Raw genomic sequence first — 55,586 nt, 5'->3', positions numbered from 1 at the left:
AGGCGCAGGGTGTAGTACTTGGCGATGGCGAAGTCTTCACAGTCGCCGGCACCCAGTTCGAGGGTTTCCAGCGGCGAGGCCCAGTAGTCGATTTGTCCCCACAGCTCCTGGTCTTCGCCGAAACGAACCTGCTGGTTGAAGAACGCGTTGACTGCCTTGAGCTTCTCGGCATCGCTCAGGTGCATCGACTGGGCGATCAGTGACTGCCAGTCCTGGACCCGCTGCGCCGCCTGTTCATTTCGGTGCTCTTTTGCCGCCTGCGGCGTCGCCTTGGCGGTTCCCATGATCAGCCCGCCGCCGAGCAGGAGGCCGGCGAAAATCTGCCGCCGGTGATCGAATAACATCAATAAAAGGCAATGCACTCGGCGCAAGCGGCGCTCCTTTAATGGGCGACTAAACAAGTGGCAATCATCTGCCTGCCGGATGAGGCATACAGGCCTGATTACCATATAGCCAGATCCTGGCCCCGGGCAAGGCACGTTCGTCGGAGACATGAGCGCGCCCGACGGACTGCCTTGTAACAAAGCGCCTGCTCAATACTCTTAATAATGAGTAACGCATCTTGGGAGGATAACGCCATGAAATTCATAGTTGGGACGACGGCACTGACAGCTTTGCTGATAGGTGCCAGCGTGACTTCGGCTCAGGCCGGGGAAACAGTCGGTGTGTGGTTCAAGCAGGCGCCGCAGGTGATCCTGGCAGAGGGCGGTAGTGCACGGCTTCTGCGCCATCAACAGCACATGGAGGGACTGACTAGCCAGCCTGCTGAATCGTACGACGGCGAGCGCTTTGTTCAGCGGATCAAAGAGCAGCCCACCGCCGCGGGTAGTGCGCGCGAGCAACAGGAGCCGATGATGCAGTCGCAAGAACCTCGCTACAAGTCGCTTATTGAATGGGACAGAGCGCTCTTCGGCCCCCATTGAGGGCATGTGCTTTGCCGACTGAAACAGGGGGGCTATGCCAACAACGCCGGCATTGCCCACCCCTCGGCACAGGGACGTGCCACCCAAACGCTGACACGTAGAACCGTAGCAGAACGGTTCCACTCGCTCGCAAGGCGTAGGTTTTTGCTCCTGGCACTGGAGGACTGACCGATGCGGGTATTTTTTCCTGGTTGGTGGAGCAGGGCGCAGAAGACGGATCACGCTGACGACCCGTCGAAAGCACTGGTCAGTAGCCTGTTGATGATGGCGTGGTTCGTCGAAGCCAGAGATCCTTATACCGGTGGCCATCTGTGGCGGGTGTCGCGTTATGCCAGGCTGCTTGGGGAAGCGGCTGGATTGCCCTCAGCCGATGTGGCTCGATCCAGCTTGGGCGGCTTTCTGCATGACTTGGGCAAGATCGGCATACCCGACGCCGTGCTACGCAAGTCCAGCGCCTTGACTGACGACGAGTTCGCCGTCGTGCGCACCCATCCGGAGATGGGTTGGCGCATGCTGGCCGGCCATCCGTTGGCCGATCTGATCAAGGAAGCGATCTACAGCCATCACGAGCGCCCCGATGGCAAGGGCTATCCACGTGGCTTGCGGGGCGAGGACATTCTTCTGGATGCACGTATCGTCGGTATCTGCGATGCGTTCGACGCCATGACCAGCAGCCGTCCTTACCGTGTCGGCATGAGTCGCGAGCAGGCCTTGGCCATTATCCAGAGCCAGAGCGGTGGTCAGTTCGATGTCGAATTGAGTCGCGTGTTTGTCGAGCTGGGCGAGTGCGGCATGCTCGACCATGTGATGGGCCACTCGGATGATGGCATCCCGTTGCAGGAATGCCCCATGTGCGGCCCTATTCTGGTGATCAAACGCACTCAGCAGGCGGGCGAACACATCTACTGCCGCAACTGCGGTGGAGAGTTTGCTCTGGCAACCGAGGCTGCCACGCTTGTGGCGCGGCCAACTGGTAGAGCCGGGAGTCCAGCGGATCTACAGCCGGATGTCGACCATGAGCTGATCCGCAACGTGGTGCGGGAAGCCGCCGAGCGGATGCCGCTTGAGCAGATGCTGACGAGTGCCGGGCAGGCGCTCTCGGCTATCGCCTGATCTCCTTGCTCGCGGCCAGCACGCTCCGACTGATCAAGCAAAGTGCAGTGCTGTGGGGGGCTGCTGAGTAGTCCATGGCGCGCGTGGCGTACCTGCAACTGCGCTGAGCGAAGCCGATGGCTGCGCCAGCTGCAGGCGCAGGTCAAGGTGCCGGGTACTCGTCGCGCAAGGAGAGCACGTTGCCCGCGCCTTGCTCTGCGGCAGAGGGCTGCGCCGCGGCCGCGATCGGCAAGGCATCAGGCGCGGAACTGATCCATCAGGCTCTGCTGGTGGTTGGCCAGCTTGTTCAGGTTCTGGCTGATATTCGCCGACTCATTGGCCTGCCCGGAAATGGATTCGGTGACATCACGGATGGCGGCGACGTTGCGGTTAATTTCCTCGGCCACCGAACTCTGCTCCTCGGCAGCGCTGGCGATTTGCAGGTTCATGTCGGTGATCACGCTCACCGCCTGGCTGATCCGCTGCAACACGGCAACCGCCTGCTCGACCTGCTCGACACTGCCCTGGGCCTGGCGGTGGCTGCTATGCATGGTACTGACCACCTCGCGGGTACCTTTTTGCAGGCCTTCGATCACCTGGCGGATTTCCTCGACCGAGTCCTGAGTGCGTTTGGCCAGGTTACGCACTTCATCGGCGACCACCGCGAAGCCGCGCCCGGCTTCTCCGGCGCGGGCTGCTTCGATGGCTGCGTTGAGTGCTAGCAGGTTGGTCTGCTCGGCAATCGAGCGAATCACTTCGAGTACCGAACCAATCTGCTTGCTGCTATTGGCCAGTCCTTCGACTTCCTGCATGGCGACGTTCATTTCGTTGGCCAACAACTCGATGGTCGAGGTGGTCTTGCCGATCACCCCGAGGCCTTCACGGCTGGCCTGGTCGGCGCTGCGGGCCGCGTCGGCGGCCTGCGCGGCGTTGTGCGCTACATCCTGGGCGGTGGCGCTCATTTCCTGGAAGGCGGTAGCGACCTGGTCGACCTCGCGGAACTGCTGCTGCATGCCGGCGCTGGTCTGACTGGCGATGGCAGAGGACTGGTCGGCAGTGCTGCGAGCATCCTGTACGCTGCGCTTGACCTCGGCAATGATCGGCTGGAGCTTGTCGAGGAAACGGTTAAACCAACCGGCCAACTCGCCCAGTTCGTCCTGTTTGGGGTACTCCAGGCGGCGGGTCAGGTCGCCTTCGCCACTGGCGATGTCCTTGAGCATGGCGGCGACCCCGAGGATCGGCTTGGTCACTCCGCGGGCGGTCAGCCACATCAGCAGCAGGCCGAGCAGCATCGCCACTAGACCGATCGTCAGGGCCACTGCGCTGTCGCCGGTGCGACGCTGTTCCAGTTGCTGCTCCAGTTGCAGGGCCGGGGCGAGCAGTTCCTGTTCGGGGACTTCGAGCAATACGCTCCAGGGCTTGGCCTCGGGAATTGGCTTGAACGGCTGCAGCATCCGGAGCATGTCGCCGTGCTGCAGTCGGGCGGCAGTGCCGCTATTGATCAACGGCAGTATCTCGCTGGCGTGCTCGCCGTAAGCCTTATCGACTGACTTGCTGAGCAGGCTGGCATCACGGCTGTGGCCGGCCAGTAATGCCGCCGGGCTGAAAATGCTGACGTGACCGGCACCGCCATAGAGTTCGCGATTGGCTTGCATGCTTAGCTGTTGCAGGCTGTCCAGGCTGATATCGAGACCGACCACGCCAATCACCTTGCCCTCCAGTTCGAGCGGGAAGGCGATGCTGGTCATCAGCACCTGCTGGCCGCCGACATCGTCGAAGTAGGGCTCGAGCACGCAGGTCTTGCCACTGTCACGGGGGCAGGTGTACCAGGCGTTGTAGGGGTCGCCGCTAGGACCGGTCTTGGTGTCGCTGAGCATCTGCTCGCTGATCGATTCTGACTCCAGTTGGCCTGGTTTGGCTTGCGACCAGTAGAGCGAGAAGCGGCCTTGATCGTTGCTGCCCAGTTCGGCTTGATCGGCGAACAGTTCGTCCTTGCCATCCAGTCCGTTCGGTTCGAACACCAGGTACAAGCCGAGCAACGACGGATTGGCTTCCAGGCTGCTGCGCACTTGCCGGGTCAGGTCTTCACGCAGGTCGAAAGCATCCAGGAAGCGTTTTTCGGCCTGGTCGCGAAGAAACAGGATTTGCCGGGAAAAACCCTTGCCGTACTGGTAGGTATCCATGAAGTAGCGCTGGATGCGGATCGCCTGTAGCTCGCCGCGTGCCTGCAAGCGCAGCTTGGCGCTGTCGGCCAGCATGCTGCTGCTGGCAGTGCGCACCAGTTCGGCGCTGCGGGTGGACTGATAGAGCGAGGCGCCGACCAGCAACGTCACGATCGCCAGCAGGCACAGGCCGGCAAGCAGGGTGATTTTCCACTGGATCGAAAGACGGCTGAACGGCATGCAGTGCTCCTTACGTTGTTGTTCTACAGAGCGTCTATCGGCGCGGGTGCGGTTTTCTTGATCGCACAGACGGCATCCTGACGAGCTGACTCTGGCTTGTGGGGGGCTGGAGGCATAGTGAAGTGGCGGGATTATGCACGGCATGATCAATATTCCGCACGGAGTATTTTTGACAGTCCAGGGTGCTTGCGGCAGAGTACGCGACTTTTTGTCGGGCCCTGCGGCGGCTCGCCGCCAACCTGGCACCGGTTCGCAACCCCGTAGCAGCGGCCCATGCCGCGATCCGCAAATTTCGCGGCCCTGGGCCGCGCCTCTATGCGCCCGCTACTCGATTTCTCCAGCAACGCTTCTTGGGAGCTCTAATGAATGCAGTAATCGCAGCGGTCGGCATCATGCTGATCCTCAGCCTGTGCCGCGTGCACGTGGTGGTCGCGCTGATCGTCGGCGCACTGGCCGGTGGAGTGCTCGGTGGCTTGGGCGTGGAAGGCTCGCTGGCAGCTTTCAATCGGGGCCTTGGCGGCGGTGCCACGGTGGCGCTGTCCTATGCCTTGCTCGGTGCCTTTGCCGTGGCCATCGCCAAGTCCGGCCTGGCGCACGCGCTGGCCGACAAGGCTCTGGCGCTGGTCGGCCAGCAGGATGCGCAGGGTGCCGGGTTGCTCAAGTGGCTGTTGATCGCCTTGCTGCTGGCAGTGGCGATTGCCTCGCAGAACCTGCTGCCGATCCACATCGCCTTCATTCCACTATTGGTGCCACCGTTGCTCTATGTGTTGAGCAAGCTGCAACTGGATCGCCGGATGATCGCCTGCGTGCTGACCTTCGGCTTGATTACGCCTTACATGTTCCTGCCGGTCGGCTTTGGCGGCATCTTCCTCAATGAAATCCTCTTGGCCAATGTGGCCAAGGCCGGTGTGGATGTGAGCGGTATCAGCATCACCGAGGCCATGGCGATTCCGGCGCTGGGCATGCTGTTCGGTCTGCTGGTGGCGGTGTTGTTCAGCTACCGCAAGAAGCGCGTCTATGACCTGGCGAAGATCGAGCAGGCCGAGCGCATCGATGTGGCCTACAACCGGTTGAGCCTGCTGGTGGCCGCTGTGGCGATTGCTGCGGCCTTCGTCGTGCAGTTGTGGCTGGACTCGATGATCATCGGCGCCCTGGTCGGCTTCGTGATCTTCTCGGTGTCCGGCGTGGTGCGCTGGAAAGAGGCCGATGGCCTGTTCACCGAGGGCATGAAGATGATGGCGATGATCGGCTTCATCATGATTGCCGCCGCCGGTTTCGCCGAAGTGATGCAGGCCACCGGCGAGGTGAAAGCCCTGGTCGATGGTGCTGCCGAGCTGGTTGGGCAGGACAAGGCCATTGGCGCGCTGCTGATGCTGCTGGTCGGCCTGCTGGTAACCATGGGCATTGGCTCGTCGTTCTCCACGGTGCCGATCATCGCGGCGATCTTCGTCCCGCTGGGCGTACAGCTGGGTTTCAGTCCGCTGGCCATCGTCAGCATCGTCGGCACTGCCGGCGCCCTGGGTGATGCCGGTTCGCCGGCCTCGGACTCGACCCTGGGGCCAACCTCGGGGCTGAATGTCGATGGCCAGCACAATCATATCTGGGACAGCGTGGTGCCGACCTTTCTGCACTACAACCTGCCACTGCTGGTGTTCGGCTGGGTCGCGGCGATGGTGCTCTAAGCCTATTCATGCTGCTCAGGCTTGCCGTTTGCCGAAACAACAATTCAGGGTCGTTCGCGTTTACTGGACGAGCCCCGCATTTAGCACCAAATCCAGCAACGGTTGCGGGTAGACGCCGAGCACGAACGCCAGCAGGGCGACCAGCAGCAGCATGATCCCGCCCGCCCGCTGACCCCAGTTGAACGGCGCATCGTGGCGGCGCAGATTGGGTTCGACCATGAACAGGGTGACCATCACCCGCAGGTAATAGAACACCCCGATCGCGCTACCGATTACCAGTGCGCCGAGCAGCCACCAGAGCTCGGCCTGCACGCCGACGGTGATGATGTAGAACTTGCCGATGAAGCCCGCGGTCAGCGGAATGCCCGCCAGCGACAGCATCATCACGGTGAGCACGGCAGTCAGGTAGGGGCGGCGCCAGAACAGCCCGCGGTATTCGTAGAGCGCATCGCAGTCGCGGCCGCTGTAGGGCGTGGACATCAGGGTGACCACGCCGAAGGCGCCGAGTATGGTCAGCAGGTAGGTAACCAGGTACACGCCCACCGCTTCGACCGCCAGGCCCTCGCTGGCAATCAGGGCGACCAGCAGATAGCCGAAGTGGGCAATCGAAGAATAGCCGAGCAGGCGCTTGAGGTTGCTTTGCAGCAGGGCCAGCAGGTTGCCGAAGAGGATCGAGGCGACTGCGATTACTGTCAGGAGCCCCTGCAGCGCCGGGCTCGCGGCCGCAGGCGACAGCTGGAACAGGCGCAGCAGCACGGCGAACACTGCGACCTTGCTGGCCGTGGCGAGAAAGGCCGCAACCGGTGCCGGCGCGCCTTCATAGACATCCGGTGTCCACAGATGAAAGGGCACCAACGACAGCTTGAACGCCAGGGCGACCAGCATCAGGGCCATGCCCAGCTGCACCAGCGGGCCGGGCTGCGCGGCTGGTGCCAGGATGGTGCCGATTGCGGCAAAGCTCAGGCTGCCGGCGTCGGCATACAGCAGAGCCATGCCGAACAGCAGGAACGCCGAGCCGGCCGCCGAGAGCACCATGTACTTGAGGCCGGCCTCGAGCGAGCGCTTGTTGAAGAAGGCATAGGCCACCAGTCCGTAAGTCGGCAGCGAGAGCAGCTCCAGGCCAATGAACAAGCTGGCCAGGTGCTGCGCGCTGACCAGCACCAAGCCACCTGCGGCGGCCAGCAGCATCAACAGGTAGAGTTCTTCGCGGTTGCCCGGATAGCCCTTGCCCTGCTTCTCGCCGAGGTAGGCGTGGGCCAGGGTGAGGCAGGCGAGGGTGGCGACCAGTATCAGGGCCATATAGAAGCAGGCGAAGCGATCGACCACCAGCAGCGTGGTGACTTGCAGCGGGGCGACCTGCAGCGCGGGGAGCAGGGACAGCAAGGCCAGGTTGAGGCCGATCACCGAGAGGACGAAACTCTGGGTATGGCTGCGCCGCCAGGCGATGCCGAGCATCACCAGCACGGCGGTGGCACTGGTCACCAGCAGTGGCAGCAGGGCGATGAAGTGATGCAGGGTCAGGTCCATGAGCGCTACCGGGCCGAAAGCAGTTGAGAGAAGGCTATGGCCAGCCATTGCTGGACGCCGTGCATGCTCGCCGCCGAGGTGTCCAGCACCGGCTGCGGATAGACCCCGAGCAGCAGCAACAGGCCAATCAGGCCGAGCATCATCGCCAGCTCGCGGCCACCCAGTCCCCGCAGTGCGCCCTCGGCCTTGGCCGGGCCGTAGAACGCGCGCTGGATCATGATCAACGAGTACACCGAGGCCAGCACCAGGCCGCCGGTGGCGATCACGGTGACCAGCGGGGCGACCTTGAAGGTGCCGAGCAGGATCAGGAATTCGCCGACGAAATTACCGGTGCCGGGCAAGCCCAGCGAGGCGGCGGCGAAGAACAGCATGACCCCCGGCAGATAATTCAGCCGACCCCACAGGCCGCCCATCAGGCGCAGGTCGCGGGTGTGCAGGCGCTCGTAGAGCTGGCCGCAGAGGATGAACAGCGCGGCGGCGGAGAGGCCATGGGCGAGCATCTGGATCACCACGCCTTGCAGCGCCAGCTGCGTGCCGGAATAGATTCCGATCAGCACGAAGCCCATGTGCGACACGCTGGTGTAGGCGATCAGCCGTTTGATGTCGGTCTGGGCGAAGGCCAGTAGCGCGCCATAGATGATGCCCAGCACCCCGAGGCCCATGGCGATCGGGGCGAATTCGGCCGAGGCATTGGGGAACAGCGGTATGCCGAAGCGCAACAGGCCGTAGGCCGCGGTTTTCAGCAGGATCCCGGCCAGATCGACCGAGCCGGCGGTCGGCGCCTGGGCGTGGGCATCGGGCAGCCAGGAATGCAGCGGCACCACCGGCAGCTTCACCGCGAAGGCAATGAAGAAGCCGAGCATCAGGGTGTACTCGACTGCCGGGTCGAGCTTGGCCTGCAACAGCAGGGCGTAGTCGAAGGTCAGCACGCCGCTGCTGTGGAAGTTGGCGAATACCAGCCCGAGAATCGCCACCAGCATGATCAGGCCACTGGCCTGGGTATAGATGAAGAACTTGGTCGCCGCGTTGATCCGCGAGGTCTTGCCGTCCGCCGCACTATGGCCCCACAGGGCGATGAGGAAGTACATGGGGACCAGCATCATTTCCCAGAAGAAGAAGAACAGGAACAAATCCAGGGCCAGGAACACGCCTATCACGCCGCCGAGAATCCACATCAGGTTGAGGTGGAAGAACCCGACGCGCTGCTGGATTTCCTGCCAGGAACAGAGTACCGACAGTACCCCGAGCAGGCCGGTGAGCAGGATCATCAGCAGCGACAGGCCATCGAGCGCCAGGTGCAGGTTGATGCCGAAGCGCTCGATCCACACGTGTTTGAATTCCAGCTCCCAGGTCGGATCGCGGCCGCCGCCGGGTGCCAGTTGGAAGTCGCCCTGCTGCCACAGCCACAGGCTGATCAGCAGTACCAGGCCCATGGTCAGCAGCGCCAGCCAGCGTGGCAGGGTGCTGCTGTGACGCTCGGCCAGCCAGCAGAGCAGGCCGCCGATAAAGGGAATCAGGACCAGCCAGGGCAGAATCACGTGGTCACGCTCCTTGGTTGCATGATCAGAGCACCTTCAACAGGCCGAGCAGCAGCACCGTGCCACCGGCCATGCTTAGCGCATACCAGCGCAACTGGCCGGTCTGGCTGCGGCTGAGCAGCAGATGCAGAACCCGCGCCAGGCGTGGCAACAGGCCGATGCTGCGGTCGAACGGATCACGCCGCAGCACACGGCAGAGCCACAGGTAGGGTTTGACGAACAGCCGGTCGTAGAGCCAGTCGAAGCCCCAGGCGGCGAACCACCAGGCACTGAAGAAGCGCCCCGGCGCACTGGCGGCCAGGCGCCTGACCAGCTCGCGCTGGCCGAGAAACAGGGCCGCGGCCGCCGCGATGCCCAGCACCGCGATCAGGCCGGAGAACAGTTCCAGGCTGTGTTTAGCTTCGCCACCGGCATGCCCGACGCTGTCTGGCAGCACCCCGGCCAGGGGCGGCTCGATCAGCGCGCCGACGAAGGTCGACAACAGCATCAGCAGTGTCAGCGGCAACCAGTAGGCGATGCCCTTGCCCGCGTGGGCTTCGGTCTGTTGCGGGCCGTGGAAGACGATGAAGATCAGGCGGAAGGTATACAGCGAGGTCAGTACGGCGCCGAGTAGACCGGCCAACAGCAGCGGCTGGTTACCGCTGGCCAGGGCTTCCCAGAGGATTTCATCCTTGGAGTAGAAGCCGGCCGTGACCAGGGGCAGGGCGGCCAGTGCCGAGCCGCCGACCAGGAAGCACAGGTAGGCCAGCGGCAGCGGTTTGCGCAGTCCGCCCATCCTGAAGATGTTCTGCTCGTGGTGGCAGGCGACGATTACCGCGCCGGCGGTGAGGAACAGCAGGGCCTTGAAGAAGGCGTGGATCATCAGGTGGAAGATCGCCGCCTGCCAGGCGCCAACGCCAAGGGCGAGGAACATGTAGCCGATCTGGCTCATGGTCGAGTAGGCGAGGATGCGCTTGATGTCGGTCTGCACTAGGGCGGCGCAACCGGCCAGCAGCAGGGTCACCCCGCCGACCAGGCCGACCAGCCCCAGAGTCAGGGGCGTCAGGCTGAACAACCCATGGCAGCGGGCGATCAGGTAGACGCCGGCGGTGACCATGGTCGCCGCGTGGATCAGCGCGGAGACCGGGGTCGGGCCGGCCATGGCGTCGGCCAGCCAGGTCTGCAAGGGCAGTTGCGCCGACTTGCCCACCGCGCCGCCGAGCAGCAGCAGGGTCGCGGTGGTCAACAGCGGATCGCCACTGGCGAATTTCTGCGGAGCCAGCAGCAGTATTTCCTGGATATTCAGGGTGCCGAAGGCATGGAACAACACGAACAGGCCCAGGGCCATGAGCACATCGCCGATGCGGGTGACGATAAAGGCCTTGAGCGCCGCGCCGCCGTTGGCCGGGTTACGGTAGTAGAAACCGATCAGCAGGTAGCTGCACAGGCCCACGCCTTCCCAGCCGAAATACAGCAGCAGCAGGTTGTCGCCGAGCACCAGCAGCAACATGCTGGCGATAAACAGGTTCATGTAGGCGAAGAACCGCGAATATCCTTCTTCGCCGCGCATGTACCAGGAGGCAAACAGGTGGATCAGAAAGCCCACGCCGGTGACCACCCCGAGCATGGTCAGCGACAAGCCATCCAGGTGCAGGGCGACGCTCGGGGTCAAGCCATCGACCGCCAGCCACTGCCATAACACCTGCACATGGATTCCCGTGGCCGGTGTGGCGGTGAGAAACTGCCAGCCGACGAACAGGCTGAACAAGGCGGCCAGACCCACCGAACCAACGCCGATCAGCGCCGTGAGCTGTTCCGGGAAGCGCCCACGGGAGAAGGCCAGCAGGCAGAAACCCAACAGGGGAAACAGCAGCGTCAGGTAGAGAAGGTTCATCCGTGCATCTCACTGGCAGCGTCGATGTCCAGGGTGTGAAAGCGCCGGTACAGTTGCAGCAATAGGGCCAAGCCAACAGACGCCTCGGCGGCCGCCAGGGTGATCACCAGGATGAACATCACCTGGCCATCGGCTTGCGCCCAGCGACTGCCGGCGACGATAAAGGCCAGGCCGGCGGCATTCATCATGATCTCCAGGCTCATCAGCACGAAGAGGATGTTGCGCCGCACCATCAGGCCGACCAGGCCGAGGCAGAACAGCACCCCGGCCAGCCCCAGGCCGTGTTCCAGCGGAATCGAGCTGATCATGGCTGCGCCTCGGATCGACCCAGGTGGAAGGCGACGACCAGTGCCGCCAGTAGCAGTAGGGAGGCCAGTTCGACCACCAGCAGGTACGGGCCGAACAGGCTGATGCCGACGGCCTTGGCCTCTACTATCTGGGTGCCCAGCACGGCGCCGCTGGGCGTGCCGAACAGCACATACAGCAGCTCGCCCAGCAGCAACAGCGTCAGCAGCGCCGGCCCCAGCCAGATTCCCGGGGTCAGCCAGCGGCGCTCCTGTTCGATGGCTGCCGGGCCGAGGTTGAGCATCATCACCACGAAGACGAACAGCACCATGATCGCGCCTGCGTAGACGATGACCTCCAGGGCGCCGGCGAAAGGCGCACCGAGGGCGAAAAAGCACATGGCCACCGCCAGCAGCGAGATGATCAGGTAGAGCAGGGCGTGCATCGGATTGCGATTGGTGATCACCCGCAGGGTCGCGAGCACCGCGATACCGGCAGCGAAATAGAAGGCGAACTCCATCAGCGGCTCCTTGGCATCATGGCAGCAACCCCTTGACGTTGACCGGCTCGGCCTCGTTCTGCGCCGCTCCCTTGGCTTTGCCGGCGATGGCCAGGCCGGCGATGCGGTAGAAGTTGTAATCCGGGTACTTGCCGGGGCCGGCGATCAGCAGATCGTCCTTCTCGTACACCAGTTCCTGGCGCTTGAACTCGGCCATCTCGAAGTCCGGGGTCAGCTGGATGGCATTGGTCGGGCAGGCCTCTTCGCACAGGCCGCAGAAAATGCAGCGCGAGAAGTTGATGCGGAAGAATTCGGGATACCAGCGGCCATCGGCGCTTTCGGCCTTCTGCAGGGAAATGCAGGCCACCGGGCAGGCCACCGCACAGAGGTTGCAGGCCACGCAGCGTTCCTCGCCGTCCGGGTCGCGGGTCAGCACGATGCGGCCGCGGTAGCGCGGCGGCAGGTACACAGGCTCCTCCGGATACTGCAGGGTGTCGCGCTTGCGCCAGGCATGGGCAAAGATCATCGCCAGGCTGCGCAACTGGGTGAAGGTGCCATGCAGGATGTGCCAGATATACCGGAACATACTGGTTCTCCTAGTCGGCGGCGGCCAGCACCAGAGCGCCGGTCACCAGTAGGTTGAGCAGGGTCAGAGGCAGGCAGAAGACCCAGCTGAAGCTCATCACCTGGTCATAGCGCGGCCGCGGGATGGAGGCGCGCAGGAGGATGAACAGCATGATGAAGAACCCGGTCTTCAGGGCGAACCAGGCGAAAGGCGGCAGCAGCGGGCCGTGCCAGCCGCCGAAGAACAGGGTCACCAGCAACGCCGAGATGAGCACGATGCCGATGTATTCGCCGACGAAGAACATGCCCCATTTCATCCCGGCGTATTCGATGTGATAGCCATCGGCCAGTTCCTGTTCGGCTTCCGGCTGGTCGAACGGGTGGCGATGGGTGACCGCCACTCCGGCAATGAAGAAGGTACAGAAACCGAGGAATTGCGGAATGATGAACCACAGGTGCTGGTGCTGGTATTCGACGATGTCGCGCAGGTTGAACGAGCCGGCCTGGGCCACCACGCCCATCAGCGCCAGGCCCATGAACACCTCGTAGGACACCGTCTGTGCCGAGGCGCGCAGGCTGCCGAGCAGGGCGAACTTGTTGTTGCTGGCCCAGCCGGCGAACAGCACCGCATACACCGACAGACCGGCCATGGCAAAGAAGAACAGCAGGCCGATATTGAGGTCGGCCACGCCCCAGGTCGGGGTGATCGGCACCACCACGAAGGCGATCAGCAGCGCGCTCATGGCCATGACCGGCGCCAGGGTGAAGATGAACCGGTCGGCGAACGGCGGCGTCCAGTCTTCCTTGAAGAACATCTTGAGCATGTCCGCGGCGATCTGGAACATGCCGTACGGACCAACCCGATTGGGTCCGTAGCGATCCTGCCAGAGCCCCAGCAGACGGCGTTCGACCCAGCTGAGCAGGGCACCGCAAATCACCACACTGAGCAGAATCACCACGGCCTTGAGTACTGCGAGCACGATCGCCAGCAACTCGGGAGTCAGCCAGTTCATGGCGTCGCCTCCTGCAACTCCGTCACCACGGCGCCAGCGATCACCGCCGGGATGCCGGGCAAGCCGACCGGCAGGCCGATCAGTCCGCTGGCCAGCTCGTCACAGCGGCGCAACGGCAATCGCAGCACCTGACCGTCGAGGGTAAGCGCGACTAGTGCGCCGTCGCCAAGCCCGAGGCGCTCGGCGTCGACCTCGCCCACTGCGACATAGGGCTGCGGGATGCGCGTCTGCAGCGGCGCAGCGCGGGCGGAGGTTTCTTCACTGCCGAACAGGTGATGCAAGGGCACGGCCTGCCAGGTACCAGGTGCCGGCGCGAACGCGGCGGGCACGCCGAACCAGGGCAACGCCTCACCCTTGGCTTCGATCAGGCGCACGCCCGGATCGCCGGCGCGCAGATGGCCGCCGACTTCGTCCTGGAACTTGTTCCACGCCTGCGGCGAGTTCCAGCCGGGTGACCAGGCAAAGGGGATCTGCTGGCGCTGTTCCTGACTGCCGGAATAACCTTCCATGGAGAAGGCCAGGGCCGAGTCCTGATCCTGCGGCTGGCGTGGCTCATGCACGCTGATATTGGCGCGCATGGCGGTGCGGCCGCTGTAGCGCAAGGGTTCGCGCGCCAGCTTGAGGCCTTTGATGCGGAACGAGGCATTCGGCGCGGCTTCGCCGATGCGGGCCAGCCGGCTGTTGCTGGCGGCGCAGGCGGCGGTGACTTCATCCAGTCGGGTCCAGTCGACCGGCTTGCCGAGCAGGGTGCTGTGCAGCGCATGCAGCCAGCGCCAGCTCTCGCGCACCAGCACCTTGGCGTCGTAATAGGCGGGGTCAAACACCTGGAAGAAGCGCTGGGCGCGGCCTTCCTGGCTGACCAGGGTGCCGTCGGCTTCGGCAAAACTGGCCGCCGGCAGCAGCACATGAGCCTTGGCGGTGGTGGCCGTGTGTTGATGGTCGGCGACTAGCACCAGCTTGGCGGCCTGCAGCGCGGCATCGACCCTGGCGCTGTCGGCGCGGCGGTAGAGGTCGTTCTCCAGCACCACCACGGCATCGGCCTGGCCACTGGTCAGAACCTGCAAGGCGGCGTCCAGCGACTTATCCTCGAGCTGATCATCCAGCAGCAGCGCCAGGCCCATGCTGTTGGCTTCCGCCACGACCAGGCTGATGGAGGCGTTTTTGCCGCGATTGTGCAAGGCACTGGCGATATTCGCGGCCGCTTCGATCAGCGCCTTACAGCCCAGGGAGGCGCCGCAGACCAGTAACGGGCGATCGGCGTCAAGCAGGGCCGCGGCGATGCGCTGCGCCAACTCGGAGGCTTCGCCCGGCAGGCCCTGTACCGCTGGCGCGTTCGGGTCGATGACGTGGGCCACGGCGCAGCCCAGGCGTGCCAGGTCGGTTGGGGCGGCATGCACGCATTCGGCGGCGATGTCATCCAGGCGGGTGGCCGTGACGCTGGCGATAAACAACGGGTGCAACGCCTGTTGGCCAATGTTCTGCACGGCAGCCGCGTGCCATGGCGCAATCTTCATCGCGGCGGCCATGGCAGTGGCCTTGCCTTTCACCGTCTGGCGCAGGGCCAAGGCGAGGCGGGCGGCGGTCTGGGTCAGGTCTTCGCCGAGGACGAACACGGCATCGTGGCGTTCCACATCGCGCAGGGTCGGGACCGGCAGCGGCCCGTTCAGCAGCAGATCGCGGATCAGTACCAGGTTCTCCAGTTCTGCGGCGCCAATGCCGCAGTAGTAGTTTGCGCCGCCGACCAGCTCACGCAGGGCGAAGTTGCTCTCCAGGCTGGCGCGGGGCGAGCCGATGCCAATCACCTTGCGCGGCTTGAGTAACGCCGCCGCCTGGTCGAGGGCCGAGTCGAGGCCCATCGTCATCTTGCTCAGCATCATCATCGGCTGGCGCGGACGGTCTGTGCGGTTGACATGGCCATAGCCGAAACGCCCGCGGTCGCAGAGAAAGTACTGATTCACCGCGCCATTGAAGCGGTTTTCGATGCGCCGGATCTCGCCGTAACGCTCGCCGGGACTGATGTTGCAGCCGAGCGAGCAGCCATGGCAGATGCTCGGGGCGAACTGCATGTCCCACTTGCGGTTGTAGCGGGCCGAGTGGGTCTTGTCGGTGAACACCCCGGTGGGACAGACCTCGGTGAGGTTGCCGGAGAACTCACTTTCCAGCACCCCGTCCTCTACGCGGCCGAAGTACAGATTGTCATGGGCGCCATACACGCCCAAATCGCTGCCGCCGGCGTAGTCCTGGTAGTAGCGCACGCAGCGGTAGCAGGCGATGCAGCGGTTCATTTCGTGGCCGATGAAGGGGCCCAGATCCTGGTTCTGGTGGGTGCGTTTGCTGAAGCGGTAACGCCGGCGGTTGTGCCCGCTCATCACCGTCATGTCCTGCAGGTGGCAGTGGCCGCCTTCCTCGCACACCGGGCAGTCATGCGGGTGATTGGTCATCAGCCACTCGACCACGCTGGCGCGGAACTGCCTGGCTTCCGCGTCGTCGATGGAAATCCAGCTGTTGTCGCTGGCCGGGGTCATGCAGGACATCACCAGGCGCCCGCGCGTGTCGTTCTCGTCGCTGAACTGCTTGACCGCGCACTGCCGGCAGGCGCCCACGCTACCGAGCGCCGGATGCCAGCAGAAATAGGGAATATCCAGCCCCAGCGACAGGCAGGCCTGGAGCAGGTTAGCCGCACCATCGACTTCGAATGCTTTGCCGTCTACGTGAATAGTGGCCATTTGTTCAGTCTTCTCATGCCCATGGGAGTGGGCGGGCTATGGTCATCGTTGAATGCGCCTGCGGCCCGCGCCGCAAACGCCGTTACACCGCGAGCGCCTGGTTGCTCGGGGTCGGCGGCATGCTGGCAATTCCTGCCTCGAACTCTTCACGAAAGTATTTGAGGGCACTGGCGAGCGGCTCGACGGCACCCGGAGCATGGGCGCAGAAGGTCTTGCCCGGGCCGAGGAAGTTGCACAGTTGCTCGAGGATGTCGAGATCGCCGGGTTGGCCTTCGCCGCGTTGCAGTGCGCTGAGCAGCTTGACGCTCCAGGGCAGGCCATCGCGGCAGGGGGTGCAGAAACCGCAGGACTCGCGGGCGAAGAACACCTCCATATTGCGCAGCAGGCCGACCATGTTGACCCGGTCGTCGACTGCCATGGCCAGACCGGTGCCCATGCGCGTGCCGACTTTGGCGATGCCGCTGCTGCACATCGGCGCGTCGAGATGCTCGGGCAGCAGGAAACCGGTGCCGGCACCGCCCGGCTGCCAGGCTTTCAGCCGAGCGCCGTTGCGCATGCCGCCGGCGTAGTCTTCGAGCAACTCGCGGGCCGGAATGCCGAAGGGCAACTCCCACAGCCCGGGGTGCTTGACCTTGCCGGAGAAGCCCAGCAGTTTGCTGCCCATGTCTTCACTGCCGGGGCGGGCCAGGGCCTTGTACCAGTCGACGCCGTTGCCGATGATCGCCGGCACGTTGCACAGGGTCTCGACGTTGTTGACGCAGGTCGGCTTGCCCCATACACCGACGGCGGCCGGGAAGGGCGGTTTGGCCCGCGGGTTGGCCCGGCGCCCTTCCAGGGAGTTGATCAGCGCGGTTTCTTCGCCGCAGATGTAGCGCCCGGCGCCGCTGTGCACCAGCAGCTCGAAGTCGAAGCCGCTGCCGAGGATGTTGCGGCCGAGCAGGCCGGCCGCCTCGGCCTCGGCGATGGCGCGCTTGAGGTGCCGGGCGCAGTCGACGTATTCGCCGCGCAGGAAGATATAGCCGCGATAGGCCTTGAGTGCCCGGGCGCTGATCAGCATGCCTTCGATCAGCAGGTGCGGCAGCTGCTCCATCAGCAGGCGATCCTTGTAGGTGTTGGGCTCCATCTCGTCGGCGTTGCACAGCAGGTAGCGCTGGTTCTGGGTGTCGTCCTGGGGCATCAGCCCCCACTTCACCCCGGTGGGGAAGCCGGCGCCGCCACGGCCCTTGAGGCCGCTGTCCTTGACCAGTTGGGTGATCTGCTCCGGGCTGAATTGAGCGAGCGCCTTGCGCGCGGCAGCATAGCCGTTCTGGCGGAGGTATTCGTCGAGCCAGACCGGTTCGCCATCGTCACGCAGGCGCCAGGTCAGGGGATGGGTTTCGGCCGGGCGCGGGCTCTGGTTGGCGGTACTGAAGGAGACGCAGCTCATGGGTAGCGCTCCAGTAGCTGGGCCAGATTGTCGGCATCCAGGTGGCCGTAGGTGTCATCGTCGATCATCAGGCTCGGCGCCTTGTCGCAGTTGCCCAGGCAGCACACCGGCAGCAGGGTGAAGCGGTTGTCGCTGCTGGTTTCACCCAGGCCGATGCCGAGGCGTTGCTGCAACGCGGCCTGGATCGACTCATGGCCCTGCAGATAGCAGACCATGCTGTCGCACAGGCGAATGATATGGCGGCCCACCGGCTGGCGAAAAATCTGGCTATAGAAGGTGGCTACGCCTTCCACGTCGCTGGCCGGGATGCCGAGCACCTCGCCAATGGCCGGGATTGCAGCGTCCGGCACCCAACCGCGCTGTTGCTGGACGATTTTCAGCGCCTCGATGGACGCCGCGCGCGGGTCTTCGTAATGCGCGAGTTCGTGCTCGATGGCCAGGCGTTCGCTGGCGCTGAGGGTGAAACGGTCGGTTTGGATCAGCGAGTCAGTCATATCAGCGGTCCACGTCGGCCATGACGAAGTCGATACTGCCCAGGTAGGCGATCAGGTCGGCGACCATGCTGCCCTTGATCACCGCCGGGATCTGCTGCAGGTGCGGGAAGCTCGGTGTGCGAATGCGCGTGCGGTAACTCATGGTGCCGCCGTCGCTGGTCAGGTAATAGCTGTTGATGCCCTTGGTCGCCTCGATCATTTGCAGGGATTCGTTGGCCGGCATGACCGGCCCCCAGGACACTTGCAGGAAGTGGGTGATCAGGGTTTCGATGTGCTGCAGGGTGCGCTCCTTTGGCGGTGGGGTGGTCAGCGGGTGATCGGCCTTGTACGGGCCAGCTGGCATATGTTTCAGGCACTGCTCGATGATCCGCAGGCTCTGGCGCATCTCCTCGACGCGGATGATGCAGCGGTCGTAGGCATCGCCATTGACCGCCAGGGGAATCTCGAAATCGAACTGCTGATAGCCGGAATAGGGCCGTGCCTTGCGCAGGTCGAAGTCCAGCCCGGTGGCGCGCAGACCCGAGCCGGTGACGCCCCATTCCAGCGCCTGCGCGGTGTTGTAGGCGGCCACGCCGATGGTGCGGCCGCGCAGAATGCTGTTCTGCAGGGCGGCTTTTTCGTACTCGTCGAGGCGCTTGGGCAGCCAGGCGACGAAGTCCTGCACCAGTTTGTCCCAGCCGCGCGGCAGATCATGGGCGACGCCGCCGATGCGGTACCAGGCCGGGTGCATGCGAAAGCCGGTGATCGCTTCGATCACCTGGTAGGCGCGCTGGCGGTCGGTGAAGGTGAAGAACACCGGGGTCATGGCGCCGACGTCCTGGATATAGGTGCCGAGAAACAGCAGGTGGCTGCTGATGCGAAAGAACTCGGCGAGCATCACCCGGATGAAGTCGACCCGGTCCGGCACCTTGATGCCGGCGAGTTTTTCCACCGCCAGCACATAGGGCAGGTTGTTCATCACCCCGCCGAGGTAATCGATACGGTCGGTGTAGGGAATGAAGCTGTGCCAGCTCTGGCGTTCGGCCATCTTCTCGGCGCCACGGTGGTGGTAGCCGATCTCCGGTACGCAATCGACGATTTCCTCGCCGTCCAGTTGCAGGATGATGCGAAAGGCGCCGTGGGCCGAGGGGTGGTTGGGGCCGAGGTTGAGGAACATGAAGTCCTCGTACTCGCTGTGACGCTGCATGCCCCAGTCTTCCGGCTTGAAGCGCAGGGCTTCCTGCTCCAGGTCCTGCTTGGCGGCGGACAGGCTGTAGGGGTCGAACTCGGTGGCGCGCGCTGGGTAGTCCTTACGCAGGGGATGACCCTCCCAGGTCGGCGGCATCATGATCCGGGTCAGGTGTGGGTGGCCGTCGAAATGGATGCCGAACAGGTCCCAGACTTCGCGTTCGTACCAGTTGGCGTTGGCCCAGATGCGCGTCGCGCTGGGCAGGCTGAGGTCGTTTTCCTGCAGGGCGACCTTGAGCATGATGTCGCTGTTCCGCTCGATCGACAGCAGGTGATAGAACACGCTGAAGTCTGCTGCCGGCAGGCCGCGGCGCTGGGTACGCAGGCGCTCGTCCAGGGCGCTGAGGTCGTAGAGCATCACGTAGGGCTTGGGCAGATGGCGCAGGTAATCCAGTACCTGCAGGAGCAGGGTGCGCTCGAGCCAAAGCACCGGCATTCCGCTACGGGTGTCTTGCACGGTCAGGCTGTCGGCGCCGAAACGCGCCTGCAACTCGGCGACCACGTCAGGCGTGGCAGGCGGTTGCGACGGTGTGTGCTGGGCGCTTGATGCAGTCATGCGTTCGCTCGCTGTCCGTTAGCGGAAATCTAGATTCACACCTCGTCGGGGCTGCGCAGGTGGGTCACTTGAATGCGTTCGGCGCGTCGTTGCTCGCGTTGCGAGGGCATATCGGCGCGGTAGATGCCCTGGTCGCCGACCACCCAGGACAGTGGCCGGCGCTCCTGGCCGATGGACTCCTGCAACAGCATCAGACCTTGCAGGAACGCCTCGGGCCGTGGCGGGCAGCCGGGTACGTAGACATCCACCGGAAGAAACTTGTCGACCCCCTGGACCACCGAATAGATGTCGTACATGCCACCGGAATTGGCGCAGGAGCCCATGGAGATCACCCACTTGGGCTCGAGCATCTGCTCGTAGAGGCGCTGGATGATCGGTGCCATCTTGATGAAGCAGGTGCCGGCGATGACCATGAAATCTGCCTGGCGCGGCGAGGCGCGGATCACTTCGGCGCCGAAGCGGGCAATGTCATGGGGGGCGGTGAAGGCCGTGGTCATCTCCACGTAGCAGCACGACAGGCCGAAGTTGTAGGGCCACAGCGAATTCTTGCGGCCCCAGTTGACCGAGTCGTTGAGTACCTCGTGCAACTTGCCCATGTAGATGTTGCGGTGCACCTGGCCAGCGAGTGGGTCAGCGACGGTCTCCCGCTCGCCAATCGGGTACTGCGCGTTGGCGGCGTTGGGATCGATTCGCGTGAGTGTGTACTGCATGCCTGCACCTCAAGGTTTGTGCTGGTTGGCGAGGCGTTCACGCCGCGCTTGTGGCGCCCAGTCGAGCGCACCGATGCGCGCCAGGTAAAACAGCCCGATCAGCAGAATCACGATGAACACCAAGGCTTCGACGAACCCTGGCCAACCACTTTCACGCAGCGAAATGGCCCAGGCGAAGAGAAACAGGGCTTCGACATCGAAGATCACGAACAGCATCGCAACCAGATAGAACTTGGCGGAAAAGCGCAGGCGCGCGCCGCCGGTGGAAACGATGCCCGACTCGAATGGCTGGTTTTTGCTATGCCCCCAGGCCTTACTGCCCAGCAGGCTGGAGACCCCCAGCATGAAGGCGCACAACCCAGCTACGCCCAACAGAAAAATCGCAAACCCCCAGTTATGGGCCAGGCTCGATACCACCTCAGGCATGCCGTACTCCTCGACAAGGATGGGTGTTGCTGACGCATCACTCCCTGTGACTGAGTCACAGTGGTTTACTCAATACTAGGCGTGCTTCGGTGATTCGGTGGCTTTGTGCTGAAAAAAATCCTTCGACGGCCCCGCTCAAGTCTGGCGTTCTTATCTGGGGGCGCGCGTGAGTCTGGGTGCGGCGTCTTGCCTGCCTGGAGGGTTTCAACAGGTCGTATTGGCCCCGCTTTGCTTGCCGAGGGTGCCGAATTCGACCGGTATCTTCACGTAGAACAAGCCGAAATCTTCCTCTTGCAATCGCTCGAATAGCTGACTGCATTCCTCTTCGCTGAGCACTAGGGAGACTTCCATCGGCTGATCGGCCAGTTCGAAGAAGTGGGAGGAGTGGAGCTTGCCCGTATGCCCAAAGCCCTCGACCCCGGAAACCAGGGTGGCGCCGCGCAAATGCATGTCCTTGGCCAGGCCGACCAGCCAGTCCGCGAGCATCTTGCCCTTGTAGCGGCGATTCTGTTGGGTAAAGAAGGTCACCTGATAACCGTGCATGATTGCTCTCCTGATAGTTTCAGCATAGCGCCACTTTGCTTCGTCGGAGCCCGCTGGCTGAGGGGCCGGCGCTGTGCGGATGCGTCTGGCTAGGGGCGTCCCGTCCTGAATCAGGCTTACAGCTTCTGAACGCGCTATCAGGCGGTGGCCATGGCGTCGGGCAATAGCGCACTTACCCCCAGGCCTATGACTTGACGGTCATCGCTCAAACCGGAAAAGCCACTTAATCGGCGCAGCCTAGCGCCCCTGTGCAGGAGGCGGGCTCTGGCCCAGGCGTCGGCCTGTCCTACCAATACCAGTCCGGCCTCCTCCCAAAGTACCATTCTGTCGCGCGCTTTCTGGGTGCATAACTAGCACTACCGGAATTTGCCGGTTTGCCAAGAAGAGGACCGCGCCATGTGGACTAAACCCGCCTTCACCGATATGCGTATTGGTTTCGAAGTCACCATGTACTTCGCCAATCGTTGATTGGCCTTGCCCCGGCACTGTCGGGGCACTCACCCGGAATTCGCCATGCATATCCAGATTCTCGGTTCCGCCGCCGGCGGCGGCTTCCCCCAGTGGAACTGCAACTGTCGCAACTGCCGTGGCGTGCGTGACGGCAGCCTGCGCGCGCAGCCGCGCACCCAGTCCTCGATCGCCCTGAGTGACAACGGCAAGGACTGGATCCTGTGCAACGCTTCACCGGATATCCGCGCCCAGATCGAGTCGTTCCCGGCCCTGCAGCCCGCGCGTAAGCCGCGGGACACGGCGATCGGCGCCGTCATGCTGATGGACAGTCAGATCGATCACTGTACCGGCCTGCTGACCCTGCGCGAGGGTTGCCCGCATCAAGTCTGGTGTACCGAGATGGTGCACCAGGACCTCACCAGCGGCTTTCCGCTGTTCAACATGCTCGAGCACTGGAACGGTGGCTTGCGGCACAACCTGATCGAGCTGGATGGCGTGCCGTTCAGCATTCCCGCCTGCCCGGATTTGCAGATCACCGCGATTGCCCTGCGCAGCAGCGCGCCGCCCTATTCGCCGCACCGCGGCAACCCGCACCCGGGCGACAACATTGGCCTGTTCGTCGAAGACCTGCGCACGGGGGGCACTCTATTCTATGCCCCCGGGCTGGGGCAGGTGGATGATCGGCTGCTGGCCTGGATGCGCCGTGCCGATTGCCTGCTGGTCGACGGCACCCTGTGGCGCGATGACGAAATGCGCCAGTGCGAGGTCGGCGACAAGCTCGGCAGCGAAATGGGTCATCTGCCGCAAAGCGGCCCGGGCGGCATGATCGAGGTGCTCGACGGCCTGCCGGCCAAGCAGAAGATTCTGATTCATATCAACAACACCAACCCGATCCTCGATGTCGATTCGCCAGAGCGTGCCGAGCTGAATGCTCACGCCATCGACGTTGCTTGGGACGGCATGAGCATCCAGCTGTAAGGAGCCAGGCACATGAGCCAACCCGCGATGAGCCCTGCCGAGTTTGAGCAGGCATTGCGCGCCAAGGGCGCCTACTACCATATCCATCATCCATTTCATCGGGCGATGTACGCCGGCCAATCCAGTCGCGAGCAGATCCAGGGTTGGGTAGCCAACCGCTTCTATTACCAGGTGAATATCCCGTTGAAGGATGCGGCGATCATGGCCAACTGCCCGGATCGCGACACCCGTCGCGAGTGGGTGCAGCGTATCCTCGACCACGACGGCGCGCCTGGCGAGGAGGGCGGCATTGAAGCCTGGCTGCGCCTGGCCGAGGCCGTGGGCCTGGACCGCGAGCAGGTGCTGTCTCAGGAGCTGGTGTTGCCGGGGGTGCGTTTCGCCGTCGATGCCTACGTCAACTTCGCCCGCCGCGCCAACTGGCAGGAGGCCGCCAGCAGCTCGCTGACCGAACTGTTCGCCCCCACCATTCACCAGTCGCGCCTGGATGCCTGGCCACAGCATTACCCCTGGATCGACGCCAGCGGTTACGACTACTTCCGCAAGCGCCTGAAAGAGGCACGCCGCGATGTCGAGCACGGCCTGCGCATCACCCTGCAGCACTACACGACCTACGCGGGTCAGCAGCGCATGCTGGAGATCCTGCAATTCAAGCTGGACGTACTGTGGAGCATGCTCGATGCCATGAGCATGGCTTACGAGCTGGAGCGTGCGCCTTACCACACGGTCACCAGCGCGCGGGTTTGGCACCGAGGTATCACCCTATGAATCAGTTGAACATGCAGCAAGTACCCAAGCTGCGCCGCGGCTTTCGTCTGCAATGGGAGCCGGTGCAGAACTGCCATGTGCTGCTGTATCCGGAAGGCATGATCAAACTCAACGACAGTGCCGGGGAAATTCTCCAGCAGGTCAATGGTGCGCACAGCGTCGGCCAGATCATCGACACCTTGAGTCAGCGCTTCCCGGACGTGCCGGGACTCGATGAGGACATCCTGGCCTTTATGGAGGTAGCCAATGCCCAGTTCTGGATCGAGTTGCAGTAAACCGGGGCATGAGCCGGGCCCACCACTGTGGCTGCTGGCCGAGCTGACCTACCGCTGCCCGCTGCAGTGCCCGTACTGCTCCAACCCACTGGATTTCAGCCAGCAGGGCGCCGAGCTGAGCACCGCAGAATGGATCGAGGTGTTCCGCCAGGCCCGTGAGCTGGGCGCGGCGCAGCTGGGCTTTTCCGGCGGCGAACCGCTGGTGCGCCAGGACCTCGCCGAGCTGATCAAGGCCGCGCGCGATCTTGGCTATTACACCAACCTGATCACCTCCGGCATCGGCCTTACCGAAGCACGCATCGCCAGTTTCAGCGAAGCCGGCCTGGATCATATCCAGATCAGCTTTCAGGCCGCCGATGAGGAGGTGAACAACATGCTGGCCGGCTCGAAGAAGGCCTTCGCCCACAAGCTGGCGATGGCCCGGGCGGTCAAGGCGGCCGGTTATCCCATGGTGCTGAATTTCGTCACGCACCGGCACAATATCGACAATATCGAACGCATTATCGAGCTGTGCCTGGAACTGGAGGCGGACTTCGTCGAGCTGGCCACCTGCCAGTTCTATGGCTGGGCCGAGCTCAATCGCGCCGGCCTGTTGCCGACCCGCGCCCAGCTCGAGCGTGCCGAGCGCATCACCAATGAATGGCGCATCAAACTGGCGGCAGAGAACCACCCGTGCAAGCTGATCTTCGTCACCCCCGATTACTACGAGGAACGGCCCAAGGCCTGCATGAACGGCTGGGGCAACCTGTTCCTCGATATCACCCCGGACGGCACCGCGCTGCCGTGCCACAGCGCGCGCCAGTTACCGGTGCAGTTTCCCAATGTGCGCGAGCACAGCATCGAGCACATCTGGCGACACTCCTTCGGTTTCAACCGTTTTCGCGGTGACGACTGGATGCCAGAACCCTGCCGCTCCTGCGATGAGAAGGCCAAGGATTTCGGTGGCTGCCGCTGCCAGGCGTTCATGCTCACCGGTGACGCCAGTAACGCCGATCCGGTGTGCAGCAAGTCGGCGCATCATGAGCTGATTGTGCAAGCCCGCCAGGATGCCGAAGAGGCGCCAGGGGCATTGGATACGTTGCAGTTCCGCAACGAGCAAGCCTCTAAACTGATCTGCAAGGTCTGAGGGAGTAACTATCGCCTTGAGCAGTACGACCGCAGCTTATGGGTTTTGGCACAGCGCCTGGTCGAGCGATCAGGCGGCTGCGGCCGGTCGTGACTTCGCCGAACTGCGCGCCGGGCTGGGGGGGGTGGTATGGCTGCAATATGACCCGACCGATGCGCGTTCGACGCTGTGGCACTGCACGCCGCAGCAGCGCGAGTGCCTGACGCCGGCCACGATGTCGGTGCGTAGCCGGGTGTATGAATACGGCGGCGGCGCCTTTTGTTTGACCGATGATGGCCTGGCGTTCGTCAACGAGGCCGATCAGCAGATCTATTGGCAGCGTCTGGGGGGCGTCCCCGCGGCGCTGAGCCGGCAACTCGACTGCCGTTTCGGTGATCTGCAATTCGACCCGCTGGCCCAGGCGATAGTCGCCGTCGAGGAAAGTCATGGAGCAGGGCAGGTCACCCATCGCGTGGTCAGCATCGCCCTGGCCGATGGTGCGCGGCGGGTGCTGGCCGAGGGCTGTGATTTCTATGCCGGGCCGGCAGTCAGCGGCGACGGTCAGCGCCTGGCCTGGATCGAGTGGGATCGTCCGCATCAGCCCTGGATCGCCACACGCCTGTGCAGCGCCCGGCGCGATGCCGGGGGTGCCTGGCGCGATAGGCGGGTAGTCGCCGGGCAAATGGCTGCAGAGTCGCTGCAACAACCCTGTTTCGACAGGCAGGGGCGCTTGCTGGTGCTCAGCGATCGCCACGGCTATTGGCAGCCCTGGCGCGAGGCCGACCAGGGCCATTTGCTTGCCCTGCCTAGTGCCAGTGCCGATCATGCGGCAGCGCCCTGGCAGTTGGGCAATCGCAATTATCTGGCGCTGGATGGCGACAGCCTGCTGCTGAGCTGGTTCGAGGAGGGTTTCGCGCTGCTGGCCGAGCGCGGGCTCAGTGGTGCCAGCGGGCCGCGCCTGGCCAAGGGCTACAGCCGCTTTCGCCAACTGGCGGCCGATGAGACGAACTTCTACCTGATCGCCGCCTCGCCCGAACGTGGCAGTGAGGTGCTGGCGATCGACCGCAGTAGCCGACAGTGCCGGGTGCTAGCCGGTGCCGCAGTCGCCTTGCCGCTGGCCGAGGTCTCGCGCCCTCAGCCGCTGCTGTTCGCCAGTGGCAGTGCGGATGACTGTCGTGGGTTCTTCTATCCGCCGCATAACGGCGGTTTTCGTGGGCCGGTTGGGGAAAAACCGCCGCTGCTGGTGTTCCTGCATGGCGGGCCGACCTCGGCGTGTTACCCGGTGTTCGACCCGCGCATTCAGTTCTGGACTCAGCGCGGCTTTGCCGTGGCCGACCTGAACTATCGCGGCAGCACCGGCTTTGGCCGGGCCTATCGGATGCGTCTGCATGAGCAGTGGGGCGCGCTGGATGTCGAGGATGCCTGCGCGTTGGTCGAGCACCTCTCTGCTCTCGGCCTGATCGATCCGGCCAGGGCCTTTATCCGAGGCGCCAGCGCCGGCGGCTACACGGCCCTGTGCGCGCTGGCCTTCAGTCGGACTTTTCGCGGCGGCGCGAGTCTCTACGGGGTCAGTGATCCCTTGGCCTTGCGTCAGGTGACACACAAGTTCGAAGCCGACTACCTCGATTGGCTGATCGGCGATCCGCTACGCGAGGCGCAGCGCTATGCCGCGCGCACGCCCTTGCTGCATGCCGAGCAGATCGAGGCGCCGGTGATCTTCTTCCAGGGCGGCCAGGATGCGGTGGTGCTCCCGGCGCAGACCGAGGCCATGGTTGCCGCCCTGCGCGCGCGCGGCATGGCAGTCGACTATCACCTGTATCCGCAGGAGGGACACGGCTTTCGCCAGGCCCGCCACCAGGCCCATGCCCTGGAGCAGGAGTGGCGGTTCTACCAGCGGCTGTTGCAACAACCTGCTTGAACCACCGGCTGTAGCCTGACGGGATTGCTCAACACCGCTCTGCGCAGCGACAGCCACCCGACTCAGGTGGCATTGCATTGGCAGGTGAATCCAGTACGCTGAGCGGTAGTCAGAATAATCAGCAGTAGGCCGTGGCATGAGCGCCGATATCAGTCTTCATCGTAAATTCGTCTCGCCGGAAATCGTCTTTGGTGCGGGCTGCCGGCACAGCGTCGGCAACTACGCGGCCAACTATGGCGCGCGCAAAGTGCTGCTGGTTTCGGATCCGGGCGTCGTGGCCGCCGGCTGGGTTGCCGATGTGCAGGCCAGTCTGCAGCGCCAGGGCATCGAGCACTGCCTGTACACCCAGGTATCGCCCAATCCGCGCAGTGAAGAAGTGATGCTCGGTGCCGAGACCTACCTCAGCCAGGGTTGCAACGTGATAGTGGCGGTCGGCGGCGGCAGTCCGATGGACTGCGCCAAGGGCATCGGCATCGCCGTGGCCCATGGCCGCAATATTATCGAGTTCGAGGGCGTCGACACCCTGCGCGTGCCGAGTCCGCCGCTGATCCTGATTCCCACCACCGCCGGCACCTCGGCTGACGTGTCGCAGTTCGTCATCATCTCCAATCAGGACGAGCGGATGAAGTTCTCCATCGTCAGCAAGGGCGCGGTGCCCGACGTCTCGCTGATCGACCCGGAAACCACCCTGAGCATGGATCCGTTCCTCTCGGCCTGCACTGGCATCGATGCCTTGGTGCATGCCATCGAGGCCTTTGTCTCCACCGGTTCGGGACCCTTGACCGACGCCCACGCCCTGGAGGCCATGCGCCTGATCAACGGCAACCTGGTGGCGATGATTGCCAGCCCCGATGACATCGCCCTGCGCGAGAAGATCATGCTCGGCAGCATGCAGGCCGGCCTGGCCTTTTCCAATGCCATCCTCGGTGCGGTGCATGCCATGTCGCACAGCCTCGGTGGCTTCCTCGACCTGCCGCACGGCCTGTGCAATGCGGTGCTGGTCGAGCATGTGGTGGCGTTCAACTACAACGCCTCGCCGGATCGCTTCAAGATGGTCGCCGAGACCCTCGGCATCGACTGCCGTGGCCTCAGTCACCGACAGATCCGCCAACGCCTGGTCGAGCACCTGATCCAGTTCAAGCACGCGGTCGGCTTCCATGAAACCCTGGGTCTGCATGGGGTTGGCAGTTCCGACATTCCATTCCTGTCGCGCAATGCCATGCAGGATCCGTGCATCCTCACCAACCCGCGGGATTCGACCCAGGGCGATGTTGAGGTCGTCTATGCCGAAGCCCTCTGAGCAGCAACGTCAGGCGCTCACCGACCTGCTCGGGCTGGGCGCCCATTCGGTGCGCAAGAGCCATTACCCTGAGCTGCTGGCGCGCCTGGAAGATCTGGAAACCGAGCGCAATCGCTACAAATGGCTGTTCGAGCACGCGGTGCACGGCATCTTCCAGGCCAGCCTGCAGGAGGGGTTGCGCGCGGCCAATCCGGCCCTGGCGCGAATGCTCGGCTATGACGACCCGCAAGAAGTGCTCTGGCCGCTGACCGACCTGGCCACCTACCTGTTCGTTGGCGGTGCCGAGGAAATGCAGCACATTCGTCACGCGCTGGAAACCGAGCGCGGTTTGATCGGCTACGAAACCCAACTGCGGCGCAAGGACGGCCGGGTTATCGACGTGCTGATGAACCTGCTGCTCAAACCGGACGCAGAAGGACTGTTCGAGGGCTTCGTCGCCGACATTACCGAGCGCAAGCAGGCCCAGCAACGCTTGCAGCAGCTCAATGAAGAGCTGGAGCAACGGGTCAGCGCACGGACTGCCGAGTTGCAGGAAGCCAATCGCAACCTGTTGCAGCAGATAGTCGAGCGCAGACGCATCGAACAGGCCCTGCGCGATGCGCGCGATGCTGCCGAGGCGGCCAACCACAGCAAGGACAAGTACCTGGCGGCCGCCAGTCACGATCTGTTGCAGCCGCTGAATGCGGCGCGGCTGCTGATTTCCACCCTGCGCGAGCGCAGCTTGCCGACGGCCGAGCACCATCTGGTCGAACGCAGCCACCAGGCCCTGGAGGGGGCCGAGGATCTGCTCACCGATTTGCTGGAGATTTCCAAGCTCGATCAGGCGGCGATCAAGCCGGATATTGACGCCTATCGTTTGCAGGATTTGCTGGCGCCTCTGGCGTCCGAGTTTCAATCGGTAGCCGCCGCCGAGGGGGTGCAACTGAAGGTGCGCATAGCCGATTTTACGATCAGCACGGATTTCCGCCTGCTGACGCGCATCCTGCGTAACTTCCTCAGTAACGCCTGTCGTTATACCGAGCAGGGCCGCATCCTCTTGGCCGCGAGAAAACGCGGCGAGTTCCTCGATCTGCAGGTGTGGGATACCGGGCGCGGCATCTCCGAGGATCAGCTGGAAAACATCTTTCTCGAATTCAACCAGCTGAATGTCGGCCGCGCCGCCGAACGCCGGGGGGTTGGTCTGGGCCTGGCGATAGTCGAGCGGATTGCGCGGATGCTGGGCTATCCGGTGGAGGTGCGCTCGCAGCCTGGGCGCGGGTCGGTGTTTGCCATTCGGGTGCCCTTGGCACAGCGGGTTATTACCGCGGCCCCCGCTGCTGTATCGGTTCAGCCGTTGGTCGGTGACCCGCTGCCGGGGCGGCGCCTGTTGGTGCTGGATAACGAGTTGAGCATCCTCCACAGCATGGCGGCGTTGCTCGAGCAGTGGGGTTGCGTGGTGGTGACTGCGGTCGACCAGGAGGCCGCTGTGCAGGCGCTTGCTGGGCAGGCCCCGGATTTGATTCTGGCGGACTACCATCTGGACCATGATGTGCTGGGTTGCGCTGTGGTGACGTCTTTGCGTCAGCACTTTGCTTCGCCGATTCCAGCGGTGATGATCACTGCGGATCGAAGTGATCAGTGTCGCCGCGAGTTGCAACGCATGGGCATGCCGTTGCTCAACAAACCGGTCAAGCCCGGCAAGTTGCGCGCGGTAGTCAGCCAGATGCTGCACGATTCGACAGTCTTGTGACAAAGAGGCCTATATGTGTGCTGTCAGACAGTCAGGTGATTTTTATTGACTATGCTGGGATGGAACCCTTCTAACCGTTCAGGTTTAGGGGCATGGTCCTTCAAGGAGATAACCCTTATGCAGACTCACTCGTTCTTCCGGCGTATGGCTGCCATGCTGGCGGTGTTGCACGTTCTGATGATTGTTCAGATCCCCCTGGCGAATGCGGCCATGGTAGGCACTGGCGAGGTATTGGCCGAGCAACAGCAGCAGGTCGATCGTCAACAATTGCTGAGCATGCTTGATGAACAGGGTGTTCAGGAAAAGTTGCTGAGTATGGGGGTTGACCGTTCCCAGGTTGAAGGGCGCATCAACAGCCTGACCAGTGCCGAGTTGGCGCAGTTCAATCAGCAACTGTCGCAGGCCCCCGCAGGTGCCAGTGGTGTTGTTGGGATCATCGTGCTGTTTCTGGTGATCTTCATCATTACCGACCTGCTCTGCGCCACTAACATCTTCAATTTCGTCAAATGCATAAATCGTTGATTGGCAGGAACCTCCTTCCACTCGTTCTGATTGCTCTGCTTGCTGCCTGCGCGAAGTCTCCGGTGTTGCCACCGGAGATTTCGCGTTTGCCTGAGCGAGTAGAGCTGAGCGACGTGCCGTTTTTTTCGCAGAGTGCCTATCAGTGTGGACCGGCAGCGTTGGCGACCATGCTCAATCAGCGCGGAGTCGTGACCAGTCCCGGCCTGCTCAAGGATCGGGTGTTCATTCCTGCGCGTGATGGCAGTCTGCAGGTGGAGATGGTGGCGACCGCGCGGGCCCACGATATGTTGGTGTACCCGCTGCAGCCGCGCCTGCAAGCATTGATTGCCGAAGTGGCAGCAGGTAATCCGGTATTGGTTCTGCAAAACCTGGCCTTCGATTGGTATCCGCGCTGGCATTTTGCGGTGGTGGTTGGCTATGACCAGCGGGAACGCACCTTGATTTTGCGTTCGGGCACCACACGGCGCTGGCTGACCAGCTTCAGGAGCTTCGACAAGACCTGGGCGCGGGGTGGTCGTTGGGCGGTCTTGACCTTGCCGGCAGATACGCTGCCGGCCCAGGCAGAGCTGCGCCCCTGGCTCAAGGCCGCCAGCGATCTGGAGGAGACCGGGCGGCTCGCTGCGGCGCAGCGCGCCTATCGCACCGCTACACAGCATTGGCCAGATGAGTCGTTGGCTTGGTTTGCTTTGGCCAACAGCCGCTACGCCAGTGGCGATGCGCTCGGGGCTGAGGCGGCGTTCCGTACAAGCTTGGCGCGGCAGCCGGACTTTGCCGCGGGTTGGTTCAACCTGTCGCAGGTATTGGCCGATCGCGGCTGCCTGCAGGCCGCCGAGCAGGCGAGGGTCTGCGCCCAACGACTGGCTCCGGATGATCAGCGATTTACGCTAGGGCTGAAACACACGGCTGGTGGCGCAACCCAGCAGTGCGACTCTCCTCCGGTCTGCCCGCAAGCTAACTGACTGGGCTGGAAAACCAACGGCGCCCTAAGGCGCCGTTGGTTTGTCTGGACGACGGGTTAAAATCCGAGCCTGTCGCGCAGGCTGTAGTACCAGGCACCCATAGCGGTGAAGGGAATGCGCAACAGTTCGCCACCCGGGAAGGGGTAGTGCGGCAGTTCGGCGAAGGCATCGAAACGCTCGGCCTGGCCGCGCAGGGCTTCGGCCAGCACCTTACCGGCCACGTGGGTGTAGGTCACGCCATGGCCGCTGCAGCCCTGCGAGTAGTAGATGTTGTCACCGAGGCGGCCGACCTGGGGTAGACGCGACAGGGTTAGCAGGAAGTTACCGGTCCAGGCGTAATCGATCTTCACGTCCTTGAGCTGGGGGAAGGTCTTGAGCATGTTCGGCCGAATGATCGCCTCGATGTTGGCCGGGTCGCGCGCGCCATAGACCACGCCGCCGCCGAAGATCAGGCGCTTGTCGCCGCTCAGGCGGTAGTAGTCGAGCAGGTAGTTGCAGTCTTCGACGCAGTAGTCCTGCGGTAGCAGGCTCTTTGCCAGTTCGTCCGATAGCGGTTCTGTGGTGATGACCTGGGTACCGCAAGGCATCGACTTGGCCGACAATTCGGGAATCAGATTGCCGAGGTAAGCGTTGCCCGCAACTACCACAAACTTGGCTTTGACCCGACCCTGGGGGGTATGCACGATCGGATTGGCGCCGCGCTCGATGCGGATGGCCGGGGATTGCTCGTAAATTACTCCGCCCAGGGATTCGACTGCCGCGGCTTCGCCGAGGGCCAGATTGAGCGGGTGGATATGTCCGCCGCTCATGTCGAGCATGCCGCCGATATAGTTTTCGCTCGCCACCACTTCGCGGATGCGCTTGGCGTCCAGCAGCTCTAGCTGGGTATGGCCATAGCGTTCCCACAGCTTCTTCTGCGCTTCCAAGTGGCCCATCTGCTTGGGCGTGATCGCGGCGAACACGCCCCCATCCTTGAGGTCGCACTGGATGTTGTACTTGGCAACCCGCTCACGAATGATCCGGCCGCCTTCGAATGCCATCTGGCCCAGCAGTTGCGCATGCTTGGGGCCGACGGTGCGCTCGATGGTGTCGATGTCGCGGCTGTAACTGTTGACGATTTGACCGCCGTTGCGACCCGAGGCACCGAAGCCGACCTTGGCAGCTTCGACAATGCTCACCTTGAAGCCGTTTTCCAGCAGGGCTATGGCTGTGGACAGGCCGGTGTAGCCCGCACCGACGATGCAGACGTCGGTTTCCACATCGCCATGCAGTTCCGGGCGTAGCGGAGCCGGGTTGGCTGAAGCGGCATAGTAGGATTGTGGATAAGCCGTGTGTGCCATATTGCAACCTCTGTTCTTTATATTTTACGGATGCTGTGATGCTACCCGAGTTGAAAATGCCCGGCTAGTGCCCTGTGCGAAATATTAAACGCCGAGCTGAACAGTAAAAAATTCATTTATTCAGGCAGTTAGAGAAAAAAGTGTTGACTCTTTTCGGGGCCTCCGTAGAATGCGCACCCATCGGAGGCACATAGCTCAGTTGGTTAGAGCACCACCTTGACATGGTGGGGGTCGTTGGTTCGAATCCAATTGTGCCTACCAATTCGATAAAAGGGTCGCCCAGGCGACCCTTTTTTATTGGGTGGCTTGCCAGTGCTCAGGCTTTCTGGAAGCATCCAGTCGTTGCTAAATCCGTATAAACCTCCAGTGACTCCGGTTCGGTTCAGGTTGGCTTCCAAGCTCCTGCCACTGTAAGGCGGGTATACCGCCGAATCGCTTACTGGCTCATCCCAACCCATGTGGCCTTTGGTAGAGGTCACCACTAGGAGAGGAGGCGCCATGCCCATCATTACTCTTCCCGACGGCAGTCAGCGTCCATTCGATCATCCGGTATCCGTGCTCGAAGTGGCGCAGTCCATTGGCGCTGGCTTAGCTAAAGCCACGGTGGCCGGCAAGGTCAATGGCAAGCTGGTCGATGCCTGTGATCTGATCGACGGCGATGCGACCCTGCAAATCATCACGCCAAAAGATCAGGAAGGGCTGGAGATTATCCGCCACTCTTGCGCGCATTTGATCGGTCATGCGGTCAAACAGCTGTTCCCCGCTGCCAAGATGGTGATCGGTCCGGTCATTGAAGAAGGCTTCTACTACGACATTGCCTCTGAGCGGCCCTTTACGCTGGAGGACGTGGCGGCGATTGAGCAGCGCATGCAGCAGCTGATCGAAAAAGATTACGACGTGATCAAGAAGGTAACCCCGCGTGCCGAGGTGATCGATGTGTTTGCCTCCCGTGGCGAGGACTACAAGCTGCGCCTGGTCGAAGACATGCCGGACGAGCAGGCCATGGGCCTGTATTACCACGAAGAATACGTCGACATGTGTCGTGGTCCGCACGTGCCGAATACCCGTTTCCTCAAGGCCTTCAAGCTGACCAAGCTGTCCGGTGCCTATTGGCGCGGCGACGCAAAGAACGAGCAGTTGCAGCGCGTCTATGGTACCGCCTGGGCCGACAAGAAGCAGTTGGCCGCCTATATCCAGCGCATCGAAGAAGCCGAGAAGCGCGATCACCGCAAGATCGGCAAGCGCCTGAATCTGTTCCATACCCAGGAAGAAGCGCCGGGCATGGTGTTCTGGCATCCCAACGGCTGGACCCTGTACCAGGTGCTTGAGCAGTACATGCGCAAAGTGCAGCACGAGCATGGTTACCTGGAAATCAAGACGCCGCAGGTGGTGGATCGCTCGCTGTGGGAGAAGTCCGGGCACTGGGCCAACTACGCCGAAAACATGTTCACCACCGAGTCGGAAAGTCGCGATTACGCGATCAAGCCGATGAACTGCCCGTGCCACGTGCAGGTGTTCAATCAGGGCTTGAAGAGCTACCGCGAGCTGCCGATGCGCCTGGCCGAGTTCGGCGCCTGCCACCGCAATGAGCCGTCCGGTGCGCTGCACGGCATCATGCGCGTGCGTGGCTTTACTCAGGATGATGCGCATATCTTCTGTACTGAAGAGCAGATGCAGGCGGAGTCCGCCGATTTCATCAAGCTGACGCTGGCGGTCTATGCCGATTTTGGCTTTTCCGATATCCAGCTCAAGCTCTCGACTCGCCCGGACAAGCGCGTGGGTTCCGATGAGTTGTGGGATCGTGCCGAATCGGCGCTGGCCTCTGCGCTCGACAGTGCGGGCCTGCCTTATGACCTGCAGCCGGGAGAAGGCGCCTTCTACGGGCCGAAGATCGAATTCTCGCTGAAGGATTGTCTGGGTCGGGTCTGGCAATGTGGTACCCTGCAGCTCGATTTCAACCTGCCGGTACGTTTGGGCGCCGAATACGTCAGTGAGGACAACAGCCGTAAGCATCCGGTGATGTTGCACCGCGCGATTCTCGGCTCCTTCGAGCGCTTTATCGGGATTCTGATCGAGCATTACGAGGGGGCGTTCCCCGCGTGGCTGGCGCCAACTCAGGTCATGGTGATGAATATCACCGATAAACAGGCCGAATTCGCCTTGGAAGTGGAAAAAACACTCAACCAAAGCGGCTTTCGTGCCAAGTCTGACTTGAGAAACGAAAAAATTGGCTTTAAAATCCGCGAGCATACTTTGCTCAAGGTTCCTTATCTCTTGGTTATCGGAGATCGGGAAGTAGAGATGCAAACTGTCGCCGTGCGTACCCGTGAAGGTGCTGATCTGGGCTCGATGCCCGTCGCTCAATTCGCTGAATTTCTCGCGCAGGCGGTTTCCCGGCGTGGTCGCCAAGATGTGGAGTAATCATTATTAAGCGTGAAATGAGACAAGATAAACGAGCTGCCCCGAAAGCCCCGATCAACGAGAATATCTCGGCACGCGAGGTTCGGTTAATTGGCGCTGAAGGCGAGCAAATTGGCATCGTCTCGATTGATGAAGCGCTTAGAATCGCCGAAGAATCCAAGCTGGATTTGGTGGAAATTTCTGCTGATGCGATTCCTCCGGTTTGCCGAGTCATGGACTACGGCAAGTCGATCTTCGAAAAGAAGAAGCAGATTGCAGCTGCGAAGAAAAACCAGAAGCAAGTCCAGGTTAAAGAAATCAAGTTTCGTCCAGGGACGGAGGAAGGGGATTACCAGGTAAAACTGCGCAACCTGGTACGTTTCCTGAGTGAAGGGGACAGGGCCAAGGTATCCTTGCGATTCCGTGGCCGTGAGATGGCGCATCAGGAGCTGGGAATGGAGCTGTTGAAGCGGGTTGAAGCTGACCTGCTTGAATATGGCTCGGTTGAACAGCATCCAAAGATGGAAGGACGCCAGCTGATAATGGTCATCGCCCCCAAAAAGAAGAAGTAACCACCAGGGCACGGCAGGCCTTGCGGTTATGTTTATCAACTGAATGCGGAGTACCGAACATGCCAAAGATGAAAACCAAGAGTGGTGCAGCCAAGCGTTTTCTTAAAACCGCTAATGGCTTCAAGCACAAGCACGCTTTCAAGAGCCACATCCTGACCAAGATGTCCACTAAGCGTAAGCGTCAACTCCGCGGTAGCACCATGGTGCATCCGTCTGACGTGGCAAAAGTGGCGCGCATGCTGCGCGTTCGTTAATCGGTCAAGATAGAGGAAATTACTCATGGCTCGTGTTAAGCGCGGCGTTATCGCTCGCAAGCGTCACAAAAAGATTCTGAAACTCGCTAAAGGCTACTACGGTGCGCGTTCGCGCGTATTCCGCGTTGCCAAACAGGCAGTGATCAAGGCAGGCCAATACGCCTATCGCGACCGCCGCCAGAGGAAGCGTCAGTTCCGCGCCCTGTGGATCGCTCGTATCAATGCTGGTGCTCGTGTTAACGGTCTGTCCTACAGCCGTTTCATTGCTGGCCTGAAAAAAGCGTCCATCGAGATCGACCGTAAGGTTTTGGCTGATCTGGCAGTGAACGAAAAAGCGGCGTTTGCTGCGATTGTCGAAAAAGCGAAAGCCATCCTGGCTTAAGTCCCCGACAATCACTGGGTTCGCCCGGTGCTAAACGTCACCAATAGGGGAAGAGCCTTTAAGCTCTTCCCCTATTTCGTATCTGGAGTCTGTAAATGGAAAATCTGGATGTGCTGGTCTCGCAAGCGCTTGAGGCCGTTAGCCACACCGACGATGTGAATGCCCTCGAGCAATTACGGGTTCACTATCTGGGCAAGAAAGGCGAGCTGACCCAGGTGATGAAGACCCTGGGCAACCTGACGGCAGCAGAGCGTCCGCAAGCCGGCGCCTTGATCAATGCCGCCAAGGACAAGGTTCAGGACGCCCTGAACAGCCGTAAGGCGACCCTTGAGCAGGCGGCGCTGAGCGTCAAGCTGGCGGCCGAGCGCATCGACGTGACTCTGCCTGGGCGCGGCCAGACCTCTGGCGGCCTGCATCCGGTTACCCGGACTCTGGAGCGTGTCGAGCAGTTCTTCACCCGGATTGGCTACGGCATCGCCGAAGGCCCCGAAGTGGAAAACGACTACCACAACTTCGAGGCACTCAATATCCCCGGCCACCACCCGGCCCGGGCGATGCATGACACCTTCTATTTCAACGCGAACATGTTGCTGCGCACTCACACCTCGCCAGTTCAGGTGCGCACCATGGAATCGCAGCAGCCGCCGATACGCATTGTCTGCCCCGGTCGCGTTTACCGCTGCGACTCGGATATCACCCACTCGCCGATGTTCCATCAGGTCGAAGGCCTGCTGGTCGACGAGAACGTGAGCTTTGCCGACCTCAAAGGCACCATTGAAGAGTTTCTTCGGGTGTTCTTCGAGAAGCCGTTGGGCGTGCGCTTCCGTCCGTCCTTCTTTCCGTTCACCGAGCCCTCGGCTGAAGTCGATATGCAGTGCGTGATGTGTAGCGGCAAAGGTTGCCGCGTATGCAAGCAGACCGGTTGGCTGGAAGTCATGGGGTGCGGCATGGTGCATCCGAATGTGCTGCGCATGTCCGGTATCGACCCCGAGAAGTACCAGGGTTTCGCCTTTGGCATGGGCGTCGAACGCTTGGCCATGTTGCGTTACGGCGTCAACGACTTGCGTCTGTTCTTCGATAACGACCTGCGATTCCTGGCGCAATTTCGCTAGGGCCGCACGACCGTAACCGATCAGTTTTAGGAGAGCAGGATGAAATTCAGTGAACAGTGGCTGCGTAGCTGGGTAAGCCCGCAGGTTTCCCGTGACGAGCTGGTGGCGCGCCTGTCCATGGCGGGCCTCGAAGTAGATAGCGTGACCCCGGCTGCCGGGGTATTCAGCGGCGTGGTGGTGGGTGAGGTGCTCAGCGCTGAGCAGCATCCGGATGCTGACAAGCTGCGGGTATGCCAGGTCAGTAATGGCGTGGAGACCTTTCAGGTGGTGTGTGGCGCGCCTAACGTGCGCCCCGGCCTGAAGATTCCCTTTGCCATGATTGGTGCCGAGCTGCCGGGCGACTTCAAGATCAAGAAGGCCAAGCTGCGCGGCGTCGAGTCCAACGGCATGCTCTGCTCGGCTTCCGAGTTGCAGATCAGTGAAGAAAACGATGGCCTGATGGAGCTGCCGAGCGACGCGCCGGTGGGTCAGGATATTCGTGCTTATCTCGAGCTAAACGATGCCAGCATCGAGGTCGACCTGACGCCGAACCGCGGCGACTGTCTGTCCTTGGTAGGCCTGGCCCGTGAAGTCGGTGCCTTGTACGACGCGCCTGTTACGCGCCCGCAGATTGCTGCGGTTGCGCCGAGTCATGATGAGGTGCGCCCGGTCGAGGTGTTGGCGGCGCAAGCCTGCCCGCGTTACCTCGGGCGTGTGGTGCGTAACGTCGATCTGTCCAAGCCATCGCCGCTGTGGATGGTCGAACGTCTGCGCCGCGCTGATGTGCGCAGCATCGATGCTGCGGTGGATATCACCAACTACGTCATGCTTGAGCTGGGGCAGCCGATGCATGCCTTCGACCTCGCCGAGATCAATGGTGGTATCCGTGTGCGCATGGCCGAGGAGGGCGAGAAGCTGGTGCTGCTCGACGGCCAAGAAGTCAGTCTGCGTGCCGATACCCTGGTCATCGCCGATCACAATCGTGCACTGGCGATTGCCGGCGTGATGGGGGGGGAGCATAGCGGCGTGAGCGCAAAAACGTGCGACCTGTTCCTGGAAAGCGCCTTTTTCGACACCATAGCGATTGCCGGCAAGGCACGTTCCTATGGCCTGCACACCGACTCTTCGCACCGTTTCGAGCGTGGCGTGGATTGGCAGCTCGCGCGTGAAGCCATGGAGCGGGCTACTGGATTGTTGCTGGAAATTGTTGGTGGTGAGGCTGGTCCGATCATTGAGGTCGTTGATCAGCAACAACTGCCGAGCATTGCCCCGGTTACCCTGCGCGCTGAACGTATCGAGCAAATGCTCGGATTGAAAATGGATGATGCAGAGATCGTTCGTTTGCTGGTAGCGCTGGGCCTGGGTGTCACTGCTAGTGGTGAGGGGCAGTGGCAAGTGACAGTTCCCAGTCACCGCTTCGATATCAGCATCGAGGTCGATCTGATTGAAGAGCTGGCGCGCCTGTACGGCTACAACCGTTTGCCGGTGCGTTATCCGCAAGCGCGCCTGGCGCCGCAGCCGCAGGCCGAGGCGGCTGTCGAGTTGCCGGCGCTGCGTCGTTTGCTGGTGGCGCGCGGTTACCAGGAAGCCATCACCTACAGCTTTATCGATCCCAAGCTGTTCGAGTTGTTTCACCCTGGTGTTGAGCCGCTGATGTTGGCCAACCCGATATCGGCCGACATGGCTGCTATGCGCTCATCGCTATGGCCTGGCTTGGTCAAGGCGCTGGAGCATAACCTCAATCGTCAACAGTCACGCGTGCGTCTGTTTGAAAGCGGCTTGCGCTTTGTTGGTCAGTTGGATGCGCTCAAGCAGGAGCCGATGCTCGCTGGGGTGATTTGCGGTAGCCGGCTCTCGGAAAGCTGGGCCCATGGCCGCGAAAATGTCGACTTCTATGATGTGAAGGCCGATGTTGAGGCTCTGTTGGCCAGTGCTGGCGCGGGTGACAGCTTCAGTTTCGCTCCCGCCGAGCATGCGGCCTTGCATCCAGGGCAAACCGCGCGTATCGAGCGTGATGGTCGATTGGTCGGCTTCTTGGGTGCCATGCATCCTGAGCTGGGCAAGTCGCTGGGGTTTGATCAGCCGGTGTATATGTTCGAGGTGGTGTTGGCGGAAATCGCTCAAGGCCGTATGCCGAAGTTTCAGGAGCTGTCGCGCTATCCTGAGGTACGCCGCGACTTGGCCGTGCTGGTGGATCGTGATGTCCCGGCTGCAACTTTGCTCGCGGTCATTCGTGAGGCTGCGGGCGAATGGTTGACTGACCTCAAGCTATTTGACGTATATCACGGTAAAGGTATTGATCCGCATAGAAAAAGCCTTGCCGTCGGCTTGACCTGGCAGCATCCATCGCGCACTCTTAATGACGATGAGGTGAGCACTGCGGCACAAAATGTCCTTACCTCCCTGGAACAAAGGTTTAACGCCACGTTAAGGAAGTAGCGTATGGGGGCTCTGACGAAAGCTGAAATGGCGGAACGTCTGTATGAAGAGCTGGGCCTGAATAAACGGGAAGCCAAGGAATTGGTCGAACTGTTCTTCGAAGAGATCCGCCAAGCGCTGGAGCTCAACGAACAGGTCAAGCTCTCGGGTTTCGGCAACTTTGATCTGCGCGATAAGCGTCAGCGCCCCGGTCGTAATCCAAAAACGGGAGAGGAAATCCCAATCACGGCGCGCCGTGTGGTGACTTTCCGTCCAGGCCAGAAACTAAAAGCCAGGGTTGAAGCGTATGCTGGAACCAAGTCATAACGACGAATTACCCGCCATACCAGGCAAGCGGTATTTCACGATCGGCGAGGTAAGCGAGCTCTGCGCAGTCAAACCGCACGTATTGCGGTATTGGGAGCAGGAGTTTCCCCAGCTCAACCCAGTCAAGCGTCGCGGTAATCGGCGATATTATCAGCGCCAGGATGTGCTGATGATTCGTCAAATTCGCGCATTGCTATATGAGCAAGGTTTTACCATCGGCGGGGCTCGTCAGCGCCTTTCTGGTGATGAGGCCAAAGATGACACCACGCAGTACAAGCAGCTCATGAGGCAAACAATTGCTGAGCTGGAAGATGTCCTGCATGTGCTTAAAAAATAGCGTAGCTATTCAAAAAAGTTTCCATATTTCAGAAGCTTATAGTATAGTTTTCGTCGTTTTCGGATGTTCGAAAATAGTTTCACGCCTAGTCGGGGCGTAGCGCAGTCCGGTAGCGCACTAGCATGGGGTGCTAGGGGTCGAGTGTTCGAATCACTCCGTCCCGACCATATTTTTCAACGACTTAGCCCGGTTTCTCAAGAATCGGGCTTTTTTGTGTCAGGGACTTTTGCGGGACTTTTTTCATCCTGCCATCCTCCTCAATATTGTCAGCGCCGGCCCTCGAGAGTCGGTAGCCGAAATCTTGTTGGCTTCATCAATCAGCTTGCCCAGTTCCGCGGCCGAATAGTGACTGGTGATGCTGCCGTTCCTGTGGCCTAGAAGAGCCTTCCTGTCCTCCTCAGTCACTCCGGCTGCCCGGAGCCTTCGACCGAAGGTGTGCTTCAGATCGTGGACACGTATCGAGGCAAAACCAGCTAGAGCAGGGCGCAGAAACTGCTCCTGAAATCTCTTTGCCGCTCGCACTCTGGCTTTCTTCCATGCCGAATCGTTCATCCGATGAACTGGATTTGACGTGCCATCGTCGTCTGGCTTTCCGTAAGGGAATACCCATACAGGGTCCAGCCCTCGTTGCCCTTCAATGACAGATCTCGCCACGTTGTTAAGCACCACCAGTCGTTCGTCACCATTCTTGACCCCAGAGTTCTCATGCCTCCCACCGAAATCAGCAGGTATGAGAAACACGCTGGTCTTGAGCTCTGGTACCGGTATCTCCCAGTCCCAGCGAAGCTTTACGACTTCCTGCTCACGAGAGCCGCTGTTGACCTTGTACAGGGCCATGCGGCGCAAGTGATCGGGTAGCTCGGAGAAAAGAATGGATTGTTCCTCCCAAGACATCGGGTAGGGGGAACGACTCGTTTTCTTCGCTTCCAGCTTAGTGATCATTGGCACTACGTCGAGCCAAGGACGTTTCTGCTCATCACGCCATTTCCTGGCGCAAAGATTGAGAATACGTATAACCCGCTCTAGGGCGATGTTCACCGTCCTGTAGGAAACCCCGGGCTTTACCTTGCCGCATGACGTTTTGCTGGTCTTTAGCCGATCTTTGATGAACGGAGATAGCGTCTCATCATCGATATGAGTCAGAGGGATATCCCCAATATATGGGTCCAACTGCCTCAAGTGGATGGCAGTCAGACTAATAGAGGGCTGATCCGTGTACTCCACCAGGTAACGAGTTGCCGCTTCCCGCCAGGTCCTGATTCTGCGTACGCCGTAAATCCGCTGTTCACGCAGCTTTTCCAGCTTGTGTATCAGGTATTGCTCCGCCTCCTTCCTGTCGCTTGATCCAGTGCTTTCCTGAATTCGCTGACCTCTGAAGACCTTGTCGATGTGCCAGATCCCGTTCCTTTGGTAGAGGCCGCTAATGGTTTTTCGCGCCATGGTTGTTCTCCTTGGCGCTCGCTGCGGGAGTGATCATGTCCCTTGGCACCTTCCTTTTCAATGATGGCCAGGTCGATATAGGCGTCGGCCCAGGCGTCCAGTTCCTCTCGATCAAATCCGATCCCCTGCACTCCAATACGGAATTCCCGGACGTAGGGGCGAACGGTTTTGTTGAACTCAGTGCGGCACATGCCTAGGTAGGTCGGCGCTGCATTCGCTCGAAGGATTCGGGGCGCACAAGAGTTCAAGCGGGCAAGGCGTTGCTCTATTGTTGCTGGCATGACGGTCTTCCTCCTTGTTGCCCAGATCCATGCTGCAGATGCTGGCTGCTACCCATTGGGCAAACAAGGCAGTGGAGAGGGCCATGGAGGGTTTGATACAACAGGCTTGGCCGCAACTTGGCCAATCACCGTCGGGAGCGTATTTGATTAAAAAGTTTATAAATTTGTTAAATTACTCACTAATAGTTTCTATTTTTTTATTTATCTAAACCAGTTTCTTGTCAGTGGTTTATGTTCTGTGTAATTTACTCACCATGAGTGAGCAAAAATCAGAAAATTAAAATCCTTGCTTGCGGGCCTAAGCGACAGAGGACTGGTATCCAGTGGCTGGCTGAAGGCTCATGGCTATAGCAGCAGCCTCGTGTCGCGATATATCGCCAGCGGTTGGCTGGATTCACCTGCGCGCGGTGTTTACCAACGACGAGGTGGACGCCTGACATGGGCTGGGGTTGTGCGGGCGCTGCAAGACGGCGACGGGCTGTTGGCGCTGATGGAAAATTGACCCACCCTGCCGATTGAAATTTGACCCAGGGCGGATTGCTGATCTCGTTACCAGCAACTGTGGATAAGTCTATCAGCGCCAACAGACTCTGAGCCTCAGTTTTTCTTAACTGAGGCAAGAAAACCTTTATTTCAGGCGTTTGTATTGGTTTTTTCTTAATTTCATAGGTCGGCATCTTCCGAACGTCTGGTGTCGACCGCGGTAGATCGGGCCGTGGGTGAATCCGAGGGCGTTGGCAGCCCAGAGACCATGTGTTGCGCCAGCGTTTCACCGCCTTGCTCCGTATTTTGGCGGTTAGCCATTAAGCGATGGCGGCAAAGCGCTCGATATGGGGTTGCTCGCGATGTCTTGCTTGCCACAGGTCATAATCGGTTTGTACGTCCAGCCAGGTGCGTGCTCTGCCAACGCCGGCCCGTTCCAGGCGAACGGCCAGGTCTGGGCTGATCGGTGCCTGGCCGTGCAGGACGAGGGACAAGGATTCACGTGCAAAACCAAGGCGACGGGCCAGTTCGGCAATGCTGATGCCCAGTTCGGGTATCACGTATTCGAGCAGCGTTTCGCCGGGATGTGGCGGGTTGAATATGACCATTAATAATGGGGGATAGAAGTCAGAAAGACGCTGAGTTACTTGCTGGCAGCCTCTGCCAACACGCGATTTTGACGCTCGGTGGCTTTTTTCAGCACGCGCTCATACACACGCTTCTTCTCGCCAGAAGAGGCGTTACGAATGAAATCAGCAAAGGGGGTGGAGGGGACAGTCTTTGCTTTGGTGATACCGAACATTTTAGGCCTCGCTCAAGTTGAGCATCCGCTCTAGGGACGCACGATCATATTTTTCGGCCACATAGTTGTCAATTTGGTCGATGTTCGCATGGTATGAACGGTGTGATCCGTCATTGTCCTTCTGTAGCAGATCGACCCGGATAGCCTTGCCGAACTGCCGCTTCAAGCGGTTGACTACGTCACGGGCGGCAAAGTACTGCTGGATGAAATGCTCAGGCCGGATACGCCGCCCTTCAGCCGCCTCGCGAGCGCGGACAAAATCCCACGCGAACTGCGGCTCCTGATACACATACAGTATCTGTACAAAACGCAGTTTATCCAGGGAACGCTGCAGATTTTTTTCCGCCACCTCATAGTTCGACAAGGTGCCATCGAGCAAAAAGCTCTGCTTCTGTTTCAGCGCCAGGTCGTGAATCTTTTCCACGAGGATGGAAATCGCACGCTGGAACAGCCAGGAGTTGTCGCCGGTATAGCCAGGCAGCTCGTTGCGTAGTTCATCCGGGTCAATCCGCAGCACCCGGTTGCCATTCTGCTGGTACAGCTCTAGTAGCTCAATGGAGGTTTCTGTCTTGCCTGCGCCCGGCGAGCCGGCCATAAACACCGAAACCGGGTCATCTTCCGGCAGGAAAATGGTCGGATCGGTCAGGCGCTTGGCGATGGCTTTTTTGTTTGCCTTAGCAAACGCCAGGGCCTCGGCCTCCAGCTGCTTTTCCTGATCCGTCATGCTCATCCTGGTGTCAAACATGGGATTCGTCGATTCCTTTCCGGCGAGAAGGCAGAGTTTACATGGGCAGCATTATGCGGGGCGCGGGGCACGTTTTGCAGCAGATAAACCTGGCGCAACTCAGGCAATGGCGGCCCCTGGATGGCATCCAGGCAATCAGCGGCAAACCCCCAGGGCAGCCCGGCCCACTCCTACGGTTTCATTAGTTGCAGATCCCAGATATTCACGTATGACTGTGCATGCCGACCCCGAATGGTTTTGACGTCCTACTGGTGGTCGAGTGGCACGTTGTCTATGTCCTCAGCCGTGGCGGCTCTTCTGAACACCCGATCTCTCGCCATAAACGCTTCCAGCATGTGCGGGATGAGCGTCAGGGCATCAACCTCTTCTCCATACGCTTGTGAGTGCACTGCCGCATAGCGTTCAAGGTCGGCCTTCAGGCCGGCCGGACAGGTGAACGTCACTTTCAGGTTCTCGGTCTTCGGCAAGGGGCCGAGACGCAGCTTGTTCGTGTTCATTGCGGGTTCCTCTGCTGGATAAACAAGGGCTGATAGGGACGTAACACCAGGTCGCGGTTGACGATCACGCGCAGTGGCAACCCTGGGCGCTGGGTCAGCGTGGGCTGGATATCGAGATTGCGCCGGGTGACCTCCTGGCCGACCTGGTTCACCGTGTCCTGCAGGCTGTCGCGCCCGGCGATGATGATTCGGTCGCCGTCGGTGCGGTTGGCAGGAGCCGCCAGTTCGGCACCAATACCCAGCAGGCTGGTCATGGCCGCGCCGGCGACGATCCGATCCCAGTGCCAGTCAACGCCATCCTCCAGACCGGCATAGCCGGCGGTGTCGCTGCTAACCAGGTTGTCGAGTTGGAAGGACGAGGTGTCCGGTAGGATCACCCGCTGCCACACCACCTGTACGCGACTCTGGCCGTAGCTCACCTGGCTGTTGTAGCGGCCCAGCAGACGCGAACCCTGAGGGATCAGCACATGTTGGCCGGTGGCGCTGTCGTAGACCGATTCGGTCACCGTGGCGATTACATCGCCCGGTAGGTCTGACTTGATACCTGTTACCAGGGCAGCAGCGAGCACCGTGCCGGCCATGACCTGGTAGGGCGAGTCGGGCATTTGCACAAATCCGGAATTACGGATTTGTGGGGATACGGATTTACTGAGAAACGCCTCTTTCTGCTCCTGCCGGTTCTGCGTTGATCCGGCGCTTGCAGGTAGTGCGGCAGTCGAGGCGGGCCCGGCCGCCATGGGGTCGAATCCGGCCAGTTGCGAATGTACCGGCCGGCTTTCGGTCGGGGTACCCGCACCTGCTGTCCGCCCGCCACCCGAGCGGAAAAATACGGAGGACAGCGCTGCTTCTTCGGCTTCCTTGAGCCTGGCCAGGCGCTCGGCCTCAACCGGGTCAGGGCCAGCATGGCGGTAGTCATAGCCTTGGGTCTGCTGCTCGGCCCTGAGGATGGGGCCACCCAGATCGCCGGGCAGGGGTGGCCCCAGTTGCGGTACTGCGGGTGCCGAGGGTGACGGCAGCTGCGAGTAGTCGGCGGGTAACTGCTCCAGCCCCTCAGAACGGGCTACGCGGTCGACGTTGTACAGCTCGGCTTGCTCGGAACCTTGCCGACGCTGTGGTGGCTGCAGTGACCAGAGCATGGCGCCGAGCACTGCCGTGGCCAGTCCACCTGCGAGGACGGCTAGCATCCGCGGATTGAGACGGGTGACCGGGCGCGGCTGCGCACGCAGTTCGAGACTTTCCGGGGCCACCTTGGGCGGTAGCTCTGCTGGCTGGGTGTCTTGAACGTTATCGACAGCGCTCATGCTCAGGGCCTCCGTGCTACACCATCGGTGCGCTCGATCCGCACCACGTCGCCCTGGTCTGCACCGAGGCGCAACTCGGCGGCACCGAACAGCCGGTCCACGATGTAATAGGGCGAGCGGAAGCGGTAGTTGACTAACTGGCCGTCGCCCTCCGGGCCGATGACGAACAGCGGCGGCAGTTCGCCTTGGGCGATGCCCGCAGGAAACTGGATATACACCTTCTGACCGTCGTCGAACGCGCGCAGCGGCTGCCATGGCGGATTGCTGCCATTGATCGCATAGCGGAAGCGCACCCGATCCAGCGATAGGTCAACATCGACAGGTGCTGCCGCCTGAGCAGCGTTGGCCCGACGCTGCAGTGCGAGCATGCGATCTTTGGGGTAATCCCAGGACACCGAGGCCATCCAGGCCTGCTCGGTGGACGTCAACTCGATCAGGTAGGTGCGCCGCGTCGTGGTGATGACCAGGTTGGTCTTGAGGTCGGAGCGTGTGGGTTTGACCAGCACACTGATGCGAAGCTCATCACCACTGCCGCTGGAGGTGTCGCCAACGATCCAGCGCACGGTGTCGCCTGCGGCCACGGTGACCAGATCCTCGCCGACCTGCAGGTTGATCACGGTCACGCGGCCTGGACTGGTGTACACCTGATACAGCGCGCCATCGGAAAACGGCCACACCTGAATGGCGTTGATATAGCCCTCCTGGGTTGGCGCAATGCGCGCGTCCCGGTTGGCACGTGAGACACGCACCTGCTCATCGGCTGGCTCCTTGGCAGGGGTGGTCGGCCTGGTATCTGGAAGCGGTTTCAGCTGCGCCGGTAAGGCCAGTGGCTGCGGTACTGCCACCACCTCGATGGGTTTGGGTGGTTCCGGCAGGCGCTGGGCTTCCACCGGCTCGTCCAGGGCAATGGTAGGCGGCGGTTTACCCTGGCTGGCGCAGCCGGCCAGCATGGCCAGCAGGAGAGGGCAGGCGCAAAGGTATGCGGAGGTTTTCATGGGTTCTTGGCTCCTTGCGTAGTGTCCAGTTCACGGCTCCACGACAGGCCGTTGACGTAGATGCCCAGGGGGTTGCGGCGCAGCTTTTCCTCGCTACGCGGAGGCTGCAGCACGATCGATATCACCGCGGTCCAGCGTTCCAGGCCAGCAGACGAACCATTCACATAGCGGCGCTCGTTCCAGCGCACCTGGAACGAGTTGTCACTGGCACGCACGACACTGCTCAATTCGACTGTCACCGACTCCTTGCCGACCCGGGTGAAGGGATCGTTGGCGCGGGCGTAATCGTTGAGCGTCGCAGCGCCCCGGTCGGTGGTGTAGTGGTAAGCCTCCAGCCAGTTCTGCCGCACCACCACCGGGTCGATAGATAGCGAGCGCACCAGACTGATAAAGCGCGCCAGGTGGTGAGCCATCTGCGCATCGTTGGGTTGGTAAGGGCTGGCCGCCTCGCCAACGGCCCGCACCTGGCCGGCACTGTCGACCTCCACCACATAGGGCGTGACCATCGACTGGGCCGAACGCCAGACCAGACCACCAGCCATCAGCAAGGCCAGGCTCAGGCAGCCGAAGGCCATCAAACGCCAGTTCTTCGCTTGCGCCAGGCTCGTGCCCATGCGTTGGTCCCAGACCTGCGCTGCTGCCTGGTAAGGCGTTGCAGGTAGCGGGGTGTCGCTGTAACGCACCTGTGGGCGTTTGAATCGCATGCTCGTTCTCCTTCACGAATTCGACGGGTCGCGCACCTGTGGTTCAGGGGCTGAGCCGCCGCCATCACCACCACGCAGGGTGTGGGCAACGGTGGTGGCGGCATGGGTGAGTTGTTGCTTGCGCTGCAGGCGTTTGGCCCAATCAGGTTGCTTGGCGGGCGTTCCTGACGTGGTGCTCGCGGCGGAAGCGCTGCCTACTGTTGCTCCTGCGGGCTGGCTCCCCTGGGGCAAGGCGGTGTTCGCCGTTTGTGCACCGCCCATGGCCAGGCGCGCTGCGCCCGGAGCCATACGTGCGCCGGCCATCACGGCGCCGCCGACGCCTGTGGCAAGCGCCGCGGCTCCAGCCGCCATCCCTGCAGCGCCAAGGGCAGTGCCAGCGGCTGCTCCGGCACCGAGTTGCGGTGCACCGGAGACCAGGCCGGTGGCGATACCCGGGCCGAAAATACCTAGGCCCAGCAGTGCCAGGGCGGCGAGCATGACTACTAGCGCGTGATCGATTGAGGGCTTGTCCGTCAACGCCTGGAACTCGGCAAACAGACCGGAGCCGATGCCTACTATCACCGCCAGCACCAGTACCTTGATGCCCGAGGAAACCACGTTGCCCAGCACCTTCTCAGCGAGAAAGGCGGTCTTGTTCCAAAGCGCGAAGGGCACCAGGACGAAGCCGGCGAGGGTGGTCAACTTGAACTCGATTAGCGTGACGAATAACTGGATGGCCAGGATAAAGAAGCTGATCACCACCACAGTCCAGGCCAGGAGCAGGACAACGATGGTGTCAAGGTTGCCGAAGACTTTGGGGAAGTCGCTGAGGTTGCTGATTTGCTCCAGCATTGGTCGGCCAGCTTCGATGCCGATGGACGCCAACCGTCCGGGCTGCAGAAACTCGGCTTGGGTCAGCGCGGATCCTGAGGCAAGCAGGCCCAATCCGGCGAAGGAGCGGAAGATGATCCCGGCCAGGGTATTGAAGTTGCTGATGATAAAAGCGAAGGCTCCGACATAGAGGGTCTTCTTGATCAGCTTGCTGGTAACGTCCTCTCCACCCATGGCCCAGAACAGGCCGGCCAGGGTCATGTCGATCACCACCAGAGTGAGGGTGAGAAAAGCCACCTCGCCGCCGAGCAGGCCGAAACCCGAGTCGATGTAGCGCGAGAACACATCGAGGAAATGATCGATCACGCTGACATCGTTCACTGCACGTCCTCCTCGAAACTTGCGGGGATGGCTGGCAGGCTTTCGGGCGTCTGGAACTCACCCGGTAGAGCGCAGCCGGAATAAAAGCGCTGATGCCGGGGCGCGTGCTGCCTGGCTTCATCGGGTGCGCCGCCACGGCCACAGGCAGCCAGTACGAGCAGAACCGGTATCAGCAATGGAGCTTTCATCGCGCCCACCCCTCTACCGGTAAAACTGCACGGGATAGGGGGTGTAGGGCGTACCGCTGCCCATAAAGCGCCGCCGCAGTTCGCGGGCTTCCTCTGCCGCTGCGGCCTGGCGCGCCAGCTCTAGGGCGATGGCGCGGTTCTGGGTGATCTGCAACTGCTGCGCCTGGATCGACTGCTTGGCCTGCAGGGCCAGCAGTTGGTTGGTGGCCTGGCTGGCCTGCAGTGCGCCGCTGGCCGACTGACTTCGGTCGACCAGGTCGGCCAGCACGCTCTCGTCCTGGGCCAGGTTCTGCGCCACCTGGGCTTGCATGCGCATGGCGGTCTGCAGGCCATCAAGCCCCTGCTTCCAACGTGCGCGCGTGTCCTGTGCCATGCGCTCGTCACTGACGGAGCTGGTGTATTCGGCCGGATACAGACGGGTAAACTCCTGGTCCAGACGCTGTACGTCAAATGCCAAACCTTGAGCCTCGGCCAGCAATCGCTCGGTGCTGGCCAGGGTCGTGCGTAAGCGATTGAGCACGTTGACGTCCAGGGTTTCCAGGTTGCGGGCCTGGTACAGCAACATCTGTGTTTCGTTCTGCAGTTGGCTGGCCTGGTTGTTGATCACCTCCAGGGTGCGCACCGCCGTCAGCATGTTCTGCACCAGGTTGGTCGGGTCGATGACGGTCATTGCGCTCGCCGGCTGGAATCCCAGCAAACCTAGGGTCAATAAGGCGGCGATTGGCGTAAGGCGGGCGCGAGGCGTCATGGCAGTTGCTCCTTGAGTTGCGAGGTATGGGAGGTGAGCAGGTCGGCGGCCCAGCCAAGCCCACGGTGGCGTAGCCAGGCGGGCGCGAAGCCCGCGGCATCAGAGCCCTGCAGGATCTGGCTGATTTCGCGCTGCTCGGCTGGGCTTGCAGCTCCTGTGAATGCCAGCGCCACCGGCCCCAGGTCGAGGTCGAATAGCCGGTTGCCCAGGCGCGATTGGTAGTAGTAATCACGCTTGGGTGTGGCTTGGGCGATGATCTCGATCTGCCGGTTGTTGAGCCCGAAGCCGTGGTAGATGCCGCGTATTTGCGGCTCACTGGCCTGAGGGTTGGGCAGGAAGATGCGACTCGCGCAACTCTCGATAATCGCGGCGGCGATACTGGAGTTCTGGATATCGGCGAGCGATTGGGTGGCAAAGATCACCGAGACATTCTTCTTGCGCAGGGTCTTGAGCCACTGACGTATGCGCGCCGCAAAAAGCGGGTCGTCGAGAAACAGCCAGGCTTCGTCGAGGATCAGCAGGGCAGGAGCCCCGTCGAAGCGCGCCTCGAAGCGGGCGAACAGGTAGCTGAGTACGGCCGCTACTGCCGCCTTGCTGTGCATCAATTCTTCCATCTCGAAGCACTGCACGTCGGCTGCACCCAGACGATCCGTGTCTGCGTCCAGCAGCCTGCCGTGAGCACCGCCCAGCACATAAGGTTGCAGGGCCTGACGCAAGGCGTTGTCCTGCAGCAGCATGCACAGCCCTGTCAGCGTGCGCTGCGCCTCAGGCGCACCGGCCAGGCTAGTGAGGGCCGTCCAGATGGCTGCTTTTTGGTCCGGGCCGACGGCAACGCCCTCATGCAGCACGCGGCCTTCAAGCCACTCGGCGGCCCAGGGGCGATAGCTGTCCTGATCGATGCGCGCCAAGGGCTGGAAGGCCAGGTCGCCATCACCGCCCAGGTCGTAGTGCTCGCCACCCAGGCCCAGCACCGTCGCGCGCAGCGAACGACCCATGTCGAAGAGAAACAGGCGTGAGCCGGGGTAGCGGCGGAACTGCATGGCCAGGGTTGCCAGCAATACCGACTTGCCCATGCCGGTCGGCCCCACCACCAGAGTGTGGCCGACGTCGCCGACGTGGGTGACCAGGCGGAAAGGCGTAGCCCCATCGGTACGGGTCACCACCAGCGGCGGGCCGTCGAGGTGGGCGTTGCGCGCAGGGCCGGCCCACACCGCCGACAACGGCATCAGGTGCGCCAGGTTGAGTGAGGAGATGATCGGCTGGCGCACGTTGGCGTAGGCGTTGCCCGGAATGGACGACAGCCAGGCTTCCACCGCATTGAGACTTTCAGCGATGGTGACGAAGCCTCGGCCCTGAATCACCCGCTCGATGAGACGAAGCTTCTCGTCGGCTACCAGAGCGTCGGTGTCGCTCACCGTAACGGTCACGGTTATGTACCCGAAGGCGATCTGATCGGCTCCGAGTTCCTGCAGGGCCGCATCGGCGTCGCTGGCCTTGTTCGAGGCGTCGCTGTCGACCAGCGGGCTTTCCTGCTGAAACAGGGTCTCGCGCAGCAGGGCCAGGACACCCTTGCGCTTGGCGAACCACTGCCGGCGTAGGCGTACCAGTTCCTTTTCCGCCTCGTCCTTGTCCATGCAGATGAAGCGGGTTGACCAGCGATAGGCGATACCCAGTCGGTTCAGGTCATCCAGCAGGCCGGGCCAGGTCGAGGTTGGGAAACCACGCACCGAGACCACGCGCAGGTGCTGCTCGCCCAGTCTGGGTGCCAGGCCTGTGCTCAGCGGGCAGTCGGCAAGTAGGGCGTCCAGGTGGAAGGGTACTTCAGGAACAGCAACGCACTGCCTGTGAGTCGACACCGTGGCGTGCAGGTACGTCAGCGTCTGGCAATCGTCGAGCCAGCCGACTTCTGGCATCACCCCCTCGAGCAGGTCGTGCAAGCGAGCCGTCTCTGCCATGAAGGCGGCCAGTCTCTCGCGCCAGTCGACGCCGCGCTGCGTCTTGTGCTCGTAAAGCAACCCCGCAGCACGCGAGCGTGATTCCTCGTGTGGCAAGTAGAGCAGCGTTAGGTGATAGGCGCTCTCGAAGTGGCTGCCTTGCGCCTCGAAGGTGGCGCGGCGCTCTTCGTCAACCAGCCAGGACAGCGGCTCGGGAAACTCGCTTGCCGGGTAACCGGCAGCGGTCAGGCGTTCAGCCTCGATGAACAGGGCCCAGCCCGAACCAAGGCGACGTAGGGCGTTATTCAAGCGCGCAGAAGTGGCTGCCAACTCGCCCGGAGTGGCGCTGTCCAGGTCTGGCCCGCGAAAGCGCAGGGTGCGCTGGAACGAGCCGTCTTTGTTGAGTACGACCCCAGGGGCGACCAGTCCGGCCCAGGGCAGCCAGTCGGCGAGTTGCGCAGGGCGGTGGCGGTATTCGGCTAGGTTCAGCATGGCGTCCCCCTCATACGTCAAGCAAGGGGCGATGTTTGATGTGCCGAGCGAAGACCTGCAGGAACTGCGGATCCAGCCGGGCACCCCAGACGGCCAGCGAGTGGCCGACCAGCCAGAGCACCAAGCCCGGTATCCACAGTTGCAGGCCTAGCCCGACTACGGCGGCCAAGGTGCCGTTGAGGATGGCCACGTTGCGCGGCGCACCACCAAGTAGGATCGGCTCGGCCAGAGAGCGGTGCAGTGGCACCTCGAAGCCCGCGATGAAATCGCTATCGATATTCATGCGATTACCGCCCCGCCGGCAAAGCTGAAGAAGCTCAGGAAGAAGGAGGAGGCGGCGAAGGCAATGGACAGGCCGAAGACGATCTGGATCAGCTTGCGGAAGCCGCCACTGGTATCGCCGAAGGCCAGGGTCAGGCCGGTGACAATAATGATGATCACCGCCATGATCCGCGCCACCGGGCCTTGCACCGAGTCGAGAATCGATTGCAGCGGTCCCTCCCAGGGCATCCCGGAGCCGGCTGCGAAAGCCTGAAAGGCAACGCCCAGTAGAAGCGCGCCCACTGTCAGCGTACGAGCAGACAGGCGTCGGTGGATGGGCCGGACAAAGGCTGCGGTCATTGCTGTTCTCCGAAGGCGGTGGGCAGGGCTTGAGCGGGATCGGTGGTCTCGAGCCGGTAGCCGAGTTCGTCGTGTCCGACGACGCGGGCGATTTGCTGGACATGGCGGGCGCGGCCGCGCCCGGCGAGAAAAACCACCAGGTTGACTGCTTCTGCGATCAACGCGCGGGGGGCGGTCATGGCGACCTCGAGAATCAGTTGCTCCAGGCGCAACAGGGCTCCATGGGCGGAGCCGGCGTGGACGGTGGCAATACCACCTGGGTGGCCGGTGCCCCAGACCTTGACCAGGTCCAGCGCTTCGCCGCCGCGCACCTCGCCGACGACCACTCGGTCGGGACGCAGGCGCAGGGTGGTGCGCACCAGGTCGGCCATGGACACCACGCCGCAACGGGTTCGCAATGCAACATGGTCGTGGGCGCAGCACTGCAACTCGACTGTGTCCTCCAGTACCAGAACGCGGTCACCCGTACTGGACACTTCAGCGAGCAGGGCATTGGCCAGGGTGGTCTTGCCGGTGCTGGTCCCGCCGGCCACAAGGATGTTTTGCCGGCTGAGTACTGCGCCACGCAGGTAGTCGGCTTGCGCTGGCGTGAGAACTCCGTCCGCCACGTATTGGGTCAGCCGTATCACGCTCATGGCGCGTTTACGCAGTGCGAAGGTCGGTCCAGATACGATGGGTGGGAGTAATCCTTCGAAGCGCTCGCCGGTTTCCGGCAGTTCGGCGCTTAGCAGCGGCTTGCCACGGTGCACCTCCGCACCTATGTGTGCGGCGACCAGGCGGATGATGCGCTCGCCGTCGTCGGCTGAAAGCGTGCCCAGCATTGCCCGGCCGCTGGAGAGGCGGTCGAGCCAGAGCTTTCCATCGGGGTTGAGCATGACTTCCACCACGTCGGGGTCTTCCAGCGCAGCGGCGATCAGCGGGCCCATCGCCGTGCGCAGCATGCGGGTGCGGCGATCCAGGGCGGTAGCCGCCGCCAGCGTTGCGTTCGAGGCGCCGGTCATGGCTGCTCTCCCGAGGCTTCGGATCTATCCAGCCATTGGGCGTCAGGCTGGATCTCTTCCTGTACGTCCCTGACCAGGCTTCGGCCGCGCTGCAGGTGGCGGCCCAATTGCTCGACGAACTGGGCGAAGCGCAGCTTGCCTTGAGATCGTGCGGCGTCCTGGTGTGCCTCGGGCACCGGCGTGCTGACCGTAAGGTAGTAGCGCACATAGAGCGCCATGGTCTCGATCAGAATGTTCTGATCGCGCTCCAGTCGTTCGAACTGGCGAGACAACCGATCCAGGCGCTTGGCAATGGCCGCCTCACGCTGGTCACCGGAGTCCGGCGATAGCCAGGAGGCGAGCGCTGCGGCAATGATCGAGGACTTCGACACACCTTTCTTGATTGCCAGCTCGTTCAGGCGCTTGGCGTGCTCCGGTTGGATGAACAGGTTCAGTCGGGCTCGGCTCATAGGGCTATTCCGTCGTCAGGGTCTAGGGCGACCAGTCGGTCCGCGCGCAGCAGTCGCGGATCGAACTGGGAGGGGAAGGGCGCGGGGGCGTCGTCCTCGTCGAGGAGAAACAGGTCGCTGGCCGGGTCTTCGGGATCCGGCAGGTCGGCGATCTCCGTCAGTTCGGGCTGGCGACGTGGGCCGCCGTCGTCGAGGGATCCGCCGTTATGGGTTCCTGCAAGTGGGACGGCAACGGCTGCCGGTGCTGCCAGGGCACTCCAGTCATCTGCTCGGGCCGCTGGGGCATCGGCGTATCCGCCAGGCTGCAGCTGCGGGGGCGGCAGCACCCGGCGCTGGAAATTAGCGTCGGCGAAGTAGCGCAGCTTCTTCGCCCTGATCGGCGCATGGCCGGAGAGCATCACCACCGACTCGTCGTTCGGCAGTTGCATCACCTCGCCCGGCGTCAGCAGAGGACGTGCGGTCTCCTGGCGCGACACCATCAGGTGCCCTAGCCAGGGAGCCAGCCGGTGGCCGGCGTAGTTGCGCTGCGCACGCAATTCGGTCGCGGTACCGAGCGTCTCGGAGATGCGCTTGGCGGTGCGCTCATCGTTGGTGGCGAAGGTCACCCGCACGTGACAGTTGTCGAGGATCGAGTGGTTCTGGCCGTAGGCCTTGTCGATCTGATTGAGTGACTGAGATATGAGGAAGGCGCGCAGCCCGTAGCCAGCCATAAAGGCCAGGGCCGATTCGAAGAAATCCAGCCGACCCAGCGCGGGGAACTCGTCGAGCATCAGCAGCAACTTGTGCCTACGTTCGATGCCGTCGGCACCGTCCAAGGATTCGGTCAGGCGACGCCCGACCTGATTGAGGATCAGGCGGATGAGTGGCTTGGTGCGGCTGATGTCGGAGGGCGGCACCACCAGGTACAGCGAGACAGGGTGTTTGGCCGAGATCAGGTCGGCGATACGCCAGTCGCAGCGTGAGGTTACCTCGGCCACCGTGGGGTCGCGGTACAGGCCAAGGAAGGACATGGCTGTGGAAAGCACACCTGAGCGTTCGTTCTCGCTCTTGTTGAGTACCTCGCGGGCAGCGGATGCCACAACCGGG

General features: G+C 62.0%; 56 protein-coding genes, 2 tRNA genes and 2 pseudogenes (2 of these 60 cut by a window edge). 25 read left to right on the top strand and 35 right to left on the bottom strand.

The features are described from left to right. A protein-coding gene (locus PH586_RS04420) for a transglutaminase-like cysteine peptidase (protein WP_271346563.1) crosses the window boundary here: on the bottom strand, positions 1-344 show its 5' portion. It extends 310 nt beyond the left edge of the window; only the first 344 of its 654 coding nucleotides appear in the window; the start codon lies at positions 342-344; its stop codon lies beyond the left edge, outside the window. 234 nt (positions 345-578) lie between these two features. On the opposite strand from PH586_RS04420, the gene PH586_RS04415 reads away from it, so the two are divergent. Both PH586_RS04415 and PH586_RS04410 read left to right on the top strand, forming a co-directional pair. Further along, positions 579-923: a hypothetical protein gene (locus PH586_RS04415; protein ID WP_271346562.1), complete on the top strand. Its 345-nt coding sequence runs from the start codon at positions 579-581 to the stop codon at positions 921-923. Positions 924-1,184: 261 nt separating this feature from the next. Beyond that, the gene (locus tag PH586_RS04410; RefSeq protein ID WP_271346561.1) at positions 1,185-2,036 is read left to right on the top strand and encodes an HD-GYP domain-containing protein; all 852 of its coding nucleotides are present in this window, start codon (positions 1,185-1,187) and stop codon (positions 2,034-2,036) included. A gap of 236 nt (positions 2,037-2,272) precedes the next feature. Here PH586_RS04410 and PH586_RS23650 read toward each other — a convergent pair. Continuing rightward, a pseudogene (locus tag PH586_RS23650) lies at positions 2,273-2,785 on the bottom strand (methyl-accepting chemotaxis protein); the annotation flags it as partial. Between the two features lie 345 nt (positions 2,786-3,130). Then, positions 3,131-4,198 (bottom strand): annotated as a pseudogene (locus PH586_RS23645) (PDC sensor domain-containing protein); the annotation flags it as partial. A 581-nt stretch (positions 4,199-4,779) separates the two neighbouring features. Between PH586_RS23645 and PH586_RS04400 the strand changes: the two are divergent. Next, positions 4,780-6,099 (top strand): Na+/H+ antiporter family protein, encoded by a 1,320-nt coding sequence (locus PH586_RS04400; protein ID WP_271346559.1) that lies wholly within the window; start codon positions 4,780-4,782, stop codon positions 6,097-6,099. Between the two features lie 60 nt (positions 6,100-6,159). Here the strand turns inward: PH586_RS04400 and nuoN are convergent, their stop codons facing one another. The 14 genes from nuoN to PH586_RS04330 all read right to left on the bottom strand — a co-directional run bounded on the left by nuoN (position 6,160) and on the right by PH586_RS04330 (position 21,506). Beyond that, positions 6,160-7,626 carry an NADH-quinone oxidoreductase subunit NuoN gene (gene nuoN, locus PH586_RS04395; protein WP_271346558.1) on the bottom strand — a complete coding sequence of 489 codons (1,467 nt, stop codon included), beginning with the start codon at positions 7,624-7,626 and terminating at the stop codon, positions 6,160-6,162. A 5-nt stretch (positions 7,627-7,631) separates the two neighbouring features. Then, positions 7,632-9,164, bottom strand: a complete 1,533-nt coding sequence (nuoM, locus tag PH586_RS04390) for an NADH-quinone oxidoreductase subunit M (RefSeq protein WP_271346556.1) — start codon at positions 9,162-9,164, stop codon at positions 7,632-7,634. Positions 9,165-9,189: 25 nt separating this feature from the next. Beyond that, the gene (gene nuoL / locus PH586_RS04385) at positions 9,190-11,037 is read right to left on the bottom strand and encodes an NADH-quinone oxidoreductase subunit L (RefSeq protein WP_271346555.1); all 1,848 of its coding nucleotides are present in this window, start codon (positions 11,035-11,037) and stop codon (positions 9,190-9,192) included. Continuing rightward, positions 11,034-11,342 carry an NADH-quinone oxidoreductase subunit NuoK gene (gene nuoK / locus PH586_RS04380; RefSeq protein WP_271347046.1) on the bottom strand — a complete coding sequence of 103 codons (309 nt, stop codon included), beginning with the start codon at positions 11,340-11,342 and terminating at the stop codon, positions 11,034-11,036. Before nuoK ends, nuoL begins: the two co-directional genes overlap by 4 nt. Further along, a complete protein-coding gene (gene nuoJ, locus PH586_RS04375) occupies positions 11,342-11,842 on the bottom strand; it encodes an NADH-quinone oxidoreductase subunit J (protein ID WP_271346554.1) in 501 nt (166 codons plus the stop codon). Before nuoJ ends, nuoK begins: the two co-directional genes overlap by 1 nt. A gap of 16 nt (positions 11,843-11,858) precedes the next feature. Continuing rightward, positions 11,859-12,407, bottom strand: a complete 549-nt coding sequence (gene nuoI / locus PH586_RS04370; protein ID WP_271346553.1) for an NADH-quinone oxidoreductase subunit NuoI — start codon at positions 12,405-12,407, stop codon at positions 11,859-11,861. A 10-nt stretch (positions 12,408-12,417) separates the two neighbouring features. Further along, the gene (gene nuoH / locus PH586_RS04365) at positions 12,418-13,398 is read right to left on the bottom strand and encodes an NADH-quinone oxidoreductase subunit NuoH (RefSeq protein ID WP_271346551.1); all 981 of its coding nucleotides are present in this window, start codon (positions 13,396-13,398) and stop codon (positions 12,418-12,420) included. Then, on the bottom strand, positions 13,395-16,124 hold the full coding sequence (nuoG, locus tag PH586_RS04360; protein ID WP_271346550.1) for an NADH-quinone oxidoreductase subunit NuoG: 2,730 nt from the start codon (positions 16,122-16,124) through the stop codon (positions 13,395-13,397). Before nuoG ends, nuoH begins: the two co-directional genes overlap by 4 nt. An 82-nt stretch (positions 16,125-16,206) precedes the next feature. Continuing rightward, positions 16,207-17,550, bottom strand: coding sequence for an NADH-quinone oxidoreductase subunit NuoF (gene nuoF, locus PH586_RS04355; protein WP_271346549.1), 1,344 nt, complete (start codon positions 17,548-17,550; stop codon positions 16,207-16,209). Further along, entirely contained in the window at positions 17,547-18,044 is a 498-nt protein-coding gene (nuoE, locus tag PH586_RS04350; protein ID WP_271346548.1) for an NADH-quinone oxidoreductase subunit NuoE, read from the bottom strand. Before nuoE ends, nuoF begins: the two co-directional genes overlap by 4 nt. A gap of 1 nt (position 18,045) precedes the next feature. Then, the gene (nuoC, locus tag PH586_RS04345) at positions 18,046-19,827 is read right to left on the bottom strand and encodes an NADH-quinone oxidoreductase subunit C/D (protein ID WP_271346547.1); all 1,782 of its coding nucleotides are present in this window, start codon (positions 19,825-19,827) and stop codon (positions 18,046-18,048) included. Positions 19,828-19,862: 35 nt separating this feature from the next. Continuing rightward, a complete protein-coding gene (locus PH586_RS04340) occupies positions 19,863-20,537 on the bottom strand; it encodes an NADH-quinone oxidoreductase subunit B (RefSeq protein WP_271346546.1) in 675 nt (224 codons plus the stop codon). Between the two features lie 9 nt (positions 20,538-20,546). Beyond that, positions 20,547-20,963: an NADH-quinone oxidoreductase subunit A gene (locus tag PH586_RS04335; RefSeq protein WP_271346545.1), complete on the bottom strand. Its 417-nt coding sequence runs from the start codon at positions 20,961-20,963 to the stop codon at positions 20,547-20,549. A 204-nt stretch (positions 20,964-21,167) separates the two neighbouring features. Beyond that, positions 21,168-21,506 carry a DUF190 domain-containing protein gene (locus tag PH586_RS04330; RefSeq protein WP_271346544.1) on the bottom strand — a complete coding sequence of 113 codons (339 nt, stop codon included), beginning with the start codon at positions 21,504-21,506 and terminating at the stop codon, positions 21,168-21,170. A gap of 396 nt (positions 21,507-21,902) precedes the next feature. On the opposite strand from PH586_RS04330, the gene pqqA reads away from it, so the two are divergent. The 10 genes from pqqA to PH586_RS04280 all read left to right on the top strand — a co-directional run bounded on the left by pqqA (position 21,903) and on the right by PH586_RS04280 (position 31,507). Then, a complete protein-coding gene (gene pqqA, locus PH586_RS04325) occupies positions 21,903-21,974 on the top strand; it encodes a pyrroloquinoline quinone precursor peptide PqqA (protein ID WP_003284930.1) in 72 nt (23 codons plus the stop codon). A gap of 45 nt (positions 21,975-22,019) precedes the next feature. Then, complete coding sequence (pqqB, locus tag PH586_RS04320) at positions 22,020-22,934, top strand: pyrroloquinoline quinone biosynthesis protein PqqB (RefSeq protein WP_271346543.1); 915 nt, start codon at positions 22,020-22,022, stop codon at positions 22,932-22,934. Positions 22,935-22,946: 12 nt separating this feature from the next. After that, positions 22,947-23,699, top strand: a complete 753-nt coding sequence (gene pqqC, locus PH586_RS04315) for a pyrroloquinoline-quinone synthase PqqC (protein ID WP_271346542.1) — start codon at positions 22,947-22,949, stop codon at positions 23,697-23,699. Next, positions 23,696-23,974: a pyrroloquinoline quinone biosynthesis peptide chaperone PqqD gene (gene pqqD / locus PH586_RS04310; protein WP_271346541.1), complete on the top strand. Its 279-nt coding sequence runs from the start codon at positions 23,696-23,698 to the stop codon at positions 23,972-23,974. Before pqqC ends, pqqD begins: the two co-directional genes overlap by 4 nt. Continuing rightward, positions 23,946-25,100, top strand: coding sequence for a pyrroloquinoline quinone biosynthesis protein PqqE (gene pqqE / locus PH586_RS04305; RefSeq protein ID WP_271346540.1), 1,155 nt, complete (start codon positions 23,946-23,948; stop codon positions 25,098-25,100). The genes pqqD and pqqE overlap by 29 nt, the downstream gene beginning before the upstream one ends. 16 nt (positions 25,101-25,116) lie before the next feature. Then, positions 25,117-26,997, top strand: coding sequence for an alpha/beta hydrolase family protein (locus tag PH586_RS04300; protein WP_271346539.1), 1,881 nt, complete (start codon positions 25,117-25,119; stop codon positions 26,995-26,997). Between the two features lie 136 nt (positions 26,998-27,133). Then, a complete protein-coding gene (ercA, locus tag PH586_RS04295) occupies positions 27,134-28,297 on the top strand; it encodes an alcohol dehydrogenase-like regulatory protein ErcA (protein WP_271346538.1) in 1,164 nt (387 codons plus the stop codon). Further along, positions 28,281-30,026: a PAS domain-containing hybrid sensor histidine kinase/response regulator gene (locus PH586_RS04290; RefSeq protein WP_271346537.1), complete on the top strand. Its 1,746-nt coding sequence runs from the start codon at positions 28,281-28,283 to the stop codon at positions 30,024-30,026. Before ercA ends, PH586_RS04290 begins: the two co-directional genes overlap by 17 nt. A 117-nt stretch (positions 30,027-30,143) precedes the next feature. Next, complete coding sequence (locus PH586_RS04285; protein ID WP_271347045.1) at positions 30,144-30,548, top strand: PA2779 family protein; 405 nt, start codon at positions 30,144-30,146, stop codon at positions 30,546-30,548. Further along, positions 30,533-31,507, top strand: coding sequence for a PA2778 family cysteine peptidase (locus tag PH586_RS04280; protein WP_271346536.1), 975 nt, complete (start codon positions 30,533-30,535; stop codon positions 31,505-31,507). The genes PH586_RS04285 and PH586_RS04280 overlap by 16 nt, the downstream gene beginning before the upstream one ends. A gap of 56 nt (positions 31,508-31,563) precedes the next feature. On the opposite strand, the gene PH586_RS04275 is transcribed toward PH586_RS04280, so the two are convergent. Continuing rightward, positions 31,564-32,847: an NAD(P)/FAD-dependent oxidoreductase gene (locus PH586_RS04275; RefSeq protein ID WP_271346535.1), complete on the bottom strand. Its 1,284-nt coding sequence runs from the start codon at positions 32,845-32,847 to the stop codon at positions 31,564-31,566. A gap of 184 nt (positions 32,848-33,031) precedes the next feature. Here PH586_RS04275 and PH586_RS04270 point away from each other — a divergent pair. The 10 genes from PH586_RS04270 to PH586_RS04225 all read left to right on the top strand — a co-directional run bounded on the left by PH586_RS04270 (position 33,032) and on the right by PH586_RS04225 (position 40,795). After that, positions 33,032-33,108 (top strand) — tRNA-Val (locus tag PH586_RS04270). A gap of 237 nt (positions 33,109-33,345) precedes the next feature. Beyond that, positions 33,346-35,268, top strand: coding sequence for a threonine--tRNA ligase (gene thrS, locus PH586_RS04265; RefSeq protein ID WP_271346534.1), 1,923 nt, complete (start codon positions 33,346-33,348; stop codon positions 35,266-35,268). Next, positions 35,268-35,819 carry a translation initiation factor IF-3 gene (gene infC, locus PH586_RS04260; RefSeq protein WP_170862287.1) on the top strand — a complete coding sequence of 184 codons (552 nt, stop codon included), beginning with the start codon at positions 35,268-35,270 and terminating at the stop codon, positions 35,817-35,819. The genes thrS and infC overlap by 1 nt, the downstream gene beginning before the upstream one ends. A gap of 59 nt (positions 35,820-35,878) precedes the next feature. After that, positions 35,879-36,073 (top strand): 50S ribosomal protein L35, encoded by a 195-nt coding sequence (gene rpmI, locus PH586_RS04255; protein ID WP_079202156.1) that lies wholly within the window; start codon positions 35,879-35,881, stop codon positions 36,071-36,073. A 25-nt stretch (positions 36,074-36,098) separates the two neighbouring features. Beyond that, positions 36,099-36,455 carry a 50S ribosomal protein L20 gene (rplT, locus tag PH586_RS04250; protein ID WP_090446917.1) on the top strand — a complete coding sequence of 119 codons (357 nt, stop codon included), beginning with the start codon at positions 36,099-36,101 and terminating at the stop codon, positions 36,453-36,455. 95 nt (positions 36,456-36,550) lie between these two features. After that, complete coding sequence (gene pheS / locus PH586_RS04245) at positions 36,551-37,567, top strand: phenylalanine--tRNA ligase subunit alpha (RefSeq protein ID WP_271346531.1); 1,017 nt, start codon at positions 36,551-36,553, stop codon at positions 37,565-37,567. A gap of 39 nt (positions 37,568-37,606) precedes the next feature. Then, entirely contained in the window at positions 37,607-39,985 is a 2,379-nt protein-coding gene (gene pheT, locus PH586_RS04240) for a phenylalanine--tRNA ligase subunit beta (RefSeq protein WP_271346530.1), read from the top strand. A gap of 3 nt (positions 39,986-39,988) precedes the next feature. Continuing rightward, a complete protein-coding gene (ihfA, locus tag PH586_RS04235; RefSeq protein WP_003243414.1) occupies positions 39,989-40,291 on the top strand; it encodes an integration host factor subunit alpha in 303 nt (100 codons plus the stop codon). Then, positions 40,272-40,628, top strand: a complete 357-nt coding sequence (locus PH586_RS04230) for a MerR family transcriptional regulator (protein WP_271346526.1) — start codon at positions 40,272-40,274, stop codon at positions 40,626-40,628. Before ihfA ends, PH586_RS04230 begins: the two co-directional genes overlap by 20 nt. A gap of 90 nt (positions 40,629-40,718) precedes the next feature. Further along, positions 40,719-40,795: transfer RNA gene (locus PH586_RS04225), tRNA-Pro, on the top strand. 73 nt (positions 40,796-40,868) lie between these two features. Here PH586_RS04225 and PH586_RS04220 read toward each other — a convergent pair. After that, on the bottom strand, positions 40,869-42,068 hold the full coding sequence (locus PH586_RS04220) for a tyrosine-type recombinase/integrase (RefSeq protein ID WP_333908319.1): 1,200 nt from the start codon (positions 42,066-42,068) through the stop codon (positions 40,869-40,871). A 35-nt stretch (positions 42,069-42,103) separates the two neighbouring features. On the opposite strand from PH586_RS04220, the gene PH586_RS23575 reads away from it, so the two are divergent. Next, on the top strand, positions 42,104-42,265 hold the full coding sequence (locus PH586_RS23575; protein ID WP_333908318.1) for a hypothetical protein: 162 nt from the start codon (positions 42,104-42,106) through the stop codon (positions 42,263-42,265). A gap of 352 nt (positions 42,266-42,617) precedes the next feature. Then, complete coding sequence (locus tag PH586_RS04210) at positions 42,618-42,851, top strand: AbiEi antitoxin N-terminal domain-containing protein (RefSeq protein WP_271347042.1); 234 nt, start codon at positions 42,618-42,620, stop codon at positions 42,849-42,851. A gap of 301 nt (positions 42,852-43,152) precedes the next feature. On the opposite strand, the gene PH586_RS04205 is transcribed toward PH586_RS04210, so the two are convergent. From PH586_RS04205 to PH586_RS04130, 16 genes are all read right to left on the bottom strand, one after another. Beyond that, the gene (locus PH586_RS04205; protein ID WP_271346525.1) at positions 43,153-43,440 is read right to left on the bottom strand and encodes a HigA family addiction module antitoxin; all 288 of its coding nucleotides are present in this window, start codon (positions 43,438-43,440) and stop codon (positions 43,153-43,155) included. A 35-nt stretch (positions 43,441-43,475) separates the two neighbouring features. Beyond that, the gene (locus tag PH586_RS04200) at positions 43,476-43,634 is read right to left on the bottom strand and encodes a hypothetical protein (RefSeq protein WP_170862291.1); all 159 of its coding nucleotides are present in this window, start codon (positions 43,632-43,634) and stop codon (positions 43,476-43,478) included. A 1-nt stretch (position 43,635) separates the two neighbouring features. Next, positions 43,636-44,358, bottom strand: coding sequence for a zeta toxin family protein (locus tag PH586_RS04195; protein ID WP_407691637.1), 723 nt, complete (start codon positions 44,356-44,358; stop codon positions 43,636-43,638). Between the two features lie 266 nt (positions 44,359-44,624). Then, complete coding sequence (locus PH586_RS04190) at positions 44,625-44,876, bottom strand: DUF2274 domain-containing protein (RefSeq protein WP_271346524.1); 252 nt, start codon at positions 44,874-44,876, stop codon at positions 44,625-44,627. Continuing rightward, the gene (locus tag PH586_RS04185) at positions 44,873-46,177 is read right to left on the bottom strand and encodes a TrbI/VirB10 family protein (RefSeq protein ID WP_271346523.1); all 1,305 of its coding nucleotides are present in this window, start codon (positions 46,175-46,177) and stop codon (positions 44,873-44,875) included. The genes PH586_RS04190 and PH586_RS04185 overlap by 4 nt, the downstream gene beginning before the upstream one ends. A gap of 2 nt (positions 46,178-46,179) precedes the next feature. Beyond that, positions 46,180-47,172 (bottom strand): P-type conjugative transfer protein TrbG, encoded by a 993-nt coding sequence (gene trbG, locus PH586_RS04180; RefSeq protein WP_271346522.1) that lies wholly within the window; start codon positions 47,170-47,172, stop codon positions 46,180-46,182. After that, on the bottom strand, positions 47,169-47,876 hold the full coding sequence (trbF, locus tag PH586_RS04175; protein WP_271346521.1) for a conjugal transfer protein TrbF: 708 nt from the start codon (positions 47,874-47,876) through the stop codon (positions 47,169-47,171). Before trbF ends, trbG begins: the two co-directional genes overlap by 4 nt. Before the next feature lie 12 nt (positions 47,877-47,888). Continuing rightward, positions 47,889-49,067 carry a P-type conjugative transfer protein TrbL gene (trbL, locus tag PH586_RS04170; protein ID WP_271346520.1) on the bottom strand — a complete coding sequence of 393 codons (1,179 nt, stop codon included), beginning with the start codon at positions 49,065-49,067 and terminating at the stop codon, positions 47,889-47,891. Further along, on the bottom strand, positions 49,064-49,255 hold the full coding sequence (locus PH586_RS04165) for a hypothetical protein (protein ID WP_271346519.1): 192 nt from the start codon (positions 49,253-49,255) through the stop codon (positions 49,064-49,066). The genes trbL and PH586_RS04165 overlap by 4 nt, the downstream gene beginning before the upstream one ends. A 13-nt stretch (positions 49,256-49,268) precedes the next feature. Continuing rightward, positions 49,269-50,003, bottom strand: a complete 735-nt coding sequence (gene trbJ / locus PH586_RS04160) for a P-type conjugative transfer protein TrbJ (RefSeq protein ID WP_271346518.1) — start codon at positions 50,001-50,003, stop codon at positions 49,269-49,271. After that, positions 50,000-52,429, bottom strand: coding sequence for a conjugal transfer protein TrbE (trbE, locus tag PH586_RS04155; RefSeq protein WP_271346517.1), 2,430 nt, complete (start codon positions 52,427-52,429; stop codon positions 50,000-50,002). Before trbE ends, trbJ begins: the two co-directional genes overlap by 4 nt. A gap of 10 nt (positions 52,430-52,439) precedes the next feature. Then, the gene (locus tag PH586_RS04150; RefSeq protein ID WP_090505757.1) at positions 52,440-52,712 is read right to left on the bottom strand and encodes a VirB3 family type IV secretion system protein; all 273 of its coding nucleotides are present in this window, start codon (positions 52,710-52,712) and stop codon (positions 52,440-52,442) included. Next, the gene (locus tag PH586_RS04145) at positions 52,709-53,050 is read right to left on the bottom strand and encodes a TrbC/VirB2 family protein (RefSeq protein WP_271346516.1); all 342 of its coding nucleotides are present in this window, start codon (positions 53,048-53,050) and stop codon (positions 52,709-52,711) included. The genes PH586_RS04150 and PH586_RS04145 overlap by 4 nt, the downstream gene beginning before the upstream one ends. Then, on the bottom strand, positions 53,047-53,991 hold the full coding sequence (gene trbB, locus PH586_RS04140; RefSeq protein ID WP_271347041.1) for a P-type conjugative transfer ATPase TrbB: 945 nt from the start codon (positions 53,989-53,991) through the stop codon (positions 53,047-53,049). Before trbB ends, PH586_RS04145 begins: the two co-directional genes overlap by 4 nt. A 56-nt stretch (positions 53,992-54,047) precedes the next feature. Then, complete coding sequence (locus tag PH586_RS04135) at positions 54,048-54,500, bottom strand: ribbon-helix-helix domain-containing protein (protein WP_271346515.1); 453 nt, start codon at positions 54,498-54,500, stop codon at positions 54,048-54,050. Next, positions 54,497-55,586 carry the 3' portion of a conjugal transfer protein TraG gene (locus PH586_RS04130; protein WP_271346514.1) on the bottom strand. 902 nt of this gene lie beyond the right edge of the window, so the window shows 1,090 of its 1,992 coding nt (coding positions 903-1,992); the start codon falls outside the window, past its right edge — the gene reads right to left on this strand; the stop codon is at positions 54,497-54,499. The genes PH586_RS04135 and PH586_RS04130 overlap by 4 nt, the downstream gene beginning before the upstream one ends.

The sequence above is a fragment of the Pseudomonas aestuarii genome (genome assembly GCF_027988105.1).
Taxonomy (GTDB): domain Bacteria; phylum Pseudomonadota; class Gammaproteobacteria; order Pseudomonadales; family Pseudomonadaceae; genus Aquipseudomonas; species Aquipseudomonas aestuarii.
Note: the sequence above shows the minus strand (reverse complement) of the source record. Positions and strands in the feature narration are given on the sequence as shown.

Bases quoted from the DNA above. Each gene is read 5' to 3' on its own strand.
- trbF (WP_271346521.1), bottom strand. From the start codon at position 47,876: ATGCGATTCAAACGCCCACAGGTGCGTTACAGCGACACCCCGCTACCT.
- rplT (WP_090446917.1), top strand. From the start codon at position 36,099: ATGGCTCGTGTTAAGCGCGGCGTTATCGCTCGCAAGCGTCACAAAAAG.
- PH586_RS04285 (WP_271347045.1), top strand. From the start codon at position 30,144: ATGCAGACTCACTCGTTCTTCCGGCGTATGGCTGCCATGCTGGCGGTG.
- PH586_RS04275 (WP_271346535.1), bottom strand. From the start codon at position 32,847: ATGGCACACACGGCTTATCCACAATCCTACTATGCCGCTTCAGCCAAC.
- PH586_RS04195 (WP_407691637.1), bottom strand. From the start codon at position 44,358: ATGACGGATCAGGAAAAGCAGCTGGAGGCCGAGGCCCTGGCGTTTGCT.
- PH586_RS04340 (WP_271346546.1), bottom strand. From the start codon at position 20,537: ATGCAGTACACACTCACGCGAATCGATCCCAACGCCGCCAACGCGCAG.
- trbB (WP_271347041.1), bottom strand. From the start codon at position 53,991: ATGCTGCGCACGGCGATGGGCCCGCTGATCGCCGCTGCGCTGGAAGAC.
- pqqC (WP_271346542.1), top strand. From the start codon at position 22,947: ATGAGCCAACCCGCGATGAGCCCTGCCGAGTTTGAGCAGGCATTGCGC.
- pheT (WP_271346530.1), top strand. From the start codon at position 37,607: ATGAAATTCAGTGAACAGTGGCTGCGTAGCTGGGTAAGCCCGCAGGTT.
- PH586_RS04135 (WP_271346515.1), bottom strand. From the start codon at position 54,500: ATGAGCCGAGCCCGACTGAACCTGTTCATCCAACCGGAGCACGCCAAG.
- PH586_RS23575 (WP_333908318.1), top strand. From the start codon at position 42,104: ATGTCCCTTGGCACCTTCCTTTTCAATGATGGCCAGGTCGATATAGGC.
- ercA (WP_271346538.1), top strand. From the start codon at position 27,134: ATGAGCGCCGATATCAGTCTTCATCGTAAATTCGTCTCGCCGGAAATC.
- nuoC (WP_271346547.1), bottom strand. From the start codon at position 19,827: ATGACTGCATCAAGCGCCCAGCACACACCGTCGCAACCGCCTGCCACG.
- pqqD (WP_271346541.1), top strand. From the start codon at position 23,696: ATGAATCAGTTGAACATGCAGCAAGTACCCAAGCTGCGCCGCGGCTTT.
- nuoN (WP_271346558.1), bottom strand. From the start codon at position 7,626: ATGGACCTGACCCTGCATCACTTCATCGCCCTGCTGCCACTGCTGGTG.
- nuoL (WP_271346555.1), bottom strand. From the start codon at position 11,037: ATGAACCTTCTCTACCTGACGCTGCTGTTTCCCCTGTTGGGTTTCTGC.
- PH586_RS04280 (WP_271346536.1), top strand. From the start codon at position 30,533: ATGCATAAATCGTTGATTGGCAGGAACCTCCTTCCACTCGTTCTGATT.
- PH586_RS04415 (WP_271346562.1), top strand. From the start codon at position 579: ATGAAATTCATAGTTGGGACGACGGCACTGACAGCTTTGCTGATAGGT.
- PH586_RS04190 (WP_271346524.1), bottom strand. From the start codon at position 44,876: ATGAACACGAACAAGCTGCGTCTCGGCCCCTTGCCGAAGACCGAGAAC.
- PH586_RS04290 (WP_271346537.1), top strand. From the start codon at position 28,281: ATGCCGAAGCCCTCTGAGCAGCAACGTCAGGCGCTCACCGACCTGCTC.
- pqqE (WP_271346540.1), top strand. From the start codon at position 23,946: ATGCCCAGTTCTGGATCGAGTTGCAGTAAACCGGGGCATGAGCCGGGC.
- pqqB (WP_271346543.1), top strand. From the start codon at position 22,020: ATGCATATCCAGATTCTCGGTTCCGCCGCCGGCGGCGGCTTCCCCCAG.
- PH586_RS04400 (WP_271346559.1), top strand. From the start codon at position 4,780: ATGAATGCAGTAATCGCAGCGGTCGGCATCATGCTGATCCTCAGCCTG.
- PH586_RS04205 (WP_271346525.1), bottom strand. From the start codon at position 43,440: ATGGTCATATTCAACCCGCCACATCCCGGCGAAACGCTGCTCGAATAC.
- nuoJ (WP_271346554.1), bottom strand. From the start codon at position 11,842: ATGGAGTTCGCCTTCTATTTCGCTGCCGGTATCGCGGTGCTCGCGACC.
- nuoG (WP_271346550.1), bottom strand. From the start codon at position 16,124: ATGGCCACTATTCACGTAGACGGCAAAGCATTCGAAGTCGATGGTGCG.
- PH586_RS04410 (WP_271346561.1), top strand. From the start codon at position 1,185: ATGATGGCGTGGTTCGTCGAAGCCAGAGATCCTTATACCGGTGGCCAT.
- nuoE (WP_271346548.1), bottom strand. From the start codon at position 18,044: ATGACTGACTCGCTGATCCAAACCGACCGTTTCACCCTCAGCGCCAGC.
- nuoI (WP_271346553.1), bottom strand. From the start codon at position 12,407: ATGTTCCGGTATATCTGGCACATCCTGCATGGCACCTTCACCCAGTTG.
- nuoF (WP_271346549.1), bottom strand. From the start codon at position 17,550: ATGAGCTGCGTCTCCTTCAGTACCGCCAACCAGAGCCCGCGCCCGGCC.
- thrS (WP_271346534.1), top strand. From the start codon at position 33,346: ATGCCCATCATTACTCTTCCCGACGGCAGTCAGCGTCCATTCGATCAT.
- trbE (WP_271346517.1), bottom strand. From the start codon at position 52,429: ATGCTGAACCTAGCCGAATACCGCCACCGCCCTGCGCAACTCGCCGAC.
- PH586_RS04335 (WP_271346545.1), bottom strand. From the start codon at position 20,963: ATGCCTGAGGTGGTATCGAGCCTGGCCCATAACTGGGGGTTTGCGATT.
- PH586_RS04145 (WP_271346516.1), bottom strand. From the start codon at position 53,050: ATGACCGCAGCCTTTGTCCGGCCCATCCACCGACGCCTGTCTGCTCGT.
- PH586_RS04165 (WP_271346519.1), bottom strand. From the start codon at position 49,255: ATGAAAGCTCCATTGCTGATACCGGTTCTGCTCGTACTGGCTGCCTGT.
- PH586_RS04330 (WP_271346544.1), bottom strand. From the start codon at position 21,506: ATGCACGGTTATCAGGTGACCTTCTTTACCCAACAGAATCGCCGCTAC.
- trbJ (WP_271346518.1), bottom strand. From the start codon at position 50,003: ATGACGCCTCGCGCCCGCCTTACGCCAATCGCCGCCTTATTGACCCTA.
- PH586_RS04185 (WP_271346523.1), bottom strand. From the start codon at position 46,177: ATGAGCGCTGTCGATAACGTTCAAGACACCCAGCCAGCAGAGCTACCG.
- PH586_RS04220 (WP_333908319.1), bottom strand. From the start codon at position 42,068: ATGGCGCGAAAAACCATTAGCGGCCTCTACCAAAGGAACGGGATCTGG.
- ihfA (WP_003243414.1), top strand. From the start codon at position 39,989: ATGGGGGCTCTGACGAAAGCTGAAATGGCGGAACGTCTGTATGAAGAG.
- PH586_RS04230 (WP_271346526.1), top strand. From the start codon at position 40,272: ATGCTGGAACCAAGTCATAACGACGAATTACCCGCCATACCAGGCAAG.
- rpmI (WP_079202156.1), top strand. From the start codon at position 35,879: ATGCCAAAGATGAAAACCAAGAGTGGTGCAGCCAAGCGTTTTCTTAAA.
- PH586_RS04200 (WP_170862291.1), bottom strand. From the start codon at position 43,634: ATGTTCGGTATCACCAAAGCAAAGACTGTCCCCTCCACCCCCTTTGCT.
- pheS (WP_271346531.1), top strand. From the start codon at position 36,551: ATGGAAAATCTGGATGTGCTGGTCTCGCAAGCGCTTGAGGCCGTTAGC.
- trbG (WP_271346522.1), bottom strand. From the start codon at position 47,172: ATGAAAACCTCCGCATACCTTTGCGCCTGCCCTCTCCTGCTGGCCATG.
- nuoH (WP_271346551.1), bottom strand. From the start codon at position 13,398: ATGAACTGGCTGACTCCCGAGTTGCTGGCGATCGTGCTCGCAGTACTC.
- PH586_RS04150 (WP_090505757.1), bottom strand. From the start codon at position 52,712: ATGAATATCGATAGCGATTTCATCGCGGGCTTCGAGGTGCCACTGCAC.